At 69.5% G+C, this 57671-nt stretch carries 50 protein-coding genes, 1 tRNA gene and 2 pseudogenes (1 of these 53 running past the window's edge); 31 read left to right on the top strand and 22 right to left on the bottom strand.

Features of this window, described 5'->3' with window-relative positions:
* Together gltB and AB0M47_RS19665 are read left to right on the top strand one after the other, a co-directional pair.
* On the top strand, positions 1–2700 hold the 3' portion of the coding sequence (gene gltB / locus AB0M47_RS19670; protein WP_363415404.1) for a glutamate synthase large subunit. Its footprint begins 1866 nt before the window's first position; 2700 of the gene's 4566 nt are visible here — the last part of the coding sequence; the start codon falls outside the window, past its left edge; the stop codon is at positions 2698–2700.
* The gene (locus AB0M47_RS19665) at positions 2693–4159 is read left to right on the top strand and encodes a glutamate synthase subunit beta (protein WP_363415401.1); all 1467 of its coding nucleotides are present in this window, start codon (positions 2693–2695) and stop codon (positions 4157–4159) included. Before gltB ends, AB0M47_RS19665 begins: the two co-directional genes overlap by 8 nt.
* A gap of 51 nt (positions 4160–4210) precedes the next feature.
* Here AB0M47_RS19665 and AB0M47_RS19660 read toward each other — a convergent pair whose 3' ends face one another.
* Genes AB0M47_RS19660 through AB0M47_RS19650 form a run of 3 tightly spaced genes read right to left on the bottom strand, consistent with a single transcriptional unit; the run spans position 4211 to position 5883 of the window.
* Positions 4211–5008: a WXG100 family type VII secretion target gene (locus tag AB0M47_RS19660; RefSeq protein WP_363415398.1), complete on the bottom strand. Its 798-nt coding sequence runs from the start codon at positions 5006–5008 to the stop codon at positions 4211–4213.
* A 2-nt stretch (positions 5009–5010) separates the two neighbouring features.
* Positions 5011–5316 carry a hypothetical protein gene (locus AB0M47_RS19655; RefSeq protein WP_363415395.1) on the bottom strand — a complete coding sequence of 102 codons (306 nt, stop codon included), beginning with the start codon at positions 5314–5316 and terminating at the stop codon, positions 5011–5013.
* Positions 5317–5355: 39 nt separating this feature from the next.
* Entirely contained in the window at positions 5356–5883 is a 528-nt protein-coding gene (locus tag AB0M47_RS19650) for a hypothetical protein (RefSeq protein WP_253761665.1), read from the bottom strand.
* Positions 5884–5989: 106 nt separating this feature from the next.
* Between AB0M47_RS19650 and AB0M47_RS19645 the strand changes: the two genes are divergently transcribed.
* Positions 5990–6370, top strand: a complete 381-nt coding sequence (locus tag AB0M47_RS19645) for a YbaB/EbfC family nucleoid-associated protein (RefSeq protein WP_363415392.1) — start codon at positions 5990–5992, stop codon at positions 6368–6370.
* 15 nt (positions 6371–6385) lie between these two features.
* Here AB0M47_RS19645 and AB0M47_RS19640 read toward each other — a convergent pair whose 3' ends face one another.
* Positions 6386–7225, bottom strand: coding sequence for a GNAT family N-acetyltransferase (locus tag AB0M47_RS19640; RefSeq protein ID WP_363415389.1), 840 nt, complete (start codon positions 7223–7225; stop codon positions 6386–6388).
* A 162-nt stretch (positions 7226–7387) separates the two neighbouring features.
* On the opposite strand from AB0M47_RS19640, the gene pyk reads away from it, so the two are divergent.
* Positions 7388–8824, top strand: coding sequence for a pyruvate kinase (gene pyk, locus AB0M47_RS19635; RefSeq protein WP_363415386.1), 1437 nt, complete (start codon positions 7388–7390; stop codon positions 8822–8824).
* A 26-nt stretch (positions 8825–8850) separates the two neighbouring features.
* A complete protein-coding gene (locus tag AB0M47_RS19630; protein ID WP_363415429.1) occupies positions 8851–9708 on the top strand; it encodes an acyl-CoA thioesterase II in 858 nt (285 codons plus the stop codon).
* Between the two features lie 13 nt (positions 9709–9721).
* Here the strand turns inward: AB0M47_RS19630 and AB0M47_RS19625 are convergent, their stop codons facing one another.
* Entirely contained in the window at positions 9722–10294 is a 573-nt protein-coding gene (locus tag AB0M47_RS19625; protein WP_363415383.1) for a hypothetical protein, read from the bottom strand.
* Positions 10295–10415: 121 nt separating this feature from the next.
* Entirely contained in the window at positions 10416–11324 is a 909-nt protein-coding gene (locus tag AB0M47_RS19620; protein WP_363415380.1) for a sulfite exporter TauE/SafE family protein, read from the bottom strand.
* Between the two features lie 123 nt (positions 11325–11447).
* Here AB0M47_RS19620 and AB0M47_RS19615 point away from each other — a divergent pair, with 123 nt between their 5' ends.
* From AB0M47_RS19615 to AB0M47_RS19590, 6 genes are all read left to right on the top strand, one after another.
* Positions 11448–11885 carry an Rrf2 family transcriptional regulator gene (locus tag AB0M47_RS19615; protein ID WP_363415377.1) on the top strand — a complete coding sequence of 146 codons (438 nt, stop codon included), beginning with the start codon at positions 11448–11450 and terminating at the stop codon, positions 11883–11885.
* Between the two features lie 144 nt (positions 11886–12029).
* Positions 12030–13082: a sulfate ABC transporter substrate-binding protein gene (locus AB0M47_RS19610; RefSeq protein WP_363415374.1), complete on the top strand. Its 1053-nt coding sequence runs from the start codon at positions 12030–12032 to the stop codon at positions 13080–13082.
* On the top strand, positions 13082–13933 hold the full coding sequence (cysT, locus tag AB0M47_RS19605) for a sulfate ABC transporter permease subunit CysT (protein WP_363415372.1): 852 nt from the start codon (positions 13082–13084) through the stop codon (positions 13931–13933). Before AB0M47_RS19610 ends, cysT begins: the two co-directional genes overlap by 1 nt.
* Positions 13926–14714 carry a sulfate ABC transporter permease subunit gene (locus AB0M47_RS19600; protein WP_253761673.1) on the top strand — a complete coding sequence of 263 codons (789 nt, stop codon included), beginning with the start codon at positions 13926–13928 and terminating at the stop codon, positions 14712–14714. Before cysT ends, AB0M47_RS19600 begins: the two co-directional genes overlap by 8 nt.
* On the top strand, positions 14714–15679 hold the full coding sequence (locus AB0M47_RS19595) for a sulfate ABC transporter ATP-binding protein (RefSeq protein WP_363415370.1): 966 nt from the start codon (positions 14714–14716) through the stop codon (positions 15677–15679). Before AB0M47_RS19600 ends, AB0M47_RS19595 begins: the two co-directional genes overlap by 1 nt.
* 41 nt (positions 15680–15720) lie before the next feature.
* Complete coding sequence (locus AB0M47_RS19590) at positions 15721–16941, top strand: APC family permease (RefSeq protein WP_363415368.1); 1221 nt, start codon at positions 15721–15723, stop codon at positions 16939–16941.
* Positions 16942–17165: 224 nt separating this feature from the next.
* On the opposite strand, the gene AB0M47_RS19585 is transcribed toward AB0M47_RS19590, so the two are convergent.
* From AB0M47_RS19585 to AB0M47_RS19575, 3 genes are all read right to left on the bottom strand, one after another.
* Positions 17166–18866: a proline--tRNA ligase gene (locus AB0M47_RS19585; RefSeq protein WP_363415366.1), complete on the bottom strand. Its 1701-nt coding sequence runs from the start codon at positions 18864–18866 to the stop codon at positions 17166–17168.
* A 42-nt stretch (positions 18867–18908) separates the two neighbouring features.
* Entirely contained in the window at positions 18909–19697 is a 789-nt protein-coding gene (locus AB0M47_RS19580; protein ID WP_363415364.1) for an LAGLIDADG family homing endonuclease, read from the bottom strand.
* Between the two features lie 32 nt (positions 19698–19729).
* Positions 19730–19813, bottom strand: a tRNA-Leu gene (locus AB0M47_RS19575).
* Between the two features lie 69 nt (positions 19814–19882).
* Between AB0M47_RS19575 and AB0M47_RS19570 the strand changes: the two genes are divergently transcribed.
* The 9 genes from AB0M47_RS19570 (at position 19883) to AB0M47_RS19530 (ending at position 28810) form a co-directional block, all read left to right on the top strand.
* Positions 19883–20485 (top strand): response regulator, encoded by a 603-nt coding sequence (locus AB0M47_RS19570; protein WP_363415362.1) that lies wholly within the window; start codon positions 19883–19885, stop codon positions 20483–20485.
* Between the two features lie 301 nt (positions 20486–20786).
* Positions 20787–22046: a branched-chain amino acid ABC transporter substrate-binding protein gene (locus tag AB0M47_RS19565; protein ID WP_363415359.1), complete on the top strand. Its 1260-nt coding sequence runs from the start codon at positions 20787–20789 to the stop codon at positions 22044–22046.
* 130 nt (positions 22047–22176) lie between these two features.
* Positions 22177–23241, top strand: a complete 1065-nt coding sequence (locus AB0M47_RS19560) for a branched-chain amino acid ABC transporter permease (protein ID WP_363415356.1) — start codon at positions 22177–22179, stop codon at positions 23239–23241.
* 2 nt (positions 23242–23243) lie between these two features.
* A complete protein-coding gene (locus AB0M47_RS19555) occupies positions 23244–24512 on the top strand; it encodes a branched-chain amino acid ABC transporter permease (protein ID WP_363415353.1) in 1269 nt (422 codons plus the stop codon).
* On the top strand, positions 24509–25348 hold the full coding sequence (locus tag AB0M47_RS19550; RefSeq protein ID WP_363415350.1) for an ABC transporter ATP-binding protein: 840 nt from the start codon (positions 24509–24511) through the stop codon (positions 25346–25348). Before AB0M47_RS19555 ends, AB0M47_RS19550 begins: the two co-directional genes overlap by 4 nt.
* A 2-nt stretch (positions 25349–25350) precedes the next feature.
* Entirely contained in the window at positions 25351–26055 is a 705-nt protein-coding gene (locus AB0M47_RS19545) for an ABC transporter ATP-binding protein (RefSeq protein WP_363415427.1), read from the top strand.
* Positions 26056–26167: 112 nt separating this feature from the next.
* The gene (locus AB0M47_RS19540) at positions 26168–27058 is read left to right on the top strand and encodes an ABC transporter substrate-binding protein (RefSeq protein ID WP_363415347.1); all 891 of its coding nucleotides are present in this window, start codon (positions 26168–26170) and stop codon (positions 27056–27058) included.
* A gap of 34 nt (positions 27059–27092) precedes the next feature.
* A complete protein-coding gene (locus AB0M47_RS19535; RefSeq protein ID WP_363415344.1) occupies positions 27093–28028 on the top strand; it encodes an amino acid ABC transporter permease in 936 nt (311 codons plus the stop codon).
* A gap of 29 nt (positions 28029–28057) precedes the next feature.
* Positions 28058–28810: an amino acid ABC transporter ATP-binding protein gene (locus AB0M47_RS19530; protein WP_363415425.1), complete on the top strand. Its 753-nt coding sequence runs from the start codon at positions 28058–28060 to the stop codon at positions 28808–28810.
* On the opposite strand, the gene AB0M47_RS19525 is transcribed toward AB0M47_RS19530, so the two are convergent.
* The gene (locus tag AB0M47_RS19525) at positions 28807–29568 is read right to left on the bottom strand and encodes a hypothetical protein (protein WP_363415341.1); all 762 of its coding nucleotides are present in this window, start codon (positions 29566–29568) and stop codon (positions 28807–28809) included. The genes AB0M47_RS19530 and AB0M47_RS19525 overlap by 4 nt on opposite strands.
* Positions 29569–29622: 54 nt before the next feature.
* On the opposite strand from AB0M47_RS19525, the gene polA reads away from it, so the two are divergent.
* The gene (polA, locus tag AB0M47_RS19520) at positions 29623–32310 is read left to right on the top strand and encodes a DNA polymerase I (RefSeq protein WP_363415338.1); all 2688 of its coding nucleotides are present in this window, start codon (positions 29623–29625) and stop codon (positions 32308–32310) included.
* 131 nt (positions 32311–32441) lie between these two features.
* Here polA and AB0M47_RS19515 read toward each other — a convergent pair whose 3' ends face one another.
* Positions 32442–33197, bottom strand: coding sequence for a class I SAM-dependent methyltransferase (locus AB0M47_RS19515; protein ID WP_363415422.1), 756 nt, complete (start codon positions 33195–33197; stop codon positions 32442–32444).
* Positions 33198–33267: 70 nt separating this feature from the next.
* On the bottom strand, positions 33268–34230 hold the full coding sequence (locus AB0M47_RS19510) for an endo alpha-1,4 polygalactosaminidase (protein WP_363415335.1): 963 nt from the start codon (positions 34228–34230) through the stop codon (positions 33268–33270).
* A gap of 283 nt (positions 34231–34513) precedes the next feature.
* On the opposite strand from AB0M47_RS19510, the gene rpsA reads away from it, so the two are divergent.
* A complete protein-coding gene (gene rpsA, locus AB0M47_RS19505) occupies positions 34514–35986 on the top strand; it encodes a 30S ribosomal protein S1 (protein WP_253761686.1) in 1473 nt (490 codons plus the stop codon).
* Positions 35987–36177: 191 nt separating this feature from the next.
* Here the strand turns inward: rpsA and AB0M47_RS19500 are convergent, their stop codons facing one another.
* Complete coding sequence (locus AB0M47_RS19500) at positions 36178–36378, bottom strand: hypothetical protein (protein WP_363415332.1); 201 nt, start codon at positions 36376–36378, stop codon at positions 36178–36180.
* A gap of 66 nt (positions 36379–36444) precedes the next feature.
* Here AB0M47_RS19500 and coaE point away from each other — a divergent pair.
* A pseudogene (gene coaE, locus AB0M47_RS19495) lies at positions 36445–37005 on the top strand (dephospho-CoA kinase); the annotation flags it as partial.
* Positions 37006–37057: 52 nt separating this feature from the next.
* Here the strand turns inward: coaE and AB0M47_RS19490 are convergent.
* Positions 37058–38749 (bottom strand): hypothetical protein, encoded by a 1692-nt coding sequence (locus AB0M47_RS19490; protein WP_363415329.1) that lies wholly within the window; start codon positions 38747–38749, stop codon positions 37058–37060.
* A gap of 707 nt (positions 38750–39456) precedes the next feature.
* On the opposite strand from AB0M47_RS19490, the gene uvrB reads away from it, so the two are divergent.
* Both uvrB and AB0M47_RS19480 read left to right on the top strand, forming a co-directional pair.
* Positions 39457–41595, top strand: a complete 2139-nt coding sequence (gene uvrB, locus AB0M47_RS19485; RefSeq protein ID WP_363415326.1) for an excinuclease ABC subunit UvrB — start codon at positions 39457–39459, stop codon at positions 41593–41595.
* A gap of 46 nt (positions 41596–41641) precedes the next feature.
* Positions 41642–42283: an alpha/beta hydrolase gene (locus AB0M47_RS19480; protein ID WP_363415323.1), complete on the top strand. Its 642-nt coding sequence runs from the start codon at positions 41642–41644 to the stop codon at positions 42281–42283.
* Here the strand turns inward: AB0M47_RS19480 and AB0M47_RS19475 are convergent.
* Positions 42270–42989 carry an alpha/beta fold hydrolase gene (locus AB0M47_RS19475; RefSeq protein ID WP_363415320.1) on the bottom strand — a complete coding sequence of 240 codons (720 nt, stop codon included), beginning with the start codon at positions 42987–42989 and terminating at the stop codon, positions 42270–42272. The genes AB0M47_RS19480 and AB0M47_RS19475 overlap by 14 nt on opposite strands.
* A complete protein-coding gene (locus tag AB0M47_RS19470) occupies positions 42986–43276 on the bottom strand; it encodes an antibiotic biosynthesis monooxygenase (RefSeq protein WP_253761692.1) in 291 nt (96 codons plus the stop codon). The genes AB0M47_RS19475 and AB0M47_RS19470 overlap by 4 nt, the downstream gene beginning before the upstream one ends.
* Before the next feature lie 211 nt (positions 43277–43487).
* Between AB0M47_RS19470 and AB0M47_RS19465 the strand changes: the two are divergent.
* A pseudogene (locus AB0M47_RS19465) lies at positions 43488–44462 on the top strand (TerC family protein); the annotation flags it as partial.
* A gap of 302 nt (positions 44463–44764) precedes the next feature.
* Here AB0M47_RS19465 and AB0M47_RS19460 read toward each other — a convergent pair.
* Genes AB0M47_RS19460 through AB0M47_RS19450 form a run of 3 tightly spaced genes read right to left on the bottom strand, consistent with a single transcriptional unit; the run spans position 44765 to position 47643 of the window.
* Entirely contained in the window at positions 44765–45730 is a 966-nt protein-coding gene (locus tag AB0M47_RS19460; RefSeq protein ID WP_363415317.1) for a C40 family peptidase, read from the bottom strand.
* On the bottom strand, positions 45727–46794 hold the full coding sequence (locus AB0M47_RS19455; RefSeq protein WP_363415314.1) for a dipeptide epimerase: 1068 nt from the start codon (positions 46792–46794) through the stop codon (positions 45727–45729). The genes AB0M47_RS19460 and AB0M47_RS19455 overlap by 4 nt, the downstream gene beginning before the upstream one ends.
* 9 nt (positions 46795–46803) lie before the next feature.
* Positions 46804–47643 carry a serine hydrolase gene (locus AB0M47_RS19450; RefSeq protein ID WP_363415311.1) on the bottom strand — a complete coding sequence of 280 codons (840 nt, stop codon included), beginning with the start codon at positions 47641–47643 and terminating at the stop codon, positions 46804–46806.
* 111 nt (positions 47644–47754) lie between these two features.
* On the opposite strand from AB0M47_RS19450, the gene AB0M47_RS19445 reads away from it, so the two are divergent.
* Both AB0M47_RS19445 and AB0M47_RS19440 read left to right on the top strand, forming a co-directional pair.
* Complete coding sequence (locus AB0M47_RS19445) at positions 47755–48645, top strand: lytic transglycosylase domain-containing protein (protein WP_363415308.1); 891 nt, start codon at positions 47755–47757, stop codon at positions 48643–48645.
* A gap of 67 nt (positions 48646–48712) precedes the next feature.
* The gene (locus tag AB0M47_RS19440) at positions 48713–49378 is read left to right on the top strand and encodes a hypothetical protein (protein WP_363415305.1); all 666 of its coding nucleotides are present in this window, start codon (positions 48713–48715) and stop codon (positions 49376–49378) included.
* Between the two features lie 60 nt (positions 49379–49438).
* Here AB0M47_RS19440 and typA read toward each other — a convergent pair whose 3' ends face one another.
* On the bottom strand, positions 49439–51304 hold the full coding sequence (gene typA, locus AB0M47_RS19435) for a translational GTPase TypA (RefSeq protein ID WP_363415302.1): 1866 nt from the start codon (positions 51302–51304) through the stop codon (positions 49439–49441).
* 216 nt (positions 51305–51520) lie between these two features.
* Between typA and gsmA (AB0M47_RS19430) the strand changes: the two genes are divergently transcribed.
* Positions 51521–52498, top strand: a complete 978-nt coding sequence (gene gsmA, locus AB0M47_RS19430; RefSeq protein WP_363415299.1) for a sporangiospore maturation cell wall hydrolase GsmA — start codon at positions 51521–51523, stop codon at positions 52496–52498.
* Positions 52499–52892: 394 nt separating this feature from the next.
* Here the strand turns inward: gsmA (AB0M47_RS19430) and AB0M47_RS19425 are convergent, their stop codons facing one another.
* Positions 52893–53927: an LCP family protein gene (locus AB0M47_RS19425; protein WP_363415297.1), complete on the bottom strand. Its 1035-nt coding sequence runs from the start codon at positions 53925–53927 to the stop codon at positions 52893–52895.
* A 115-nt stretch (positions 53928–54042) separates the two neighbouring features.
* Here AB0M47_RS19425 and gsmA (AB0M47_RS19420) point away from each other — a divergent pair, with 115 nt between their 5' ends.
* Entirely contained in the window at positions 54043–55200 is a 1158-nt protein-coding gene (gene gsmA, locus AB0M47_RS19420) for a sporangiospore maturation cell wall hydrolase GsmA (RefSeq protein WP_363415294.1), read from the top strand.
* Here gsmA (AB0M47_RS19420) and AB0M47_RS19415 read toward each other — a convergent pair.
* On the bottom strand, positions 55197–56348 hold the full coding sequence (locus AB0M47_RS19415; protein WP_363415291.1) for a citrate synthase/methylcitrate synthase: 1152 nt from the start codon (positions 56346–56348) through the stop codon (positions 55197–55199). The two genes, gsmA (AB0M47_RS19420) and AB0M47_RS19415, sit on opposite strands and share 4 nt — an antisense overlap.
* Before the next feature lie 68 nt (positions 56349–56416).
* Between AB0M47_RS19415 and AB0M47_RS19410 the strand changes: the two genes are divergently transcribed.
* Positions 56417–57583 (top strand): citrate synthase, encoded by a 1167-nt coding sequence (locus tag AB0M47_RS19410; RefSeq protein WP_363415288.1) that lies wholly within the window; start codon positions 56417–56419, stop codon positions 57581–57583.
* The last annotated feature ends 88 nt before the right edge of the window (positions 57584–57671 follow it).

The raw sequence follows: 57671 nt of genomic DNA, 5'->3' as shown, positions 1-57671 counted from the left end.
CGCCACGTCTCGGAGGCGATCGAGGACGGCGTACGCATCCTCGTGCTGTCCGACCGGGACTCCACCGCCGATCTCGCGCCCATCCCGTCGCTGCTGCTCACGGCGGCCGTGCATCAGCACCTGATCCGGGAGCAGACGCGTACGCAGGTCGCGCTGATCATCGAGTCCGGCGACTGCCGCGAGGTGCACCACGCCGCGGTGCTCATCGGCTACGGCGCGGCGGCGGTCAACCCGTACCTGGCGTTCGAGAGCGCCGAGGACCTGATCCGCGAGGGAGCCCTGCCGGGTGTCACGCCGGAGAAGGCGATCCGCAACTACGTCAAGGCGCTCGGCAAGGGCGTCCAGAAGATCATGTCGAAGATGGGCATCTCGACGGTCTCGTCCTACTGCGGCGCCCAGGTCTTCGAGGCGGTCGGCCTCGACTCCCGGCTGGTCGACCGCTATTTCACCAGCACCTCGTCGAAGATCGGCGGCATCGGGCTCGCCGAGATCCACGCCGAGGTCGCCGCCCGCCACTCGGTCGCGTACCCGTTGAACGTCGCGGAGCAGGCGCACCGCCGACTGGAAGTGGGCGGCGAGTATCAGTGGCGGCGCGAGGGTGAGCTGCATCTGTTCAACCCGGAGACGGTCTTCCTCCTGCAGCACGCCACGCGGTCCAAGCAGGAGGACGTCTTCCGCGAGTACACCGCGAAGGTCGACGGCCTCGCGGCCCAGGCCGGCTCGTTGCGTGGGCTGTTCGCCTTCGCCGAGCGGCAGCCGATCCCGATCGAGGAGGTCGAGCCGGTCGAGGCGATCGTGAAGCGGTTCGCCACCGGCGCGATGAGCTACGGCTCGATCTCGGCCGAGGCGCACGAGACGCTCGCGATCGCGATGAACAACCTCGGCGCGAAGTCCAACACGGGCGAGGGCGGCGAGGACGTCGAGCGGCTCTACGACCCGGCCCGGCGCTCGTCGGTCAAGCAGATCGCCTCCGGCCGGTTCGGCGTGACCACCGAGTACCTGGTCAACGCGGACGACCTGCAGATCAAGATGGCGCAGGGGGCCAAGCCCGGCGAGGGCGGCCAGCTGCCCGGCAACAAGGTCTGGCCGTGGATCGCCAAGACCCGGCACGCCACCGCGGGCGTCGGGCTGATCTCGCCGCCGCCGCACCACGACATCTACTCGATCGAAGACCTCGCGCAGCTCGTCTTCGACCTCAAGAGCGTCAACCCGGCCTCGCGCGTCCACGTCAAGCTGGTCAGCGAGAGCGGCGTCGGCACCGTCGCCGCGGGCGTCGCCAAGCTCAAGGCCGACGTCATCCTCATCTCGGGCCACGACGGCGGCACCGGCGCGTCACCCCTCAACAGCCTCAAACACGCTGGTACGCCGTGGGAGCTGGGCCTCGCGGAGACGCAGCAGACGCTGCTCCTGAACGGGCTGCGCGACCGGGTGACGGTGCAGGTCGACGGCCAGTTGAAGACCGGCCGGGACGTGGTGGTCGCCGCGCTGCTCGGGGCGGAGGAGTTCGGCTTCGCGACCGCGCCGCTGATCGTCGCGGGCTGCGTGATGATGCGCGTCTGCCACCTGGACACCTGCCCGGTCGGCATCGCGACGCAGAACCCGCGGCTGCGGGAGCGGTTCACCGGCAAGCCGGAGTTCGTCGAGAACTTCTTCCTGTTCCTCGCCCAGGAGGTCCGGGAGCACCTGGCCGCGCTGGGCCTGCGCAGCGTCGACGAGGCCGTCGGCCGGGTGGACCTGCTGAACTTCACCCCGGCGGTGGACCACTGGAAGGGGCACGGTCTCGACCTGACCGCCGTCCTGCACCAGCCGTCGCTTCCGGTCGGGGCCGCCCTGCGCAAGACCCGCGACCAGGACCACCAGCTGGAGAAGTCGCTGGACAACGCGTTGCTGGAACTCGCGGCGCCGGCGTTGGAGAGCGGCGCGCCGGTCGAGGCGACCGTCGCCGTCCGCAATGAGCACCGCAGTGTCGGTGCCATGCTGGGCGGCGAGGTGGTCCGGCGGTACCGGGGCAAGGGCCTGCCCGACGGCACCATCGACTTCACGCTGGTCGGCACGGCCGGGCAGTCGTTCGGCGCGTTCGTGCCCCGCGGGGTGACCCTGCGGCTGCTCGGCGACGCCAACGACTACGTCGGCAAGGGCCTGTCCGGCGGTCGCCTGATCGTCCGGCCGCACTCGTCCGCCCCGTTCGCCGCCGAGGCCAACGTCATCGCGGGCAACACCGTGCTCTACGGCGCGACCGCGGGTGAGGTGTTCCTGCGCGGGCAGGCCGGCCAGCGGTTCGCCGTACGCAACTCCGGCGCGACCGCCGTGGTCGAGGGCGTCGGCGACCACGGCTGCGAGTACATGACCGGCGGCACGGTCGTCGTGCTCGGCCCGACCGGGCGCAACTTCGCCGCCGGCATGAGTGGCGGGCAGGCGTACCTGCTCGACCTGGACACCGACCTGGTCAACCGGGATCTGGTCGACCTCGACCCGGTGACCGGGACGGCGGCCGCCGCGCTGCGGGACGTCGTCGCGAAGCACTACGCGGAGACCGGGTCGACGGTGGCCGAGAAGCTGCTGGGCGACTGGGACACCGCGATCACCCGGTTCACCGCGGTGATCCCCCGGGACTACAAGAAGGTACTGGAAATCATGCGGGCCGCCGAGGCTGCCGGTCGCGACGTGGATGCGGCTGTCATGGAGGTCTCCCGTGCCTGATCCCAACGGCTTCCTGCGCTACGGCCGGCGGCTGCCGGCCCGCCGCCCCGTCCCGGTCCGGATCATGGACTGGCGGGAGGTCTACCCGCCGGCCGGCGAGGACCTGGTCCGCGAGCAGGCCACCCGATGCATGGACTGCGGCATCCCGTTCTGCCACGACGGCTGCCCGCTCGGCAACCGGATCCCCGACTGGAACGACCTGGTCCGGACGGGATCGTGGGCGTCGGCGATCGAGTCCCTGCACGCCACCAACAACTTCCCGGAGTTCACCGGGCGGCTGTGCCCCGCTCCGTGCGAGGCGGCGTGCGTACTCGGGATCGGGGATGCCCCCGTCGCGATCAAGCAGGTCGAGGTGTCCATCATCGACCAGGCGTTCGCCGACGGCACGGTCGTCGCGCAGCCGGCGCCGGTGTCGTCGGGCAAGTCGGTCGCGGTGGTCGGCTCCGGCCCGGCCGGGCTGGCCGCCGCTCAGCAGCTCGCCCGCGCCGGGCACCAGGTGACCGTCTACGAGCGGGACGAGAAGGTCGGCGGCCTGCTGCGGTTCGGCATCCCGGACTTCAAGCTGGAGAAGCACCACATCGACCGCCGGGTCGCGCAGCTGGCCGAGGAAGGCGTCGAGTTCCGTACCGGTGTGAACGTCGGCGTCGACGTCTCGGCCGCCGACCTGCGCGCTCAGCACGACGCGGTCCTGCTGGCGACGGGCGCGCTGGCCGGGCGGGACACCCCGGAGACACCGGGTCGGGCGCTGCGCGGCGTACACCTCGCGATGGATCACCTGGTGCAGAGCAACCGGTTCGTCGAAGGCGGAACCCCGCCGGAGATCACCGCCGAGGGCAGGCACGTGATCATCATCGGCGGCGGCGACACCGGCGCGGACTGCCTCGGCGTCGCGCACCGGCAGAACGCCGCCTCGGTGACGCAGCTCGACCGGTACCCGCTGCCGCCGAACTCCCGCGAGGACGAGCGGGACCCGTGGCCGACCTGGCCCTGGATCCTGCGGAACTACCCGGCCCACGAGGAAGGCGGCGAGCGCGTCTTCTCCGTGGCGGTCCAGCGGTTCGTCGACGACGGCCAGGGCAACGTCCGCGCCATCGTGCTCACCGACGTGACCGTGCAGCGGATCAACGGGCGCGGTGTCGTGACGGTCGTACCGGGCAGCGAACGGGAGATCCCGGCCGACCTGGTGCTGCTTGCGATCGGCTTCGAGGGCACCGACGCGTACGCCGCGTTGGAGCAGCTGGAGCTGCCGGCGCGGGGAACCGTCGCGGTCGACGCCGCCTGGCAGACCAGTACGCCCGGCGTCTTCGCCGCCGGTGACGTACACAAGGGAGCGTCGCTGATCGTGTGGGCCATCGCGGAAGGGCGCTCCGCCGCCGCCGCGATCCACGCCTACCTGGGAGCCGAAGGCGCCCTGCCGGCCCCGGTACGCCCGTCGTCCCGGCCGCTCGCCGCCGCCTGAACAGCAGAAGAGGGGGTCCCGATGCCGGGGCCCCCTCTTCTGCTGTCCTGGTCATAACAGGGCTGGCCAGTCGATCGACGTGTCGCCGGCCCCGACGGCCGGCCGGACGACATGTTTGCCGACGGTCGGCTCGACGATCGTCTTCTTGATCACCCAGTTGGTGGCCACTAGCTGGAAGCCCGCGCTGGTCGCGAACCGGGCCTTCGTCCAGTTGCCCACACCGGTCTTCATGATCTTCGTCAGCTTGTACGCCTTGGCGAAATCGCTCATCTTCTTGAGGAACGCCTCGGCCGTGCGCAGCAGCTTGGCCAGCTTGGCGGCGACGGTGGCGCACCGGCCGGCGGCGACCGCGGACTCGGCCCATCCGGCGGCGGTGCCGGCCGCGACCGACGCGCCGAGGGTGATCCACGAGGAGGCCAGCGCCACGATGATCGTGATGATCAGCCAGGCGATCAACTCCTTGACGATGTCGACCACCAGCTCCTCGGCCTGCTCTGCGCCGATCGCGCACTGCTCGAGCATCTCGGCCGTGCCGTTGAAGTGCTCGACGATCTGGGCGAGGCTGGTCGCCAGCTCGCCGATCTCCCGGTTGAACGCGTTCGCCGCGTCACCCTCCCAGGCGGCGATCAGCCTGGCTCGCGCGTCGGCCTCCTGGGTGATGAGCCCGTCGACCGTGGTCGCGGCCTGCTTCCAGGCCTGGGCCTTGGCCCGCAACCCTTCGGGGTCGCCGGTGACCTGGTCGAGCGGGTGCGACAGGAAGTCGACGATCGGCTTGACGATGTGCAGCGCCGCCCCAGCCGGCGCCAGCCAGCCGTCGATGCGCATCGCACCGGATTCGGAACGCGCCATGATCACTTACCTCCGTATCGCTGGGCGGCGGCCAGGTCGGCCGAGCGGTAGGCGTCGCGAACCGCCTCCATCGCGTCGGCCAGCGCGTCGAAGACGGTCCGGCCGTCGGTGAGCACCTGGAGGCCGTCCTCACAGCGCTCGCTGTACTTCCCGGCGATGCCCTGCGACTCCTGGAGCAGCCCGAAGCTGTCACCGCTCACATCGGCGTCGCTCAGCCCCTGCTTGGCCCGGTCGAAGCCGTCGGCGATCTGCGTCGCCGCCTGCTTGTAGCCGTCCAGAGCCTGTAAGGCGATCTTGGTGGTATCCACTCCTGAGTTCCCTCCCCATGGAACTCCGCCGGCGGCGCGTCACCCTCCCAGCGCGCGCAGCACGACGGACGATTGTTTCTTCAGCAGATTGACGACGCCGGTGGAGCCGTCGGCGTAACGCAGCTCCAGGCGGCCCCGCCGCATCAGGCCCTTCGGCGCCGGTCGGGCGCCCACGACAGCGGTCCGCGGCAGCGACCCGACCAGATCGAACTTGTAGCTGCCGGGGCCGAGCAGCTCACCGCGCGCGATGATCACGCGCTTGTCGGTGAGCACCAGCTTGGCCCAGCTGGCCTCGTGGATCAGGTCGTGCAGCGTGTGCGCCAGCGAGTTGGGCGGCCCCGAGACCGAGCGGCCCCAGAACGCGCGCCGCATCAGCTGGGTGTTCTCGCCGACCAGCCCGAGAGTGAGCAGCCGGATGACGAAGTTGCCCAGCTCCGGGCCGACCCGGACCGGTCCGGTGGCTCCGGGGTCGGAGGACGTGATGATCGCGGCGACCGCCAGCTCCTCGCCCGGCGCGAGGATCGGCGCCACGTCACGGGCCATCGTCGCGGTGATGTCGTCGGGCACAACGGGAATCTTGGCATGGTTCGGCCCGGGTGGCTATGGTGCCTCCGCGCCCTGTGGATAACTCTGGGGCGGGTTTGGACACACCGGGGAGGCGGCCATGGCCGGCATGAACAACTTGGATGGTCTCGCGCACTACGCGCTGGACCAGGTGGACCGGCTGCGCCGGGCCCAGGAGCGGCTCGAGCAGGCCAGCGCCGAGGGCCGGTCGCCCGACGGGCTGGTCGTCGCGCGTACCGGGGCCGGCGGGATGCTGCGCGATCTGCGGATCGACGAGTCGGCCCTGCGCAGCGGCGCGGATCGGCTCTCGCACGCGGTGACGGCGGCGATCACGGCCGCTCAGGCGGCGTACAACGAGCAGGCCGAGGACATCATGGGCGGCGAGATGGGCATGCGGCCCAGCGAGGGCAGCGAGTTCGACCGCGGGATCGCCCGCATCGACGCGCTGACCGAGCAGCTCGAAGACCTGACGCGCCGGATGGATCGGTGACGTCCCCGGCGGAACTCAGGCTGCGGGCGGGTTGAGCGTGTGCTCGTGCGCGACCACTTCGAACCCGGCCGCTCGGTACACGCCGACGGCCGGTTCGTTGTCGGCGGGCGGCAGCACGGCGACGGCACTCGCGCCCAACCGGCGTAGTTCCTCGGCGGTGGCCAGGACGACGGCCCGCCCGTAACCCCGGCGCCGATAGCGGGGATGGGTGCCGACCGGTTCGAGCACGGCGCAACGGCCCGGCCCGGCGAACCAGCCGATGGCGGCGGCCGCGGCCGACCCGCCCGGCGTACGCACCAGGACGTCGACGGCGTACCGGCCGGCGGGCGAGGCATGCAGCTGCCGCCAGCGCGCCACGGTGAAGGTCGACCGCTGGAACGCCGAGCGCTGCACGTCCACCCGGGCCGCCGCGTCGGCCTCGCCGACCAGGGCGTACGGGACGTCGACGGTGATCGGGCCGGACAGCGGCAGCACGAAGTGGGCGGCCGGCGACGGATCCTCCGTCCAGCCCGCCTGGAGCAACGCCGTACGCACCCCGGACTCGGGCGCCACCTCGATCGGGCTGCCGTCGGCCGTGATCGTCTCGACCAGGGCGCTCAGCAGACTCGGATCGGCCTCCACCCGCGGTGCCACGGTGAAGCGGCGTACCGGGGGGTCGAACAGCTCGACCGCCACCGGACCGGTTGCATCCGACCACAGGGACAGCGCGGAGCGGACGGTGTCCTCCTCGAAGCGCAGGAACCAGCCGACGTCGCCGACGTGGAGCGAACTGGACGACCGGCCGGGTTTGGCCCACGCGCGCAGCGCGTCGAGCGCGAGGCCGCAGTCGTCTCGGCCCAGGGGTGTGCGCATCATGCCGCCGACGCTAGAAGGCGTGGGCAACGGACCGCATGCGAATATTCGATCCCTCTGCCCGGTTAGGCGCAGCGGACAACTAAGAATGCCGCAGGTGAACTAGCGTTAAAGGGTGTATCCCGGCTTCGTGCTTCGGGGGGTTGAGGGCTAGGCTCAGTCAACGTGACACGCCGCGCGAAAATCGTCTGCACCCTTGGCCCCGCCACCAGTAGCCCCGAGCGGCTCAAGGGCCTCATCGACGCGGGCATGAACGTCGCCCGCCTCAACTTCAGCCACGGCGACCACGCCGACCACGAGGCCGTCTACGAGCAGGTACGCCGCCAGGCGCGGGCCGCCGGCGCGGCGGTGGCCATCCTCGCCGACCTCCAGGGCCCGAAGATCCGGCTCGGCCGGTTCATCGACGGACCGCACGAGTGGCGTACCGGTGACACGGTCACGATCACCAGCGAGGAGATCGAGGGCACCGCCGACCGGGTCTCGTGCACCTACAAGAAGCTGCCCGAGGAAGTGCGGCCGGGCGACAAGCTGCTCATCGACGACGGCAAGGTGGCCGTCGAGGTGATCGGCGTCGACGGGCCCGACATCAAGTGCCGCGTCGTCGAGGGCGGCATGGTCTCCAACAACAAGGGCGTCTCGCTGCCGAACGTCGCGATCAGCGTCCCGGCGCTGTCCGAGAAGGACATCGAGGACCTGCGGTTCGCGCTGCGGCTCGGCGTCGACTGGGTCGCCCTGTCCTTCGTGCGGTCGCCCGAGGACATCAAGCTCGTCCACCAGATCATGGCGGAGGAGGACATCCACCGCCCGGTCATCGCGAAGGTGGAGAAGCCGGAGGCGGTCGCCAACCTCGAGGCGATCGTGGACGCGTTCGACGGCGTGATGGTGGCGCGCGGCGATCTCGGCGTGGAGATGCCGCTCGACCAGGTCCCGCTGGTGCAGAAGAAGGCCGTCCAGCTGTGCCGGGAGTTCGCCAAGCCGGTCATCGTGGCGACCCAGATGCTCGACTCGATGATCGAGAACTCGCGCCCGACCCGGGCCGAGGCCAGCGACGTCGCCAACGCCGTCCTCGACGGCGCGGACGCGGTGATGCTGTCCGGCGAGACCAGCGTCGGCAAGTACCCGGTGCTCACCGTCAGCACGATGGCGAAGATCATCACGACCACCGAGGCCGGCCAGGTCGGCGTGCCCCGGCTCCAGCACGACCCGCGTACGCGGGGTGGCGCGCTCACCGTGGCCGCCTCCAACATCGCCACCGCCGTCGGCGCCCGGGCCCTGGTCGCGTTCACGCAGACCGGCGACACCGTCCGCCGCCTCGCCCGGCTGCACTGCACGCTGCCGCTGCTGGCGTTCACGCCGGAGGAGCACGTCCGCAACCAGATGGCGCTGTCCTGGGGTGTCGAGACGTTCCTGGTGCCGTTCGTGCACCACACCGACGACATGTTCCGCCAGGTCGACCAGGCGCTGCTGGGCCTCGGCCGGGCCAAGCCGGGCGACATCGTCGTGATCGTGGCGGGCAGCCCGCCCGGCACCCCCGGCTCGACGAACACCCTGCGGGTGCACGAGCTGGGCTCCCTCACGCCCGCGCTGGCCGGTTACCGGTGACCTCGGACGCCGACGGCGGCCCGCTCATGGGGCAGGCCGCCGTCGACGACCTGATTCGGCTACTCGACCTGGAGCAGCTCGACGAGCTGCGGTTTCGCGGGCACAGCACGAGCCACCTGCCGATGCGGGTCTACGGCGGTCAGGTCGCCGCGCAGGCGCTGTCGGCCGCCGGGCGTACCGTCGACCCGGCCCGGCACGTGCACTCGCTGCATGGCTACTTCGTCCGCCCCGGCGATCCGCAGGAGCCGATCGACTACGCCGTCGAGGTCATCCGCGACGGCCGGTCCTTCTCGGTCCGGCGGTCGGTCGCGTTGCAGGGCGGCAAGCCGATCTTCCTGATGTCGGCCTCGTTCCAGATCGAGGAGCAGGGCCTCGACCATCACGCGCCGGGGCCGTCGGACGTGCCCGGCCCGGACGAGCTGCCGACGATGCTCGACCGGCTCGCGAAGTACCCGGAGCGCGTGGCCATCTGGACGCAGATCCCGCGCCCCCTCGACGTCCGCTACGTCGGCGAGCCGGGCTGGGTCCGCCCCGGCGACCGTACGCCCGACCCGCATCAGCGCGTCTGGATGCGCATCGACGGCAAACTGCCGACCGACCCGCTCGTGCACGCCTGCGCGCTGACCTACGCGTCCGACCTGACGTTGCTCGACTCGGTCCTGTCCTACCACGGCGAGGTCTGGGGACCCGGCGGCGTCATCGGGGCGAGCCTCGACCACGCGCTGTGGTTCCACCGGCCGTTCCGCGCCGACGAGTGGTTCCTCTACGACTCCTGGTCCCCGTCGGCCTCGGGCGCGCGCGGTCTCGCCGCGGGCCGGATGCTCGACGCGTCCGGCCGCCACATCGCGACCGCCGTCCAAGAAGGCCTGCTCCGCAAGGTCTGACCGCTCGGGAAGATCATGCCCCGGGCCCGCCGCCTCGGCTCGTGCTCGCCGCACGCTCCGCCCGCCGGGCCTTGATGGCCTGCATGCCTTCCACCCACGCCGGATCGTCCGGGACCTCCTTGCGGGCGGCGAGGAAGGTTTCCGTCTCGTCGGCCAGGATCAGTCGATACATCCGATAGAGCACGACGAACAACAGCACCTGCGGCGTGAAGACGAACCAGTCCAGACCCGGCAGCTTGAGGAGCGGCTCCACCGCCGCCTCCGGCGTCCCTGCCCGGGTTCCGCTGAGGATCAGGCCGCTGCCCGACTCGTACATGATCATCAGCTGCCCGGCGAGCAGGAGCACCCACAGCGACCAGAGCAGGGTCCGGGTCCCTCGCCAACCACGGATCACTATCGCGGCGGTGGGCAGCATCAGCATTCCGATCACGCCGACCCCGGCGAGCTCACGGGCCAGCCGCTCGAGAGCCGCGGCGATTCCGCGCACCGGCACGAAATCGTAGGGAAACCGGTCTATGAGAAGCTGCAAGGCCGCGTCGACATTGGCGGAGGCGTGTGCCGCCTCCAGGACGCCGACGACGATCATCACCGCGCTCAACGCGGCTCCGCAGAGGAGGACGCGGACTAGGCGGCGGACCGAATCCGGAAGATCACGATGCACGATGCGGGATCGTATCCGCTCCGGCGCGTGAACGCGGACCGCCGGCCTAGGAGGCCGCGGGTTCCAGCTCCGGCTCGGCGACCGGCGACGGTTGCTGCGTTGTGCGTACTCGTCGGTGGATGCGGATCGCGATCGTGATCGCACTGACCCACACGAGCCCGAGCAGCGGATAGAGCCATAGGCCCACGGAGCTTTCGAGGTCGGACACGCGCAACAGGGTGCGGGTGTTGGTGAGGATGATGAGCCCGCCGACCGCGGCCCCGATGACCTGGGCCGGGACCGCGCGGACGAGCCAGGCGGCCAGGGGCGCGCCGACGACGCCGCCCGCGAGCAGGGCGATGACGGTGGGCAGGACGAAGCCGGAGGTGCCGAGGCCGATCAGGAAGCCGGCGCTGGCCGCCGCCGCGACCAGGAACTCCGCGGTGTTGACCGAGCCGATCACCTTGCGCGGTTCCATGCGGCCCGAGGCGAGCAGCGTGGGTGTCGCGATCGGACCCCAGCCGCCTCCGCCGGTGGCGTCGACGAAGCCCGCGACCAGCCCGAGCGGGGCCAGGAACCGGGTACGCACCGGCCGTGGCCGAGCCGGGCGCAGCGGGCGGGTGAACCGGGCGACCAGGAAGACGCCCAGCGCGAGCAGTACGCCCGAGGTCCACGGCGCGGCCGTCGACGTCGAGATGGTGCTCAGCACGGTCGCGCCGAGGAAGGAGCCGACGGCGCCCGGAACGGCTATCCGGGTGACGACCCGCCAGTCGACGTTGCCGAAGCGCCAGTGCGCTACGCCGGAGGCGAGGGTCGTGCCGATCTCGGAGAGGTGGACCGACGCGCTGGCGGAGGCCGGCGCGACCCCGGCGAGCAGCAGCAACGTCGTCGACGTGACGCCGTACGCCATGCCGAGCGCGCCGTCGACGAGCTGAGCCGCCAAGCCGACGAGGGCGAGCAGGACGAGCCGGGTCATGGTCACCTCCAATTCCGGTCAAGAAGATTTAACCTATCGGCATAGTAGGATAATGACAATGGCCTGGTCGAGCCCTGCCCCTGGCGTCCCAAGGACCGGACGAGGAGTGTGATAATTACTCGCATGCGCCTCTCCGCCCGCGTCGACTATGCGATCCGCGCCGTCATCGAACTGGCGACGATCGAACCTGTCGTAGCGGGGAAACCTCCAGGCGAGTTCCCGATCACCTCGGAGCGGATCGCGAAGGCGCAGGAGATCCCGCCGAAGTTCCTGGAGAGCATCCTGCTGCAGCTGCGGCGCGGGGGAGTGGTGAACGCCCAGCGTGGCCCCGAAGGCGGCTACTGGCTCGCCCGCCCGGCCGCGCAGATCAGCCTCGCCGAAGTCATCGAGATCATCGACGGCCCGCTGTCCCAAGTGCGCGGCCACATCCCGGCCGACCTCGACTACCAGGGCCCCGCGCGTACGCTGCAGGACGTCTGGGTCGCCGTCGAGGCGCAGGAGCGGCGGATGCTGGAGCAGGTGACGTTCGCCCACCTGGCCAGCGGCCGGCTCCCCTTCTAGCCCGCGTGCCCCACCGCCCGGTGTGACGGGCCGGGCGGGTGACTGGGGTCACCCGAAAGTGCCTCTTCCCATCGTTGGTCGACCATGGCAAACTCAAAACCCATCAAGTCAGTAGGAAAACTATGGATGATGGGATTAGTAGGAATGGTCACCAGAAGGCAGAGCATCCGACTCGCCGCCGGGATCGCGGCGACCGTACTGGCGACGGCTGCGCTCACGGCATGCGGCGACGGCGACTCCGGTAGCGGGGACCAGGCCGAGGTGACGCTCTCGCTGGTGGCGTACTCCACTCCGCAGGCGGCGTATGAGGCGCTGATCAAGGCCTTCCAGAAGACCGACGCCGGCAAGAACGTCAAGTTCAAGACGTCCTTCGGCGCCTCCGGCGATCAGAGCCGGGCCGTGGCGGCCGGTCTCAAGGCCGACATCGCGGCGTTCTCCCTGGAACCCGACCTGACCCGGCTCGTCACCGCCGGCCTGGTCGCCGAGGACTGGAACAGCGGCCCGACCAAGGGCTTCATCACCGACTCGGTCGTCGTCATCGCCACCCGCAAGGGCAACCCGAAGGGCCTGAAGACCTGGGACGACCTGATCAAGCCAGGCGTAGAGGTCATCACCCCGAACCCGTTCACCTCCGGCGGCGCCCGGTGGAACATCCTGGCGGCGTACGGGGCCAAGGCGAACAAGGGCGCGGACAAGGCGACCGGGCTGGCGTACATCGACAGCCTGATCGGCAACGTGCCGGTGCAGGACGCGTCGGCGCGGGCCTCGCTCCAGACCTTCACCGGCGGCAAGGGCGACGCCATCCTCTCCTACGAGAACGAGGCGATCTTCGCCCAGCAGCACAACCAGGAGCTCGACTACACCGTCCCGGACTCGACCATCCTGATCGAGAACCCGATCGCGGTCACCAAGAACTCCGAGCACCCGGCTGAGGCCAAAGCGTTCCTCGACTTCCTCTACTCGGCCGAGGGACAGAAGATCTTCGCGCAGAACGGCTACCGGCCCACGGTGTCCGGAGTGGACACCGGAGTGACCTTCCCGACCCCGTCCGGCCTGTTCACGATCCAGGACCTGGGCGGCTGGCCGGCTGTGACCAAGGAGTTCTTCGACGCCAAGACCGGCTCGATCGCCCTGATCGAGGCCAAGCACGGCGTCGCGACCGTGGCGACCAGCCCCAGCGCGAGCCCGAGCAAGTGATGTCCACCCCCGTGCTCACCGAGGCCGGTGCTCCCGCTCCCGCGGGCGTGCCGGCCTCGGCCGGTCGCAAACCACGCGTCGGCCCCGGCCTCGGGCTGGGCCTCGCCGTGCTCTACCTCAGCCTGATCGTGCTGTTCCCGCTGACCGCCGTCGCGTGGAAGGGCGTCGAGGGCGGCTTCGGCACGTTCTGGTCAGCGGTCACCACCCCGGACTCGTGGGCGGCGCTCAAGCTGACCCTCGGGGCTTCCGCGCTGGTCGCGGTCATCAACGTGCTCATGGGTACGCTCATCGCCTGGGTCCTGGTCCGCGACCGGTTCCCCGGCAAGGCCATCGTCGACACCCTGATCGACCTGCCGTTCGCCCTGCCCACCATCGTCGCCGGCCTCGTCCTCCTCGCCCTGTACGGGGTGAAGAGCCCACTGCACCTGAACCTGGCGTACACCCGGGCCGGGGTGGTCATCGCGCTGCTGTTCGTCACGCTGCCGTTCGTCGTGCGTACGGTGCAGCCCGTCCTCCAGGAACTCGACCGGGACATGGAGCAGGCGGCGTTCTCCCTCGGCGCCGGCCCGTGGCTGACGTTCCGCCGGATCATCCTGCCCAACCTGGTCCCGGCCATGGTCTCCGGCGCGGGGCTGGCCTTCACCCGCGCCATCGCCGAGTTCGGCTCCACCGTCCTGCTGTCTGGCAACCTGCCCTTCAAGACCCAGGTCGCCGCGGTCAACATCTTCGGCCGCATCGAGAGCGACGACACCGCGTCAGCGGCCGCCGTCTCGACGGCCCTGCTCGTCGTGGCCTTCGTCGTCCTCATCGGACTGGATCTCGTCCGGCGTTGGGGGTCCCGCCGTGGCTAAATACCTGCTCCGCGCGATCGCCCTGGTCTATCTGCTGTTCCTGCTGATCCTGCCGGTGGGCCTGATCGTCTGGCAGACCTTCGGCGACGGACTGCAGAACGTGATCGACGCGCTGACCACCGAGGAGGCGATCCACGCCTTCCAGGTGACGCTCCAGGTCGCCGTGTGGGCCGTCGTCCTGAACACCGTCTTCGGCGTCGGCGTCGCCCTGCTGCTCACGCGGACGAACTTCCCCGGCAAACGACTGCTCAACGCGCTCATCGACCTCCCGCTCGCGGTCTCCCCGGTCGTCGTCGGACTCGCGCTGATCCTGGCGTACGGGCGGTACTCGACGGTCGGCGGCTGGCTGGAGAGCGCCGGAATCCACGTCATCTTCTCCCTGCCGGGCATGGTCCTGGCCACCGTCTTCGTCTCCCTGCCGCTGGTCGTCCGGGCGATCGTGCCGGTGCTCGAAGAGATGGGCGACGACCAGGAACAAGCCGCCCGGACCCTCGGCGCGGGCGCGTGGCAGACGTTCCGCCGGATCACCCTGCCCGGCATCCGCAGCGCGCTCGGCTACGGAATCGTGCTGTGCCTGGCCCGCGCGCTCGGCGAGTACGGCGCGGTGGCGGTCGTCTCCGGCAAAGTCGTCGGCGAGACCCAGACCCTGACGCTGTTCGTCGAGGAGCGCTACCTCAACTACGAGGTGCCCGCCGCGTTCGCCGCCGCCACCGTGCTGGCCCTGCTGGCCGTCGGCTCCCTGCTCCTGACCACCCTTTTGCGCCCGAAGGACGGCAACTGATGGCCATCGAAGTACGCGGCGTCTCGAAGTCGTTCGGCCGCACCCCGGTGCTCAAGGACGTCTCGGTCGACATCGCCTCCGGTTCGCTGACCGCCCTGCTCGGTCCCAGCGGCGGCGGCAAGTCGACCCTGCTGCGCGTCATCGCCGGACTGGAGACCCCGGACGCCGGGGCGGTGCTCATCTCCGGCGTGGACGCCACCCGGCTGTCGCCGCAGCGCCGCAACGTCGGGTTCGTGTTCCAGCACTACGCGGCGTTCAAGCACATGAGCGTCCGCCGCAACGTCGCCTTCGGGCTGGAGATCCGCAAGCGGCCGAAGGCCGAGATCCAGTCCCGGGTCGACGAGCTGCTGCAGCTGGTCCACCTCGAACAGTTCGCCGATCGTTACCCGGCGCAGCTGTCCGGCGGCCAGCGGCAGCGCATGGCGCTGGCTCGCGCGCTCGCCGTCGAACCGCAGGTGCTGCTGCTCGACGAGCCGTTCGGCGCGCTCGACGCCCAGGTACGCAAAGAGCTTCGGACCTGGCTGCGCCGGCTGCACGACGAGGTGCACGTGACGACCGTCTTCGTCACCCACGACCAGGAGGAGGCGATGGACGTCGCCGACGAGATCGTGGTGCTCGCCGACGGCGAGGTGAAACAGGCGGGCCGGCCCCAGGACCTCTACGACAACCCGGCCAGCCCGTTCGTCATGAGCTTCCTCGGCCCGGTGACCGAGCTGGACGGCCGCCTGGTCCGGCCGCACGACATCGACATCACCGCCGAGCCCGCCGACGGCTCGACGGCCGCGGTCGTCAACCGGGTGGTGCACCTCGGCTTCGAGGTACGCGTCGAGCTGACCGCCGGCGACCGCGACGTCTGGGCGCAGATCACCCGGGGCTCCGCGAGCCGACTCGGCCTCGCACCCGGCGACACCGTCCACCTCAGAGCCGTTCCGGCGGCGAAGTCCCTGGCGGTCGCCGACGCCTGACCGGGCACCCGGGCCGGGCCGCCGGCTGACACAATCTCGGCGTGGAACTGGCCCGCCGGCTCGGCCCGGCCGACGCCGTCGTCATCGGGCTCGGCTCGATGATCGGAGCCGGCGTCTTCGCGGCGTTCGCCCCCGCCGCACGAGCCGCCGGCAGCCTGCTGCTCGCCGGACTGGCCGTGGCCGCCGTCGTCGCGTACTGCAACGCCACGGCGTCGGCCCAACTCGCCGCGCAGTACCCGACCTCCGGCGGCACCTACGTCTACGGCCGCGAACGGCTGGGGGAGTGGTGGGGCTACGTCGCGGGCTGGGGGTTCGTCGTCGGCAAGACCGCCTCCTGCGCGGCCATGGCCCTGACGTTCGCCGCCTACGCCGTACCCGCGCCCTGGCAGCGCCCGGCCGCCGTCGTCGCGGTCCTCGCCCTGGCCGCGGTCAACTACCGCGGCGTCACGCGTACCGCCCGGCTTGCGATGATCATCGTGGTGGCGGTCCTGGCCGTGCTCGCGGTGGTCGCCACCGCGAGCCTGCTGGGCCCCCCGGGCCCGGAAGCGGCCCGCGGCGCGTCACCCTACGGGGTCCTGCAATCGGCCGGTCTGTTGTTCTTCGCCTTCGCCGGGTACGCGCGGATCGCGACCATGGGAGAAGAGGTACGCGAGCCGCAGCGCACGATTCCGCGAGCCATTCTGACCGCCCTGGCCCTGGCCGTCGGCGTGTACGCCGTCGTCGGCGTAGCGCTCCTGCACATCCTCGGCCCGGAGAAGCTGGCCGCGTCGGTCGCCCCGTTGGCCGACGCCGTGCACGCCGCCGGCTGGAACTGGGCCGCGCCCCTCGTCCGCGTCGGAGCCGCCCTCGCCAGCCTCGGCGCACTGCTGGCCCTCATCGCCGGGATCGGCCGCACCGCACTGGCCATGGCCCGCCACGACGACCTGCCCCGCTGGCTGTCCGCCGTGCACCCCCGGTACGCCGTCCCCCACCGAGCCGAGATCGCCCTCGCCGTCGTGGTCTGCGCCCTCGTGCTCACCGTCGACCTCCGCGGGGCGATCGGCTTCTCGTCCTTCGGCGTCCTGGTGTACTACCTGATCGCCAACCTCGCCGCCTGGACCCAGACCGGCGCCGACCGGCGCTACCCGCGGATCCTCCAGGCACTCGGCGCTCTCGGCTGCGTGGCGCTCGTCGCCACACTGCCCTGGCCGGCGGTGGTCGGCGGGCTCGCCGTCTTCGGCGTCGGACTGCTCTACCGCACCCTCCGCCTCCGCCTCACCTAACCCCCTCCCACCCCCACTCCCTCCCCCACTCCCTCCCCGCGCGCCCCCACTCCCTCCCCGCGCGCCCCCGCCTCTCCCCGCGTGCCCCCGCCTCTCCCCGTTGATCATGGAGTTAACCGTGGTGTCGACGGCGTGGCGAGGGTGCAAACTCCATGATCAACGTGCCGGGGGTGTGGGGCCGGGGGTGTGGGGGAGGGGGTGGGGGCGGGGTAGGAGGGTGGGGGTTAGGCGGGGCGGATTTGGTCGGCGAGGCGTACGGCGGCCTCTTCGACCGGCACCTCGACGGTGTCGCCGGTCGAGCGGCGCGTCACCTCGACGACGCCCCGGGCCAGCCCACGCGCACCGACAGTCACCCGCAACGGGATGCCTACCAACTCGGAGTCGCTGAACTTCACGCCCGGCCGCTCCTCGCGGTCGTCCCAGACGACCTCGATACCGTTGTTGCCCAAACGCTCGTAGAGCTCACGGGCCGCCAGCGCGGTCGCCTCATCGGTACCGAGCTGCACGATGACGACCTGGAACGGCGCCACCGCCATCGGCCACACGATGCCCTTGTCATCGTGGTGCGTCTCGACGATCGCCGCGATGGCCCGCTCCACCCCGATGCCGTACGAACCCATGATCGGCGCGACCCGAGTCCCGTCCGCCATCAGCACGCTGACACCCATCGACTCGCTGTACTTACGGCCCAGCTTGAAGATGTGCCCGACCTCGACGGTCTTCGTCGCCTCCAACGGCGTGCCACAGCGTACGCACGGCTCCCCGGCGACCACCTCACGCAGATCGGCCCAGCGCCCGACCACGATGTCCCGATCGACCTCGACCCCACGCAAGTGCACGTCGTCCACGTTGGCGCCGGTCGCCATCCCACGCCGCCCGCGCAACGCCTCATCCGCCACGATCGGCAACCCGCTGACGCCGACCGCCCCCAGACTGCCGGGCAACGCACCGAGCGCCGCACGGATCTCCTCCGCCTGCGCCGGCCGAATCGTGATCGCCCCGAGCGCGTCCACCAGCTTCTGCTCCACCAGCGCGTGGTCGCCCCGCAACAACACCAGCGTCAACTGATCGTCCACGACATACACCAGCGTCTTGACCTGACGATCCCCGGCGAACCCGTGACCCACCGCGAGATCTTCGATGGTGCGTACGCCCGGAGTGGCGAACCGCTCCGGCGCGTCCAGCAGATCCGCGTCCTCGACAGCCGTCAGCGCCGCCTGCGCAGCCTCCACATTCGCCGCGTACCCGCACCCCGGACAGACGATCGTGATGTCCTCACCGGCACCCGACGGGCACATGAACTCCCGCGAATCACTGCCGCCCATCGTCCCGTTCGACGCCTCGACCGCCACGACCGGAATCCCCAGCCGCTCGAAAATCCGCCGATACGCCTCGTAATGCCGGTCGAACGCAGTATCCAGCCCGGCCTCATCCACATCGAACGTGTACGAGTCCTTCATCGTGAACTCGCGTACGCGCATCAGCCCACTCTTCGGCCGCGGCTCATCCCGGAACTTCGTCTGGAACTGATACCACGCCTGCGGCAACTCCCGATAGGACCGCAACTCCGAAGCGACCGTCGCGAAGATCTCCTCATGCGTCATCCCCAACGCCAGATCAGCGCCCCGCCGATCACGCAGCCGGAACATCTCCTGCCCCATGACATCCCAGCGCCCCGACTTGTGCCAGATCTCGGCCGGATGCATCGCCGGCAACAGGAACTCCTGCGCCCCGATCCGATCCATCTCCTCCCGGATCACCGTCATGATCTTCGCGCGTACGCGGATCGCCAACGGCAGCAGGCTGTAATGCCCGGCCATGAGCTGCCGGATGAACCCGGCGCGGAGCAACAGTCGATGGCTCACGGCGTCGGCGTCCGCCGGATCCTGCCGCAAAGTAGGGACAAACATCTGTGACCAGCGCATAGCCGCCCAGCCTACCGGCCACACCCAGCCCGGTCGCGCGAGTTATCCGTCCTTCGGGCCGACGTCTTGACCGTCCTTCGGGCCGACGTCGCGATCCAACCGCTCCACCGCCGTACGCCGCGCGACGCTGAGCGAATCCGGCCGAGCCATCCGCCACTCCACCCCGAGCCGGTTCAACGCCACCTGGCACATCCGCATGATGTCCGGCGACTTGTTGCTGAAGAAATAGCGTGGGTACTCGTAGTCGCGGCCGCCCTTGTGCACGCGGTTGACCACTCGGCAGCCGTCCGAGTGGAACAGGCCGCGCAGGAAACGGCCTGGATGGGCGGCCACGATCTCCTCCTGCCACGGTTCGAGGACGATCGGGCGGTTGTGCTTCTTGCCGGGACCGGCCTGCGGAAGCAGGCACGGCCAATGCTTCGCGTAGGACTGGATGCCGGTGCACCCCACGGAGCGGACTCGTTGAACCTTGCGAGCGAGCGTGGCCAGCATCGCCGCCTCGGCCTCGGCCATGATGCCGGGGTACTTGTCGTCGCAAGCGATCCGCAGGACGGGCGTCTTGGCGGTGATCGTCAGATGCCCGTCGCCCAGATAGAGGCCCAGTAGATAGGCGTAGGACTCGGGATCGGGCGGCGCCTGCGGCGGGTTCTGACACCGAGGGCAGGGGATCGCCGCGTGCGGTTCGAGGTCGAGGCGTCCGTTGCCTACACACCAGTACCAGACGGTGTGACGAGGAAGGCCCATGATTCGGGCCACGGAGGCGATGCCGAGTCCGGTCGCGTACAGGGCGCGTGCGTGGTGTCGACGCTCAATGGGGTGCCGCGCTGCCATGCGGTGATTGTCGAACGTCAGTACGACAATTGTGCCGGGAACGGGATTCGAACCCGCACGTCCTTTCGGACAATGGATTTTGAGACCATCGCGTCAGCCAATTGCGCCATCCCGGCTCGGCTGGCTCACTGTACCCGACTAGGCTGCAACACTGAAACAAGGATCGCGGTGTGGGGGTTGAGTCGGTGACCGAAGGACAGGCGGCGCGCAAGCGGGTGCTGATCGCGGAGGACGAGGCGCTCATTCGGCTCGACCTCGCCGAGATGCTGGGCGAGGAGGGCTACGAGGTCGTCGGCGAGGCCGGGGACGGTGAGACCGCGGTACGCCTGGCCGAGGAGCTGAAGCCCGATCTGTGCATCTTCGACATCAAGATGCCGATCATGGATGGTTTGGCGGCGGCGGAGAAGGTCGCCGGCGCGCGGCTGGCTCCGGTGATCATTCTGACGGCGTTCAGTCAGCGGGATCTGGTGGAGCGGGCGCGGGCGGCCGGTGCGATGGCGTACTTGGTGAAGCCGTTCCAGAAGTCGGATCTGGTGCCGGCGATCGAGATCGCGTTGTCGCGGCATGCCGAGGTGGCGGCGTTGGAGGCTGAGGTCGCCGGGTTGAGCGACCGGCTGGAGACTCGTAAGGCGGTGGAGCGCGCGAAGGGTGCGCTCATGACGCAGTACGGGATGACGGAGCCGCAGTCGTTCAAGTGGATTCAGCGGACGGCGATGGATCATCGGATGACGATGCGTGAGGTCGCTGAGCGGATCATCGAGGAGGCGGCTGCCGAAGCGGCCGAGTAGCTCCGGAAAGTACCCACCCGCAGGTCTCTGACCTGCGGGTTTTTGCTTTCATCTATTAAGTCGATCATGTTTCGGTCATGTGATCGCATCGCGTTGGCCACCGTTGGGTCACGGCTTGGTCGCCAATGTCGGCGTGTGCGTGTCCCAAGCCTTGACATGGCTCCTCGCGAACACCTACGTTCGCGCCACCGGTGTCACGCATCACAGCCATGAGCACGCAATTGGCTGTTGTGCGTCAGGCAACCGACCGTCTGCGGGTCGCCCGAAGACGGACATGGGTTGAGGAGTCGAGAGGAATAGGATGAACAGGCGCATCAAGGCACTCACCGTGCTTGCCGCCGCAGCCGCCACCGCGGTCGCGGCGACGGCGTGCGACAGCTCCGGCGGTGAAAGCGGCTCGGGCACCACCGAGGTCGTCGTCGGCGTGGACCTTCCCTTCCAGGGTTCGTCGAAGGACGCCTCCGACTCGACCTGGAACGCGATGTCGCTCTACCTCGAGCAGGCCGGCAACAAGGCCGGCAAGTACAAGGTCACGCTCAAGAAGTACGACGACTCGACCGCGGCGGCCGGCAAGTGGGACGCGGCGCAGTGCACCAAGAACGCGAACGACCACGTGGCCAACACGAACGAGGTCGCGGTCATGGGCACGTACAACTCCGGTTGCGCGCAGCTGCAGATCCCGGTGCTGAACCAGGACCCGAGCGGCCCGATGCTGATGGTCTCGCACGCGAACACCAACCCCGGCCTCACCAAGACCTGGGACACCGGTGAGCCCGCCAAGTGGTACCCGACCAACAAGCGCAACTACGCGCGTGTGGTCACCACCGACGACTACCAGGGCAAGGCCGCCGCGCAGATGGCGATCAAGGACCTGGGTGTGAAGAACTGCCTCGTCCTCGATGACACCGAGACCTACGGCAAGGGCGTCGCGAAGCAGTTCGCCGATGAGGCCACCAAGCAGGGCATCAAGGTGAGCACCGCGGCGTGGGACGCCAAGGCGACCAACTACAACGCTCTGTTCAACAAGGCCAAGACCGACGCCGTCGACTGTGTCTTCACCGGTGGCGTGTTCGACAACAACGGCGGCCAGCTGGTCAAGGACAAGGTCCGCATCCTGGGCGACAACAAGACGGTGAAGCTGATCGGCCCGGACGGCATGGTCGGCTACCCGGAGTTCGACAAGATGCCCGAGGCTGAGGGCGCGTACCAGACGTTCCCGGGTCTGGGCCTGTCGGACCTCGCGAAGTCCACGGTCACCGGCAAGTTCCTGACCGACTACAAGGCCAAGTACGGCGCCGACCCGGCCAGCCCCTACGCGCTCTACGGCGTGCAGGCGCTTCAGGTGATCCTGGCCGCGATCGAGAAGTCCGACGGTACGCGTAAGGGCGTCACCGAGCAGGTGCTGAGCGGAACCGGGGTTTCGATCCCGTCCTCGACGGCGATCCTGGGCAAGGACATCAAGATCGACCCGGCCACCGGCGACGTCAACGCGATCGACATGACGATCCAGACGATCACCGGCGGCAAGGAGACCACCGTCAAGGCCTGGCCGGTCGCCTGACCAGGTAGGTGACGGCACCTAACGGATGAGCTGGGGAGGGAGCCGCTGCGGCCCGGCGTCGCACGGCTCCCTCCGCGCATCCAGGGGCACGTCCACGACGGACATACCGATCGCCCTTCCAAGGAGCACCATGGCACAGTCCACGACAGCTGCCGGGACCTTGCCCCGTACGCGGCTGAATCTGTCGGCGTACGGCGAGCGAATCGCCGGCTACACGATCCTCGCCGCCGTAGCGGCCTGGCTCGCGATCAACTTCATCGACAATCCGCAGCAGTTCATGACCGCTTCGGTCATCGGCATCAGCAACGGCGCGTTGTACGCGCTGATCGCGCTGGGCTACTCGCTCGTGTACGGCATCATCGAGCTGATCAACTTCGCGCACGGCGACTTGTTCATGTTGGGCACCTTGTTCAGCGCCATGATCGTCGGAGCGGCGTTCTCGCTGTTCAACGAGCAGGTCGCGATGGGGCCGCTCGGCTGGGCGATCTTCGCGGCGACGTTGCTGCTGGCGGCGGCCTTCTGCGCCTCGATCAATGTGACCATCGAGTTCCTCGCGTACCGGCGGCTCCGGCACGCTCCGAAGCTCGCGCCGCTGATCACGGCGGTCGGCATGAGCTTCATCCTGCAGTTCATCGGTCTGAAGTGGAACGGCTCAGGACAGAAGTCGAAGCCGAGCGTGTTGCCGCAGGGCTACATCGACCTCGGCGGCGTCCGGATCTACACCAGCTTCTTCGTGGTGCTGGCGGTCGTCGTCCCGGTCCTCGTGCTGATGACCTGGATCGTGACCAAGACCCGGGCCGGCAAGGCGATGCGCGCGACCGCGCAGGACCCCGACGCCGCCCGGCTGATGGGCGTCAACGTCAACCGGATCATTTCCTTCACCTTCGCCATGGGCGGCGCACTGGCGGGCGTCGCCGGGCTCATGTACGAGCAGGTGGTCACCACGACCCGGTACGACCTGGGTCTGCAGCTCGGCCTGATCGCGTTCACGGCCGCGGTGCTCGGTGGTATCGGCAGCCTTCCCGGCGCGGTGCTGGGCGGTGTGCTGATCGGCCTGATCCAGGGTCTGAACGAGGGTGTCAAATACGGTGCCGGGCAGCGGTGGACGCAGAGCGTCGTCTTCTCGATCCTCATCCTGATGCTGGTCTTCCGGCCGGCCGGTCTGCTGGGCAAGGCCACAAGGGAGAAGGTGTGACCATGAGCCAGCCGACTATCGCGGTTCCCACACCGAAGCGACCGCAGAGCATCGACCGGACGCGGCTGGGGTGGCCGCTCGGCTTCACCATCGCGGCCGTCGTCGTGGTCGTCTTCTACGGTTTCATCCTGCCCTTCCTGGTGCCCGGCGTACGGGTCTGGGTTCAGGACTGGCTGCCGATCAGTGAGATCAACGTCGCGCTCATCTGGGCGATGAGTGCTCTGGGCCTGAACATCGTGGTCGGTTACGCCGGCCTGCTGGACCTGGGGTATGTGGCGTTCTGGGCGCTGGGCGGCTACACCACCGCGTGGTTGATGTCCGACTTCGGGTTCGGTGGCAAGGTCAACTTCAACATCTTCGGCAACGCCGGACCGTCCAGCACCACGGGCATCCATCTGAACGTCGTGTTGGTGTTCCTCGCTGCGGCGGCGGTCTGCGCCTTGTTCGGCGTGATCATCGGCGCGCCGACGTTGCGGTTGCGCAGCGACTATCTGGCGTTGGTGACGCTCGGTTTCGGTGAGATCATTCCGCAGATCTTCCGTAACGGCGACCCGGACGGTCTCGGGTTCAACCTGAGCAACGCCACGCTCGGCATCGGGCCGATCGACTCGATGACGTTCGTCCGGATCAACAAGGGCGAGGTCGCGGTCGGGCAGATGAACGTGTTCGACCACGTCGGACGGTTCATCCTGTTCGCGTTGCTCACCGCGTTGATCATCTTCGTCTCGCTGCGGCTGCGGCAGGGCCGGCTCGGCCGGGCCTGGCTGGCCATCCGTGAGGACGAGCTGGCGGCGAGCGCGATGGGCGTACCGCTGATGCGGGCCAAGCTGGCGGCGTACGCCGTCGGCGCGATCGCCGGTGGCATCGGCGGTGTGGCGTACGCGTTGCACCTGGGCCGGATGCTGCCCGACCCGTTCACCTTCGCCGTCTCGATCACGCTGCTGGCGATGGTCGTGCTGGGCGGCATGGGCAACGTGTGGGGCGTGCTGCTCGGCGCGCTGGTGATCTCCTGGTTCAACTCGACGGGCCTGCCGCAGATCGGCGACTCGTTCAACTCCACGTTCGGCACGGACGTCGACTTCCCGTCGTTCAACTTCCTGATCTTCGGTGGAGTGCTCGTGCTGATGATGTTGTTCCGCCGCGAGGGCTTCCTGCCCGAGTCGCGTACGCGTCTGGTCCTGCATGAGGGCGAGACGGGCGACACGCAGGCGGAGGAGCCGGAGCAGGAGCTGGTCGACGAGACCACGGTCAAGTCGGGAGACGTGAAGTGAGCGAGAACGCGACTCTGACGTCCGTTCCGGCGCTGCAGGCCGACGACGTCTCGGTGGTCTTCGGCGGTCTGGTGGCCGTCAACAAGGTCAGTTTCACGGTGCCCGATCAGAGCATCGTGAGCCTCATCGGCCCGAACGGCGCCGGCAAGACCACGTTCTTCAACGTGCTCACCGGGTTGTACCCGACCGAGCGCGGCGGGCAGGTGATCCTCGGCGGCCGGGACGTCACCGGCATGGCGCCGCACAAGATCGCGTCGCTCGGCCTGGCCCGGACGTTCCAGAACATCCGGCTGTTCAACCTGATGACGGCGGAGGAGAACGTCAAGGTCGCGATGCACTCGCACCTGAAGTCGGGCGTCTTCGGCACCGTCATCCGGGCGCCGTGGCAGCGCCGGGAGGAGCACGAGGCGCACGAGTTCGCGTTGGATCTGCTCAAGTTCGTGGGCATCGGGAAGTCGGCGTACGAGTACGCCCGCAACCTGTCCTATGGCGACCAGCGGCGGCTGGAGGTGGCTCGGGCGCTCGCGCTCAAGCCGCGGGTGCTGCTGCTCGACGAGCCCACTGCGGGCATGAACCCGCGCGAGTCCGCCGAGTTCGTGGACTTCGTCCACCGCGTACGCGACGAGCGGAAGGTGTCGGTGCTGCTCATCGAGCACGACATGAGCGTCGTCATGCGGGTGTCGGAGCGGATCACCGTGCTCGACCGGGGCGAGAAGATCGCCGAGGGCACCGCCGAGGAGGTCCGCACCAACCCGCGGGTCGTCGAGGCGTACCTGGGCAGCGCGGCGAACGACAACCACGTGACCATCGACGACGGTGAGGAGGCCGGGTCGTGACGATGCTGGACGTGAGCGGCATCTCCGTCTACTACGGCAACATCGCCGCGGTGAAGGACCTGTCGCTCCAAGTGGAGCAGGGTGAGATCGTGACCCTGATCGGCTCCAACGGCGCGGGGAAGTCCACCACGCTGCGGACGATCTCCGGGCTGCTCAAGCCGAAGTCGGGGAACATCGTGTTCGACGGTCGCAAGATCGAGGGCATGCCGGCGCACGACATCGTCCGGCTGGGTCTTGCCCAGTCGCCCGAGGGCCGGCGGATCTTCCCGCGGATGAGCGTCGCGGAGAACCTGGACCTGGGTGCGTACCTCCGCAACGACAAGGAGGGCATCGCCGAGGACCAGGAGCGGATGCTCGAACTGTTCCCGCGGCTGCGGGAGCGGATCGCGCAGAAGGCAGGCACCTTGTCCGGCGGCGAGCAGCAGATGCTGGCCGTCGCGCGGGCGCTGATGGCCCGGCCGAAGCTCCTGCTGCTCGACGAGCCGTCGATGGGTCTGGCGCCGGTGCTGGTGGACGTCATCTTCGCGACCATCAAGCGGATCCGTGAGGCGGGCACGACGGTGCTGGTCGTCGAGCAGAACGCGCGGGCCGCGTTGAGCGTCGCCGACCGGGCGTACGTGCTGGAGTCGGGGGCGATCAAGCTCAGCGGTGAGGCCCGGGCGCTGCGCAACGACCCGGAGATCGCCAAGGCCTACCTGGGCGGTTAGCCGGGCTTGTGGTGACACTCAGATCAGGGATATCCATGGAATCTTGTCCCAAGATCACATGGATATCCCTGATCTGCATCTCTGGGGCGTACGGATGTCGTAACCTACCTTCGTGCGAATTGTCCAGATTGTGACGGCTGCGCTGCTGGTCGCCGCCGGAGCCACCGCCTGCAGCAACGACGACAACGGCGGAGGCGGTGGCGCGGCCACCCCGATGCCGAGCGTGACCGCCGACGCGGCGCTGGCCGCGAAGGTGCCCGCGGCGATCAAGTCCGACGGGAAGATCACCGTCGGCACGGAGGCGACGTACGCCCCGGCGGAGTTCCTCGACACCGACGGCAAGACGGTGATCGGCTTCGACATCGACCTGTTCAAGGCGGTCGCGGCGCGGCTGGGACTGACCGCAGACTTCCAGCAGAGCACCTTCGGCGCCATCATCCCCGGCGTCGGCACGGGCAAGTATGAGGCCGGCGTCTCGGCGTTCACGATCAACAAGGAACGCCTGCAGCAGGCCAACATGACCAGCTACTTCAACGCCGGTACGCAGTGGGCGGTGAAGAAGGGCAACCCGCAGGGCGTCTCCATCGATGAGCCGTGCGGCAAGCGGATCGCCGTGCAGAAGGACACCGTCCAGGTCGACGACATCACGGTCCGGTCGACCGCGTGCACCTCGGCAGGGAAGGCCGCCGTCACCATCAACCCGTACCCGGGGCAGGACGCGGTGGCCAACTCGGTGGCCTCCGGCAAGGACGACGCGATGCTGGCCGACTCGCCGGTCACGGCGTACGCCGTCAAGCAGTCCAACGGAGAGCTGGAGACGCTGGGCGACATCTACGACTCGGCGCCCTACGGATACGTGACCGCCAAGGCGCAGACCGACTTCGCCGAGGCCCTGCGCGGGGCCGTCCAGTCGCTCATCGACGACGGCAGCTACAAGCAGATCCTCCAGGCCTGGGGCGTGGAGAGCGGCGCGATCAAGACCTCCCAGGTCAACCCGGCGTGACCGGGAGACGGTACGGGACGGGGAGACACAAGAGGTGACCCAGCAGCCGGAGCCGCTGACGGCGGTGCCGGTCCGGCATCCGGGCCGGTGGGTGGCGGTCGGCGTGATCGTCGTGCTCGCCGCGATGTTCGCCCACCTGCTCATCACGAACGACTCGTTCCACTGGTCGTTCATGGTCCACAACATGTTCACCCCGGCCGTGCTGCGCGGTCTGCAGGGCACCCTGCTGATGACCGTGCTGGCCATGTTCTTCGGCATCGCGCTGGGCATCCTGGTGGCGATCGCCCGGCTCTCGCCCAACCCGGTGCTGCGCGGCGTGGCCTGGGTCTACACCTGGTTCTTCCGGGCGATACCCCGGCTGGTGCTGCTGGCTCTGCTGGGCAATCTGAACATCCTGTGGCCGCAGATCTCGTTCGGCGTGCCGTTCGACACCTACATCGGGAAGATCTTCGGGATCACCGACCTGCACATGCGGGTGTTCGAGGGACAGACGCGCGACCTGCTGTCGGGGTTCATCGCCGGGCTCATCGGCCTGGCGCTCTCGGAGGCGGCGTACATGGCCGAGATCGTGCGCGCCGGCATGCAGTCGATCGACCCCGGGCAGGAGGAGGCCGCGACCGCGCTCGGCATGCGGCGCTCGCAGACGCTGCGCCGGATCGTGCTGCCGCAGGCGATGCGCGTCATCATCCCGCCCACCGGCAACGAGACCATCGCCATGCTCAAGGACACCTCGCTGCTGATCTACGTGCCGGTCACCGCCGAGCTGTTCTTCCAGCTGTCCGCGATCGGCAGCCGCACCTTCCTGCCGTTCCCGATGTATGTCGCGGCCAGCCTGTGGTACCTGGCCATCGTCAGCGTCCTGCTGATCGGCCAGCACTTCCTGGAGCGCCACTTCGCCCGGGGCCACCGCACGGAACAGGCCCGGATCCGGCTGGCCGGCATCGCCGGGGAGCAGGGCGGCACGCTGTGACCGTCCCGGACGCCCCGCCGCCGGACGTCATGGTCCAGGCCGACCAGGTCCACAAGTACTTCGGCCGGCTGGAAGTGTTGCGGGGCATCGACTTGACCGTCCCCGCCGGGCAGGTGTGCGTCCTGCTGGGACCGTCGGGCTCCGGCAAGTCCACCTTCCTGCGCTGCATCAACCACCTGGAGAAGGTGACCAGCGGCCGGATCTGGGTCGGCGGCGAGCTGATCGGCTACCGCCAGCGCGGCGACAAGCTCTACGAACTGCACGACAAGCAGATCGCCGAACAGCGCCGCGACATCGGCATGGTGTTCCAGCGGTTCAACCTGTTCCCGCACATGACGGCGCTGCAGAACGTGATGGAGGCGCCCCAGCGGGTCAAGGGCGAGTCCAAAGAGGAGGTCCGCGAGCGCGCCAAGGCGCTGATGGACCGCGTCGGCCTGGCCGACAAACAGGACAGCTATCCCGCGCAACTGTCCGGCGGCCAGCAGCAACGCGTGGCCATCGCCCGGGCGCTCGCGATGCGGCCCAAACTCATGCTGTTCGACGAGCCGACCAGTGCGCTGGACCCGGAGCTGGTCGGCGAAGTCCTCGACGTCATGCAGGGCCTGGCCGGCGAGGGGATGACCATGATCGTGGTCACCCACGAGATCGGGTTCGCCCGCGAGGTCGGTGACCAGGTCGTCTTCATGGACGCCGGGGTGGTCGTCGAGTCCGGCCGGCCGCGCGACGTGCTGGAGAACCCCCAGCACGAACGCACCCGCGCCTTCCTCGCCAAAGTCCTCTAACGCGGGGCACCGGGCAACGCTGCCAAGCCCGCGAGAAACTCAAGACGCTCCGCCGGGGTCAAGGCCCGCCACGGGGCTGCGGCTCCGCGGTTCGTCTCGGCTTCGACGGTGATACGCACAGCGGAGTGCCCCGGCAGGGCGACGATGCCGGCGGCGGTCAACCCGGCGGCCTGCCAGGCGGCGGCGTGCGCGTCGGCTCGGTGGTAGCGCAGCGTTCCCAACCTGGTCAACAAGGTCGCACCGGTGTGCGTACCCAGGGAAGGCAACGGGAGCACCGCGGACAAGGCGTGACCGTCGGTCGTGACCGCCCAGGTGGCTGGATCTTGCGCGACGGCGAGCGCGCGGCCGGCGAGGTCGGCGAGGCGCGCGACCGGCTGCCCGGCCCAGAGCGTGTCCGTGACCTTCGCATGCAGCTCAGCGAGCGCGGCGAGGAATTCGCGCCCGCGGTCGGTGGCCCGGAACGTGCCGTCTTCGGCGACGGCGAGCATCCCGCGCTCGGCCTGGCCGGCGACGATCTCGCGGGCCTGCGCGAGGTCGCCGTAGCGGCGGATCGCGGCGAACTGTCCCGGAGTGACCGCTTCGCCCGCGCCCAGCCGAGTACGCAGGTCGATCAGGTAGCCGACGGCGGACACCCCGCCGAACGACTCGCTCAGTTCGCGACCGCCCATCGACCGCGTGGCCAGCATCGTCTCGGCGAAAACCCGGTCGATCGCGGGCGCCGCCAACGCCGCGAATGCCTCAGGTGCGAGTTCGTCCACCGCGCGAGCGTAGCGGTGCGGCGGATTGTCGGACGCCTGCAATAGGCTTCCGGGGTGACTGACGCTCGACTGTTGCTGCTGGACGGACATTCGCTCGCATACCGGGCCTTTTTCGCGCTGCCCGCCGAGAACTTCTCGACCACCACCGGGCAGACGACCAACGCCGTCTACGGCTTCACCTCGATGCTGATCAACGTGATCAAGGACGAGCGGCCGACCCACGTCGCGGTCGCGTTCGACGTCTCCCGGCAGTCGTTCCGCACCGAGCAATACGCGGAGTACAAGGCGGGCCGGTCGGAGACGCCGGAACAATTCAAGGGCCAGGTCAGCCTGGTGCACGAGGTGCTCGACGCGCTCAAGATCAGCCACGTGCAGCTGGAGGGCTACGAGGCCGACGACGTCATCGCGACCATGGCCCGGCAGGGCCGCGAAGCCGGGATGAAGGTGTTCATCTGCACCGGCGACCGCGACGCGTTCCAGCTGATCACCGACGACGTCACCGTGCTCTACCCGCGCAAGGGCGTCTCCGACCTGGCCCGGATGGACCCGGCGGCGGTGCTCGAACGCTACGGCGTCGGCCCCGACCGCTACCGCGACCTGGCCGCGCTGGTCGGCGAGTCCAGCGACAACCTGCCCGGCGTGCCCGGGGTCGGGCCGAAGACCGCCGCCAAGTGGATCGACCTCTACGGCGGCATCGACGGCGTCGTGGAGCACGCCGACCAGATCAAGGGCAAGGCCGGCGACAGCCTGCGCGAGCACCTGGCCGGAGTGATGCGCAACCACCAGCTCAACTACCTGCTCGACGACCTCACGCTGCCGCTCGCGGTGGACCAGACCGGCTGGACCGGCTGGGACCGCGAGGAGGTGCACCGAGTCTTCGACGCGCTGGAGTTCCGGGTCCTGCGCGAGCGGCTCTACCAGTACCTGGAGATCACCGACGAGCCCGAGGCGCAGGCCGGCTTCGACGTCACCGGCGAGGTCATGCGGGCCTCCGGCGCGCTCACCGACTGGCTCATCGCCCAGGCGGGCAAGCCGACCGGCGTCGCGGTCAGCGGCACGTTCGGCCGCGGCACCGGCAACCTGACCGGCATCGCGCTGGCCACCGACGAATCCGCCGCCTGGTTCGACCCGTCGGAGGTCGACCAGGTCGACGACGAGTCGTTCGCCCGCTGGCTCGGCGACCCCGACCAGCCCAAGGTGCTGCACGACGAGAAGCCCGCGCTGCTGGCGTTCGCCGCCCGGGGCTGGGCGCTGGCCGGAGTCACCCGGGACACCGCGCTCGCGGCGTACCTGGTCCGGCCGGACCAGCGCAGCTATGACCTGGCCGACCTGTCGGTCCGCTACCTGCACCGGGAACTGCGGGCCGAGGCGCCCGACGACGGCGGCCAGCTGGCCCTCGACTTCGGCGACAACACCGCGGCCGACAGCGCCGCCGAGGCGTTGATGCTGCGCGCCCGGGCCACCCTCGACCTGGTGGACGCCTTGGGCGACGAACTCGACAACGGCGACCCCGAGGCGCACGGCTCCCGGCTGCTCGCCGAGGTCGAGCTGCCCCTGGTCAAGGTGCTGGCCCGGATGGAGCAGACCGGCATCGCCGCCGACACCGACTACCTCAGCGAGCTGGAGGCGTTCTTCGCCGGCGAGGTCAAGTCGTCCGCTCAGTCGGCGTACGGGGTGATCGGGCGCGAGTTCAACCTCGGCTCGCCCAAGCAGCTGCAGGAGATCCTGTTCACCGAGCTGAACCTGCCGAAGACCAAGAAGATCAAGACCGGCTACACCACCGACGCCGACTCCCTGCAATGGCTGTACGCCGAGACCGGCCACCCGGTGCTGGAGCACCTGCTGCGCCACCGCGACGTCGCCAAGCTGAAGTCGACCGTGGACGGCCTGCTCAAGTCGGTCAGCGAGGACGGCCGCATCCACACGACGTTCTACCAGACCGTCGCGGCCACCGGTCGGCTGTCGAGCACCGACCCCAACCTGCAGAACGTGCCGATCCGCACCGAGGAGGGCCGGCGCATCCGCCGCGCCTTCATCGTCGGCCCGGACTACGAGTCGCTGATGACGGCCGACTACTCGCAGATCGAGATGCGGATCATGGCCGACCTCTCCGGCGACGAGGGCCTCATCCAGGCCTTCACCTCCGGCGAGGACCTGCACACCTGGGTGGCCTCCCAGGTCTTCGAGACCGACCAGATCACCCCCGACCACCGCCGCAAGATCAAGGCGATGTCCTACGGGCTGGCCTACGGACTGTCCGCCTTCGGGCTGGCCCAGCAGCTGGGCATCTCCACCCAAGAGGCCAACGGCTTGATGGAGGACTACTTCGCCCGGTTCGGCGGCGTACGCGACTATCTGCAGCGCGTGGTCAGGCGGGCCGGTGCGGACGGCTACACGGCGACGATCCTCGGCCGTCGCCGCTACCTGCCCGATCTGCGGAGCGACAACCGGCAGCGCCGCGAGATGGCCGAGCGGATGGCGCTCAACGCCCCGATCCAGGGCTCGGCGGCCGACATCATCAAGATCGCCATGCTTCGCGTCGACGCCGCGCTGCGGGACGAGCAGCTCGCCTCGCGCCTGCTGCTCCAGGTGCACGACGAACTCGTCCTCGAGATCGCGCCAGGGGAGCGGGAACAGGTGGAAACGTTGCTGCGCCGCGAAATGGGCGGAGCGCACCAGCTCTCAGTGCCGCTGGAGGTGTCGGTCGGCGTCGGCCGCGACTGGAACGCCGCCGACCACTAACCCCACCCTCACCCGCCGCCGGGCCGCTCGCGCGCCGGGCCGCTCGCGCGGCCGCCCCGCCCACCGATCTCCCCGTTGATCATGGAGTTAACTGTTGTCTCGGCGGTGTGTCGGCACTGGAAAGTCCATGATCAACGGGACGGCAGGGTGGCGGTGAAGATCGCCGTACCGGGGATGATGTCCCCGCGATGCGGACTCCAGCCGCCCCAGACCTGTTCGTTGCCGACCGTCCACTCCGGTTCGACCAGGTCGGTCAGATGGAATCCGGCTCCGGTGATCAGGCGTACCCAGTCGCCGACCGTCCGGTGATGCTCCACGTAGACCGCCGTGCCCTCGGCGTCCTCTTCGACGTACGGGCGGCGGTCGAAGTAGGAGCTGACCGCGTACAGGCCTTCTTCGCCGGGCTCGTCGAGGAAGCACCACCGGATCGGGTGCGAGACGGAGAACACGAAGCGGCCGCCGGGGCGCAGCACCCGGGCCACCTCGGCGAGCACTCCGCCGGCGTCGGCGACGAACGGCATCGCCCCGTACGCCGAACACACGAGGTCGAAGGAGTCAGGGGCGAACGGCAGGTGCACCGCGTCGGCCTGCACCACCGGCAGGCGTACGCCGGACCGCGCGTCCAGTTCCCGCGAGTGAGCCAGCTGGCGGCCGGACAGTTCGAGCCCGATCGCCGTCGCGCCCTGCGTGAGCAGCCAGCGACCGCACTGCCCGGCGCCGCAGCCGATCTCCAGGACGTGTCTGCCCTCGACGTCGCCGAGCAGCCGGGCCCACGCCTCGTCCAGTCCCTCGGGTCCCCAGATGAACCGGGTGTCGCCGAGGAATTCGCCGTGTTCGGCCTGGTACGCGTCGGCGGCGCCGTCCCACCAGTGGCGGCTGGCGCGCATCGTCTCGTCGGCGGCGACGGGCCGCCGGTTCGGCCGGGCCCCTTGATCGGGATAAGTCACCTGATCATTGTCACGGGCACACCGAACGCCATGCGTCCAGGTCCAGGTGCTTGCGCATCGAGGCGAACCGCAGCTTCTTCGTGGCCGGGCAGAACTGGGCGGGGGACAGGTCGTACTCGACGTGGAACACCGGTTTGCCCGCGGTGATGAACACGCTCAGCCGGGCGCATTCGGCGTACTGGGCGCACTCCTCGTTGACGGCGAAGTCGAACGACGGCTGCAACTGCTCGGCCTGGTCGACGTCGTTCTTGAGGCCCACCGCCAGCCCGTGCCGGTGCGCCAGGTCGGCCACCCGGCGGTTGAAGGCGAGCTGATCCGCGGCGGTCAGGGAGAACCCGCTGTCATTCGCGTACGCCTCCAGGTTGTCCGGCTCGACGCCGTCGAAGCCCTTGTCCCGGCACATCTTCATCCGGTCGGTGAGGATGGGGGACAGCAGGTCCCAGCGCCGGACGTCGACCCAGTGCTCGCCGGGCCAGCCGTCCAGCTCCTTGCCGAGCACCGACTTCGGGTACCGGCCGGAGTCGGCGCGGAAGTCCTCCTGCGCGCCCGCGTTCAGGTAGCAGATCACCTTCCGGCCGGCCTTGTGCAGGGCGGCGACCTGGGCGGCCGTCGTCGTGAACAGGTCGACGTCGTATACCTCGGCCGGCACGGTGAGGTCGAGTCTCCCGGAAAGCTGCCATTGCCAGGTCTGCCCGACCCGGGGCTTCCATCGGCCGGTGCTCGCACTCGCCCTCGCAGGGGCCGGGGCCGATGCGGCGGCCAGGGACGGGGACGCCGTCGCGGACGCGGCTTCTGCTGTCGGCGTACCACTGGGGGAAGTTGATGCCGAATCTGCCGCGATCGACGGGCCGGACGCGGACCCGCAGCCGGCGGTCGCGAGCGCGAGGGCTAGCCTGATCGTTATCCACAGAGGACGCACGGCGTCATGATGCCCGACGAGGCATGTCGAGGCGAATAGTGACCTGGGCCACATGATCGACTGTGGCTCGGCCGATCAGTGTGATCAGACACACGTTCGGTCGGGAAGCGTGCCCGACCCGGGACTTGCGAGCGGAAGTCTTCTTCTCAAAGCTGATGGGGTTGCGACGTGTGCTAGTGGGCACGGTAAGCTGTTCAATGCACTTACGCCGCCGCGTGCCTCGGTAGGGAGAAGGTTCGCAGCCGTCGATGCGACCTCGTTGGAGGGAGCGTCCTCGGCGGGCGTCGAGGGGTGCACCTGTCTTACCTGACACCATCCGACCGGAGCAACAGTCCACATGACGAGCAGCATCGAGGCCACCTCGAGCGTCACCAGGGTCACTCACGACGATCTGGGTTCTGAGGAAGCATTCCTCGCCGCGATCGACGAGACCATCAAGTACTTCAACGACGGCGACATTGTCGAAGGCACCGTCGTCAAGGTCGATCGGGACGAGGTCCTGCTCGACATCGGCTACAAGACCGAGGGCGTCATCCCCTCGCGCGAGTTGTCGATCAAGCACGACGTGGACCCCTCCGAGGTCGTCTCCGTTGGTGACCACATCGAGGCCCTTGTTCTCCAGAAGGAGGACAAGGAGGGTCGCCTGATCCTCTCGAAGAAGCGTGCGCAGTACGAGCGGGCGTGGGGCACCATCGAGAAGATCAAGGACGAGGACGGCGTCGTCCGCGGCTCCGTCATCGAGGTCGTCAAGGGTGGTCTCATCCTGGACATCGGCCTGCGAGGCTTCCTGCCCGCGTCTCTCGTCGAGATGCGCCGGGTGCGCGACCTGCAGCCGTACGTCGGCCGCGAGCTCGAGGCGAAGATCATCGAGCTGGACAAGAACCGCAACAACGTGGTTCTGTCCCGTCGCGCCTACCTCGAGCAGACGCAGTCCGAGGTCCGGACCGAGTTCCTCAACAAGCTCGGCAAGGGTCAGGTCCGCAAGGGTGTCGTGTCCTCGATCGTGAACTTCGGCGCGTTCGTCGACCTCGGTGGGGTCGACGGCCTGGTGCACGTCTCCGAGCTGTCCTGGAAGCACATCGACCACCCGTCCGAGGTTGTCGAGGTCGGCCAGGAGGTCGAGGTCGAGGTTCTCGACGTCGACCTGGACCGCGAGCGGGTCTCGCTGTCGCTCAAGGCGACGCAGGAGGACCCGTGGCGTCAGTTCGCCCGGACCCACGCGATCAACAACATCGTGCCGGGTAAGGTCACCAAGCTGGTTCCGTTCGGCGCGTTCGTCCGCGTCGAGGACGGCATCGAGGGCCTGGTCCACATCTCCGAGCTGGCCGAGCGCCACGTCGAGATCCCGGAGCAGGTCGTCCAGGTCGGCAGCGAGGTCATGGTCAAGGTCATCGACATCGACCTCGAGCGTCGCCGCATCTCGCTGTCCCTGAAGCAGGCCAACGAGGGCTTCGTCGAGGGCGAGGAGCACTTCGACCCGACGCTCTACGGCATGTCGGCGTCCTACGACGCCGAGGGCAACTACATCTACCCCGACGGCTTCGACCCCGACACGGGCGAGTGGCTCGAGGGCTACGACAAGCAGCGCGAGGCGTGGGAGACGCAGTACGCCGAGGCCCGCACGCGCTGGGAGGCCCACACCAAGCAGGTCCAGACCTCGCGGGCGGCGGACGCTGCCGCTGTCAACGAGGCTCCGTCCGGCAACGTCTCGACGTCGACCCCGGCGAAGGCCACCGAGGAGCCCACGGGCACCCTGGCCACCGACGAGGCGCTCGCGGCGCTGAAGGAGAAGCTGGCCGGCGGCAAGTGAGCCGCTAGTTCCACTACAGAAGCCCCGCTCGGCATCGCTGGGCGGGGCTTCTGCCTTTCCGCCTCCGCCATCCGGGCTTTCCGTGCAGATTACGGTTATGCAGGCCTCCGGTGCCCAAGATCGCATGCAGATCCGTGATCTGGTGGGAAAGCCGGCGGCAGTGGAAAGGCCGGGCGCAGTTGCAAAAGGGTTCAGGGGGCGAAGATCGCCGCTATCGCCATCGCGCCCGCCGCCGTGGCGTACCCGCTGATCATGAGCAGGGTGACGCTGAGCGCGACCGTCACGCCGAGCGCACGGGGCGCCGCGATCCGGCCGGTACGGCGGAGATGGCGTGGGGGAGCGGTGCGGACGGTGAGCGGGCGGCGAGTGCCGCTGCGGTGCCGTCCTGTCATGGAACCGGACCTTATGTCGGATAAATGCGGCAGGCCGCACGCCACGCCGCGTCGTACGCTGTCCGCATGCTTTTCGTGGGGCTGACCGGCGGCATCGGGTCGGGTAAGAGTTCGGTCGCGGCGCGGCTGCGGGAGCTGGGCGCGGTCGTGATCGACTCCGACCGGCTCGCCCGCGAGGTCGTCGAACCCGGCACCGACGGGCACGCCGAGGTCGTGGCGCGATTCGGGACCGGGGTGCTGGCGGCGGACGGATCGATCGACCGCGCGGCCCTGGCGGCCAAGATCTTCGGCGACGCCGACGCGCGCAAGGCGCTCGAAGGCGTCATCCATCCGCGGGTGCGGGCGCGGACCGCCGAGCTCGCGATGGCGGCCCCGTCGGACGCGGTCGTGGTCAACGACGTCCCGCTGCTCGTCGAGGCTGGTTTGGCTGGGACGTACCAGATGGTCGTGGTGGTGCTGGCGAGCGAGGAGATCCGCGTCGCGCGGCTCGTCGCCACGCGTGGCATGACCGAGGCGGAGGCGCACTCGCGGATCGCCGCCCAGGCCACCGACGAGCAGCGCAAGGCCGTGGCCGATGTGCTGATCATCAACGAAGGCACGCTCGAGGACCTGCGCGCGCAGGTGGATCAGGCGTGGCCTGCGCTCGCCGACCGCGCCCGGCAGGACGGGTGAGGGCGCTTCAGACGCGTGCGGGCAGGGTGGGCAGGGGTTTGCTGAAGTCGATGTCGAGCTGGGCGAACCCCAACGGCGTCCGGATCTCCAGCCGCCGGACGACGCCGGTCGGGTCGACCCAGTAGCGCATCAGCGCCGCCCCCGGCGGGCTCCCCGCGTCCGCCGCCGTGTGGATCTCGAACACCGCGACCGGCCGGCCGTTCAGCTCGTCCAGGCGTAGCCGGTAGGCGCTCTTGGCCAGGGCCTTCGGGTCGTCGCGCCCCGCCAGGCCCACCGACAAGGCCTCGTGCAGCAACACGTCCAGCTCGGTCGCGGGCACCCGCACGCCCAGGTCGTTCCAGGACCGCCGCTCCCACTTGCCACGCGGCGCGGGAAGCGGCGGCTGCTTGTCGGTGCTCGCTCTCATCGCCACAGTGGTACGCCCAGCGTGCACGAGCACGTTCCGCGCGTCGTCATCCAGATCATGTGCCAGGGCGTACGCGACTCCGCCCCGCCAGTCGAGCCAGCCGTCGACGAAGATCATCCGGGCCGGCGGGAGGGGCAGATTCACGGTGAACTGCCCGCCCCGGGCCGCTCGGGTGCGCGTACGCATGACGGACAGCGCCTTCGCCTCGGCCGCCGTGACCTTGCGGGGATTGACGACGCCGCCACCGAACGCCGCGACCGCGGTCAGCTCCGGCCGACGCGTCCGGTCGAAGTCCACGCGCGCCCGGATGCCGTCCGACAGCAACGCCTCCATTCGGCGTACGCGGGCGGTTCCGTCCACCCAGTAGCCCACCGGACCGCCGTGCGCCAGCAGGGAACGCGGATCCGGTGACGGGCTCGCGCTCGGTGTCTTCGCCGATTGCGTCGTCGTCGGCGGAGCCTTTGCGGCTGGCGTCGTTGCGGTCGGAGTCTTTGCGGTTGGCGTCGTTGCGGTTGGCGTCTTTGCGGTCGGAGTCGGCGGCTTGACTCCGGCGGGGTTCAGGCCGGGTTTTCTCGTCGCGGTGGCAGTGGCACTGCTGCTCGTGCCGGGGCGGGCGCTCGTACTCGGGCTGGGTGTTGACACGATCTTCTGCGTCGGGATGACGGCCGGGCCGAGCAGCACCTCGACCGGTGTGCCGTCGACGGTGTCGCTGCGAAGCCATTGCGTCTGCAGGTCGCGCAGGAGATCCGGGTTGTCGGCTTTAGCGGAGCCCAACTGAAGCAACACCGCGATCAGCCCGTCCAGCGGATCCGGCTTCTCCGGCACCGGCAGACCCAGCGGGCGTACGCGCCAGCTCCCGGTCGGCGGCTCGGTCGGCGGCTCCGCAGTGGCCGACGGCCTGTCCTCGGCCCGAATCGCGATGATGCCGGGCATCGCCTGGATCAGCAGGCCCGGCATGCCCTTCCGCTCCGCCGTACGCACATACAGCAGCGACCGTCGCCAGTCGATCCACCCCGCGAACCGGACGTCCTTCGGCTTGCCGTCGGGATCCTTCCCGGCCACGACACCGGAGATCGTGGCGCGCTGATCCTCATAGTTGTGCAGCCGGACGTCGGCGAGCTTGCCCGCCTCGACCGCGGTCAGCGGCCTGGCCTTCGGGGCGTCCGCGGCCTCGTCCGGGCCGGAACAGGACGTCACGCCCTGGCTGAGCCCGGCAACGGCGCCTACAGCGAGACATCCGGCGAGGAGGACAGTGGCGATCTTGCGGCGGCGATTCGGTCGGGCAGACTCCACGGCATGCTGAACGCGAGAGGGGCGCGCGAGTAACGGCCGTCACCCGCTTTGCACTCCGCGCCCAGCTCACCCGCTCGCGCTCGCCGCGCCGCCGCCGCGCATTGCTGCCGTCGCCGCCCAGCGGCCCGCCCGCCCAATCGTCAGCGGCAGATCACGGATATGCATGCTTAAACCGTCCAAGATCGCATGCATATCCCTGATCCGCCCCTAACGGAGCAGCGCGCGGCGGGGCGAGCGCGCGGCGGGGCGAGCGAGCAGGGCGCGGGAGGGGTGCGCAGGCTGGGGGCGCGGCTGCAACAAGACAAGGGGGAGTGGCGGGAACAGGGAGACGGGTTGCCGCGTTGGCAGCAGGTGAGACGTTGGCAGCAAGTGAGGCTGGGCGCAAAGGAAGCCGCAGGACGTAAGGACGCCCGCGGCGGCCGGTCAGCGCGCTAGGCGCGCGACCGCGGAGGTGCGCTCACCGGGCCCGCGACGCCCTCGCCGTTTGGGACAGCGGTGACGTCGCCGCGGGAGCAGCGACCCAGCGCCGAGGGGATCGGCCGGTGTGGAGGTCCGATCACAGCCCCGGTCGGCCGCCGCGAGCGGCCTACGGCTATTGACGGTACTCGGATGGTTCACGTCACACAATCGCAATATCGACCCGGATCGCCCCTCCGGGCGAGGTCGATCAAGGGGCGTTGTCATACGCAGGCGTTAGGTTGGATGGCATGGGTTTGGAGATTCCCCGCATCGACGGCACGTTCGAGGTCATCAGTGACTACGTCCCCTCGGGCGACCAGCCGACGGCGATCGCCGACCTCGAGCGGCGGGTCCGGGCGGGGGAGAAGCACGTCGTCCTGATGGGTGCTACCGGCACGGGCAAGAGCGCGACGACCGCGTGGCTCGTGGAGAAGCTGCAACGGCCGACGCTGGTGCTGGCCCCCAACAAGACGCTGTGCGCCCAGCTCGCCAAGGAGTTCCGCGAGCTGATGCCCAACAACGCCGTCGAATACTTCGTGAGCTATTACGACTACTACCAGCCTGAGGCATACATCCCGCAGACGGACACCTACATCGAGAAGGACTCCTCGATCAACGAGGAGGTCGAGCGGCTGCGGCACTCGGCGACGATGTCGCTGTTGACCCGGCGGGACGTGGTCGTGGTGGCCACCGTCAGCGCCATCTACGGCCTCGGGACGCCGCAGGAATACCTCGATCGCACGGTGAAGATCGTCAAGGGCGAGGAGCTGGACCGCGACCAGCTGCTGCGCCGGTTGGTCGACATTCAATACGCGCGCAACGACATCGCGTTCAACCGTGGCACTTTCCGCGTACGCGGGGACACGCTGGAGATCATCCCGGCGTATGAGGAGCTGGCGATCCGCATCGAGATGTTCGGTGACGAGGTCGAGCGACTGTCCTATCTGCACCCGTTGACGGGTGACGTGGTCCGCGAGGTCGACCAGCTGCTGGTCTTCCCGGCGACGCACTACACCGCCGGGCCGGAGCGGATGGAGCGCGCGCTGATCGGCATCGAGAAGGAGCTGGAGGAGCGGCTGGCCGAGCTGGAGCGGCAGGGCAAGCTCCTGGAGGCGCAGCGGCTGCGGATGCGGACCAGCTACGACATCGAGATGATGCGCCAGGTCGGGTTCTGCTCGGGCATCGAGAACTACTCGCGGCACATCGACTACCGCGAGGCCGGCAGTCCGCCGCACTGCCTGCTCGACTACTTCCCCGACGACTTCCTCACCGTCATCGACGAGTCGCACGTGACGGTGCCGCAGATCGGCGGGATGTACGAGGGCGACGCCTCCCGTAAGCGCATCCTGGTCGAGCACGGTTTCCGGTTGCCGTCGGCGATGGACAACCGACCGCTGCGGTTCGACGAGTTCCTGGAGCGGGTCGGGCAGCAGGTCTTCCTCTCCGCCACCCCCGGCCCGTGGGAGTTGCGGCAGAGCGGCGGCGAGTTCGTCGAGCAGGTCATCCGCCCGACCGGCCTGGTCGACCCGCAGGTGGTGGTCAAGAAGACCAAGGGCCAGATCGACGATCTGATGCACGAGATCAACCTGCGGACCGCCAAGGACGAGCGCGTACTGGTGACGACGCTGACCAAGAAGATGGCCGAGGACCTCACCGACTATCTGCTGGAGCACGGCATCCGGGTGCGCTACCTGCACTCCGAGGTCGACACGCTGCGCCGGGTCGAGCTGCTCAAGGAGCTGCGCAAGGGCGACTACGACGTCCTCGTCGGCATCAACCTGCTCCGCGAGGGTCTCGACCTCCCCGAGGTCTCGCTGGTCGCGATCCTCGACGCCGACAAGGAGGGCTTCCTGCGCTCCGGCACGTCGCTGATCCAGACCATCGGCCGCGCGGCGCGAAACGTCTCCGGCGAGGTCCACATGTACGCGGACAAGATCACCCCGTCGATGGCGAACGCGATCGAGGAGACCAATCGGCGCCGGGCGAAGCAGGTGGCGTACAACGAGGCGAACGGGGTCGACCCGCAACCGTTGCGGAAGAAGATCCACGACATCCTCGACGACATCTACCGGGAGGCCGAGGAGACCGAGAGCGCCCTGGCCGGGCACGGGGCGGGTGGCGCGGTCATCACCAGTTCGGCGATGGGCAGCGGCCGGGCGCAGAGTCGCGGCAAGACGCCGACGCCGACTGCGTCCAGCCGCAACAAGGGCCGGATCGAGGCGAAGACGCAGGGCATGGCGCGCGAGGAGCTGGCCCGCCTCATCACCGATCTCAACGGGCAGATGCTCGCCGCGGCCGGAGAGTTGCAGTTCGAGCTGGCCGCCCGGATCCGGGACGAGATGCAGGAGCTGAAGAAGGAGTTGCGGACCATGGAGGTCGCGCTCTGAGCTGCGTCTTGTTTGGACACCCCGGCCGGATGGGAATCTGCGCGGGGTGTTCGAGGGATTCCAGCAGCGACGGGTGGACGTCGGCGGCGGCGTGATTCTGCGGGCCTGGACCGGAGGTTCGGGTCCGCCGGTTCTGCTGCTGCCCGGCCGGCCCAACAGCCGTAGTCGGTTCACCATGCCCGGCCGTCCGCGTACGCCGAGACTGCCGCGTACGCCGAAGACGTGGCACGAGGTGGCGCCGATGCTGGCCGTCGGCTTCACCGTCGTTTGCCCGGATCTGTCGCCCTTCGGCGAGCCCGCCCAGCAGGCGGCGGACTGCGTACGCCTGATGGCGCAGCTCGGGCACCGGAACTTCGCCGCCGTCGGCCCGGATCGTGGGGCGTACGTGGCGCAGCGGCTCGCCACGGATCATCCGGAGCTGGTGAGTCACCTCGTGGTGATCGACGCGCTGCCGTTGGAGGCTCCGGCGCGGATCACCTGCCCGACGCTGGTGCTGTGGAGCACCGAGGGCGCCGATCTGGTCGCCCGCTGGCAGGTCTGGGCCGACGCCGTACGCGGGGTCGCCCTGGGCTCGGGTCCGGGGCCGATCGCGGCCGCGCCCGATCAGGTCGCGCAAGTGTTGCGGGACTTCCTCGGCGGCCCGGCCGGCCCGATGCAGCCGGAGACGACAGCGATCAGGAGCGTATGACCCACTGGGCGATGCGTTCCAGCAACTCGGGCGGCGCCGCGTTCTCGGCGTGGCCGAAGCCGTGCTCGATCCAGAGTTCCTTGGGCTCGGCGGCGGCGTCGAAGAGCTGGTGGGCGTGCTCCAACGGGAAGTACGCGTCCTGGTCGCCGTGCACGACGAGCAACGGCGTCGGCGTGATCTTGCCGACGACCTCGAAGGGCGCGGGCGGCACCGGACTCCAGCCTTCGCTGGCGATCCGCGTACGCAGCATGATCCGGCTCACGAGCCGTCCCGTCGGCTTCTCGATCACCCAGTGGACTCGCCGCATCGGCACCGTGCCCCGGTAGTACCACCGCGCCGGCCCGCTGACCGCGGCGACCGCGTCGACGCCACGGATCAGCGCGGCGTGCCGGACCGCGACGGACGCGCCCATGGAGAAGCCGATCGTGGCGATCCTGCCGTAGCCCAACTCGCGTGCCCACGCCACGGCGGCTTCGAGATCGTCGATCTCTCGATCGCCCACCGTCGACCGGCCGCCGGACCGGCCGTGCCCTCGGAAATCGAAGGACACCACACCCCCGTGCCGGGCGAAGACCGCCCCCGCCCGGCGTACCGCCGGCTTATTCCAGGCCCCCGTGAAGCCGTGAGCCAGCACGAAGGCCAGGTCCCGCGGGCCTGGGTCATGATGTGCATCGATTTGTACGCCGTCCGCGGCGACCAGTTTCACGGCAGGTACGCGAAGTGCTCGACCACCGGAGGCTCGGCGAAGTGCGGGCCGATGAGCGCGCGCCAGGCCGGGAAGCGGTCGGAACCGCGGAAGCCGACCTCATGGGCCTCGACGGTGTCCCACTCGACAAGCAGGACGAAACGGGACGGGGACTCGACGCCGCGCGTCATGCGCGCGTCGCGGAAGCCCGGCGTCTGCGCGAGGAGCGCCCGACCCTCGACGTACGCGGCCTCGAACGCCTCCTCCGCACCCGGCGTGATCTCGAATTGTGCGATCTCCAACACCATGACGGCATCCTGCCACGGCGTGCCGCGCACCCCTGTTGGGCCTGGGGGGACTTCGTGAGCAACAATGGAGCCCGACTGGGAGGGGAGTATCCCCCGCGGCGGCTTCGTCAGCACGGTTCGCACATCGGAACCCGGGGCCGCCGGTCACGAGCGTCAGCACGTGGCGGGAGAGACCTCCGGGGCATCACGCTGCCGACCGGAGGACCTCTGCATGAACGTGTCCACGCTGGAATGGACCATCACCCTGGTAGCCCTGGTGGCTCTACTGGTCGTCGATCTCATGATCGTCGGCCGGAGACCCCACGAGCCGTCATTCAAGGAATCGTCGCTGTGGGTCACGTTCTACGTGGGCCTGGCGGTGCTGTTCGGCGTCTGGGTCTACATCTCGCACGGCGCACAGTACGGCGGTGAGTTCTTCGCCGGCTGGCTGACCGAGTACAGCCTCTCCGTCGACAACCTCTTCGTCTTCGTGATCATCATGGCCCGCTTCGCGGTGCCGCGCATCTACCAGCAGAAGGTCTTGCTGGTCGGCATCGTGATAGCGCTCGTCATGCGTGGCGCGTTCATCGCGGCCGGCGCGGCAGTGGTGAGCCGGTTCTCCTGGGTCTTCTACATCTTCGGCGCCTTCTTGATCTACACCGCTTGGGGCCTGGTCAAGCACGGCGAGGACGACGAAGGCGACTACAAGGAGAACATCATGATCCGGACGGCGCGCCGGATCCTGCCGATGAGCCCCCAGCCCGACGGCGCGCGGCTCACCACCCGGCTCAACGGCAAACTCCTGTTCACCCCGATGCTCATCGTGATGATCGCGATCGGCACCACCGACCTGATCTTCGCGCTCGACTCCATCCCGGCGATCTTCGGCCTGACGAAGGAGCCGTACCTGGTCTTCACCGCGAACGTGTTCGCGCTGATGGGTCTGCGCCAGCTGTACTTCCTGCTCGGCGGGCTGCTCGACCGGCTCGTCTACCTGTCGATCGGGCTGTCGGTCGTCCTCGCGTTCATCGGCGTGAAGCTGTTCCTCGAAGCGCTCGCCACGAACAACGTGCCGTTCATCAACGGCGGCGAGCCGGTGAGCTGGGCGCCCCACGTGCCGATCTGGCTCTCGCTCACCGTGATCATCGGTACGCTCGTCATCGCGACGATCGCCAGCCTGATCAAATCCAGCCGAGATGCTCGGAAGGAGGCTGCGCTCGCCGCCGCTGAGCAGTCCTCCGCCGGCTCTTCTTCTGGCTCGGGGGATGCTCAGCCGGATGCCTCTCGCGATCGGCCGACCTCCTCGCGTGACGAGTCGCACCGCGTACGCGGCCAGGGCTGACGCTTTTCTCGCGCATTACCGGCGCGGTTGCCCGACCGAGGCATCGCGCTCGTGATCTCCGGAAGCCCACGTACCTGATCTTGACACGGTAAGGTACGTGGCCTTCCGGAGATCGTTTCGAAGCTCGGGCGAGCGGGGCGAGCGGGACAGCAGAGCGGGCGGGAGCGTCAGAGCGGTACGCGATGAGCAGCGACGAGCGTGTCCGCCCGCTTTCCGCGTACCTCTTCGATCACTACTTCCCGTTGTTCGGAGCACGCGTGCAGCATGATCCGGGTGTCACCGCGTGGTGCCGAGGCGACGAATCCGACGTGGTGCACCCGCTGCCCCGGGCGCGCGAAGAAGTAGAGGTCGCCGGGCCGTTCGGTGCCGAACGGGATGGGCGCGGTGAAGGCCGCCTGGTTGTACGCGTCCCGGGGCAGGGTCACCCCGTGCCGGCGCCAGGAGAGGTGGACGAGGCCGGAGCAGTCGATGCCGAACGGCGACAGCCCGCCCCACACGTACGGCGTCTCGCGCAGCATCGCCGCGGTTTTGAGCACCTCGCGGGGGGTCACGGTGGTGGGCGCGGGAGCCAGGTCGAGGCTGCGCGCCCACAACGGTTCCGGGTGGCCGGGCACGTGGACGGCGCACCAGCCGCTGGCGGAGGCGCTGGCTGCGGAGCGGCCCGGTCCGGTGAGCGGCGCTCGGCGGAGTCGCGTACCGAGGACGACGGCGGGCAGGACGAGGTCGCCGTCGGGCACGTCACGCAGCGTCGTCGCGGTCACGGCGACCACGAGGTCCGCACCAGCCGGGGAGTCCGCCAGGGAGGAAGCCGCGGAGGAGACCGGGGAGGCGGCATCGGACGGAGTGAGCTGGCAGGACGGCAGCCAGCCCGGATAGCCGCGCGGATCGAGGTCGGTCGCGGGCTGCCCGGTGAGCACCACCTTGGACCAGCCGTCGAGAGTGGAGTCGACGATCGCGGGTTCGCCCAGCAGCGCCTGGCTGACCACGGCGGTCCGCAGCCGTTCGGCCGGGTCCAGCGACGCGACCCATTTGCGTACGTCGGTGACCGGGGCGAGGGCGGGGGCGTCCAGCGGCCGGTCGGTCGTCGGCTCGCGGAACAAGGTCGCGGTGGCGACCCCGATCCGGGCGGTCACAGCGAGACGCCCAGTCCTGGCGCGTCCGGCAGGACGACGGCCGAACCCTCGTACCGGATGCCGCCGGTCACGGGGGACGAGGCCAGCCACCACGCGGCGTCGAGGTCGCTGACCGCGGTGGTCGGGTAGGCGGCGACCAGCGAGGCGGCCGCGCCGATGCCGATCGGGCCCTCCATCATCGAGCCCACAACGGTGCCGAGGCCATGCGCGCGGGCCAACTCCAGCAGCGTCCGGGCGTTCGTCAGGCCGCCGCACTTGGCCAACTTGACGTTGACGAGATCGGCCGCGCGCCGCCGGATCACCTCGACGAGGTCCCGCACGCCGAACACCGACTCGTCGGCCATGATCGGGGTGTCGACCCGCTCGCTCACCCAGGCCAGGCCCTCGAGGTCCCAGCGCGGCACCGGCTGCTCCACGAACTCGATGCCCAGCCGGGCGTCCTCCAGACCGTGGATGATCTTCACCGCGTCCCGCGCGGTCCAGCCCTGGTTGGCGTCCAGGCGGATCGTCACGCCCGGCCCGGCGGCTTCGCGTACCGCCTGGATCCGGGCCAGGTCGCCGGCGGCGTCCGTGCCCACCTTCAGCTTCAGGGTGGTGAAACCCTCCTTGACCCGCGCGGTGGCGGCTTCGCGCAGGCCGTCGGCTTCACCGGCCGACAGGGTCACATCAGTTTGTACGCTCAACGCAGCGCCGCCCAGCGTGCGTACGAGGGGAAGTCCGGCGCGGCGCGCGGCCAGGTCGTGCAGCGCGCAGTCGATGGCCGTCTTGGCCGCCTCGTTCCCGACGACCGCCCGTTCGACGGCCCGGCTGAGCCCGACGACCTCGGCTGGATCGGCGCCGGTGACCAGCGGCCCGAGGATCTGCTCGACGCAGGCCTGCGAGCCGTCGATGCTGTCCCCGGTGACCTGCCAGACTTGCGGCGCCTCGCCGAAGCCCGACCGGCCGTCTTCGTCGACGAGCTCGACGATCAGGCTCGCGACGTGCGTCGTCCGCCGCAGCGCGGTGACGAACGGGGTGTGCAGGGGGGCGGTGAGGCGGTGCGTGCGCACTTCGACGATCGGCACCAGGCCACTTTATGTGAAGGCTTTTCGGTCCCGCCAGGCCGCCGTCGCGATCCGGGCCACCAGGGCGGCTCCTTCGGCCTCGCCGAGCAGCGTCGTCGTGCATACCACGAGGGTGAACGGCGGCTCGCCGGCGGGCAGAACGACCCCGGCCCCGTGGCGTACGCCGGTCACCCAGCCGTTCTTCGCGGCGACCGGGGTGCCCGGCGGCAGCCCGGCCGGCAGGTCCTCGCGGTACTCCTGGGCCTGCAGAATGCGCAGCATCGCCGTGCAGCTGTCGGCCGAAGCGGCGGTCCCGTCGGCGATCGCGGAGAACAGGGCGGCCAGGTCGGCCGCGGTGACCAGGTTCGTCACGCCCTCGGCGCGGGCGGCCGCGTCCTCGATGCCCCGGCCGGTGACGGAGTGCCGGGCGCCGACCGACCGCCAGACCTCGGCCACGGGCGCGACGCCCACTCGGGAGATCACCAGGTTGGTGGCCAGGTTGCTCGACCGCACGATCATGCGCTCGGCCAGCCAGCCGAGGGTGGTCCGCTGCCCGAGCCGGTCGGTGACCTCGTCGTCGTTGTCGTCGGTGACGTCGATCGAGAAGTCGCCCGCCCCCGGCCAGACCGACGGGAACTCGTTGCGGATCTCGATCTCGTCGTCGAGGCTCAGCTCGCCCGCCTCGGCCAGGCGGTACAAGGCGACCAGCACCGCGGCCTTCATCGTGCTCGCCGCGTAGTGGGTCGCGTCGGCGTCGCGGGCGTACGCGGGCGGCCCCCCGACGGGCCCGGCCCAGATCGAGATGGTGCCGTTTGCGTCGGCGACCAGCGAATCCAGCTCCGGGGTGAGGGCGTCGAGTTCGGGCGTCATGGTCCAGCACGCTACCCGGTAGGGAATCGATTCCCCGTCCCGAGTGGCCGCCATCGGCCTAGACGGGTACGGTTCCGAGGTTCGTACTGGAGAACGGGGAGGAACACCAGTATGCGTAAATCGTGGTTCGCTGTCCCACTCGCCGTGACCTTGGCGGGCGTCAGCCTGGCCGGACTGGCAGCGTGGGGTTTCGCCGACGTCGCGACGTCGCCGGCCAAGTCGGCCGAGACGACTCCGGCCGCTGCCGACGAGCCGGCCGTCGCTGCGGCGGGCCAGGTGGCAGCCCCCTCGGCCACGGCGTCCTCCGCGGCAGCCGTCGCAGCCGCACCTTCCACGTCGACGTCGACCGGTACGCCGAAGGTCCGGCGATCCAATCCGGGCGTGCCGACGGTCCGCAAAGCCGTCACCGTGACGAACCCGCCGCCCGCCCTGCCCCGGCGTAATTCGCCGCTGGCCAAGAACTGTCCGTTCTACACGGGCAAGGTCGCCCCCAAGGCCGACGTACGCGTGGCGCTGGAAGCGGCGGCGGCGACCCGCTTCTGGACGGTGTCGCAGGTGAGCCTGCCGCCTTCGCTGATCAAGGCGACCGCCTGGCAGGAGAGCGGCTGGCAGTCGACCATCATGGCCTGCGACGGCGGCATGGGCACGATGCAGATCATGCGGGACACGGTCACCTGGATGAACCAGCGTTTCGAGACGAACCTCGACCCGAACACCCTGACCGGCAACACGATGATCGGCTCGGCGTACCTCCAATGGCTGATCAAGTACTTCGCGGACCTGTACTTCGAAAGCGACTACACGATCGACGCCGGCGACTGCGTCAGCACCGATCCGTCGGTGCCGAACTACAAGACGCCGTGCCTGCTCAACGCGGTGATCGCGGCCTACAACTTCGGTTACGGCGCGGTCGACAACGGCACCACCATCGTCATCCCGAACCCGCAGTACGTCAGCAACGTTCGGGCGCTGATGGTCAGCTGCCCCTGCTCGCAGTACTGATCGCCGGCCGAACGGCGGTGAAAACGGGGCGGCGCGACGAGCGCCGCCCCGCTACGCTCCTGCATCCGTGACTGATCTCTTCCCGCCGAACCTGTCGGACCGGCCGGCGGCTCCAGTGCCACACGCTCCGGCGCTGGACATCAGCTGCCGATACTGCGGCAGCCGCCCCGCGGTCGACGTGACCTTCAAGCGCCACACCGGCATGTTCATCATGCGGCAGACCGTGACCTATCCCGGCCCGTTCTGCCGCGACTGCGGTCTGAGCGTCTTCCGGTCGGCCACCGCGCACACCGTGGGCGTCGGCTGGGCCGGCCTGCTGTCGTTGTTCATCTTCCCGTTCGTCGTGCTCGGCAACCTGCTCAGCCGGCGGAAGCTGACCGGCCTGGCCGAGCCGACCCCGCCCGTCGACGCGCCGGTACGCCCGGCGCAGCCAGGCAAGCCGGTGCTCCTGCGGCCGCTGGCGTACGTGCTGCTGGTGCCGATCCTCATTCTCGGGCTGGGGGCCTGGGCCGCCGCCAAGGACACCGCGGAGAACCAGGTCGGCCGGTGCGTCATCGTGCTCACCGACACCGACGTGGACATCGTCGACTGCACGCAACGGCATGACGGGGTGATCGTCTCGGTGGTCGACCGGGACGCGTCCTGCCCGGCGTCGGCGATCGGCGAGATCGAGCGCATGTCCGGCGATCTCAACCGGGACGGCGGCAAGAAGCTCTGCGTCGGCGAGGGCTGATCCCATTCGGGAAACACGAACGGGGCGGTCCGAATCGGACCGCCCCGTTGTGCGTATCACTTAGTTCTGGTGCTTGCGCCGCGCGGTCTCGCGCGCCCGCTGGGTCTGGTCGAGCGTGACCTTGCGGATGCGCACGGCGGCCGGAGTGACCTCTACGCACTCGTCCTCGCGGCAGAACTCGAGCGCCTGCTCGAGCGACAGCTTGCGCGGCGGGATGAGCTTCTCGGTCTCGTCCGCCGTGGAGGAGCGCATGTTGGTGAGCTTCTTCTCCTTGGTGATGTTGACGTCCATGTCGTCGGAGCGCGAGTTCTCGCCGACGATCATGCCTTCGTAGACCTCGGTGCCGGGCTCCACGAACAGGGTGCCGCGCTCCTGGAGGTTGGTCATCGCGAAGGCGGTCACCGGGCCGGACCGGTCGGCGACCAGCGACCCGTTGTTGCGGGTACGCAGCTCGCCGAACCACGGCTCGTACTTCTCGAAGACGTGGTGCAGGATGCCGGTGCCCCGGGTGTCGGTGAGGAACTCGGTGCGGAAGCCGATCAGGCCGCGCGCCGGGACCAGCCACTCCATCCGGATCCAGCCGGTGCCGTGGTTGACCATCTGCTCCATGCGGCCCTTGCGGGTGGCCAGCAGCTGGGTGATCGCGCCGAGGTGCTCCTCGGGGGCGTCGATGGTCAGTCGCTCGACGGGCTCGCAGACCTTGCCGTCGATCTCCCGGGTGACGACCTGCGGCTTGCCGACGGTCAGCTCGTAGGACTCGCGCCGCATCTGCTCGACGAGGATGGCCAGCGCCAGCTCACCACGGCCCTGCACCTCCCAGGAGTCCGGGCGGTCCGTCGGCAGGACGCGCAGCGACACGTTGCCGACCAGTTCCTTGTCCAGCCGGTCCTTGACCATGCGGGCGGTGACCTTCGCGCCCTTGACCCGGCCGACCAGCGGCGAGTTGTTGGTGCCGATGGTCATCGAGATGGCCGGCTCGTCCACCGTGATCAGCGGCAGCGGAATCGGGTTCTCCGCGTCGGCCAGCGTCTCACCGATCATGATCTCCGGAATGCCGGCGACGGCGATGATGTCGCCCGGCCCGGCCTGCTCGGCCGGCTTGCGCTCCAGCCCCTCCGTCATGAGCAGCTCGGAGATGCGTACGCGCTCGGTCGAACCGTCGGTCTTGCACCACGCGACGGACTGACCCTTGCGGATGACGCCCTCCCGTACGCGGCACAGCGCGAGCCGGCCCAGGAACGGCGAGGCGTCGAGGTTCGTCACGTGCGCCTGGAGCGGCGCGTCCTCGGTGTACGTCGGCGCCGGGATGGTGTCGAGCAGCGTCTGGAACAGCGGCTGCAACGTCTCGGAGTCGGTCGGGATCTTGCCGTCCTCGGGCTGGCTCAGGGACGCGATGCCGTCCCGGGCGCAGGCGTAGACGATCGGGAAGTCGATCTGGGACTCGTCCGCGTCCAGGTCGAGGAACAGCTCGTAGGTGTCGTCCACGACCTCCTTGATCCGGGCGTCGGGACGGTCCACCTTGTTGATCACGAGGATGATCGGCAGCTTGGCCTTGAGCGCCTTGCGCAGCACGAAGCGGGTCTGCGGCAGCGGTCCCTCGGACGCGTCCACGAGCAGCACCACGCCGTCGACCATGGTCAGACCGCGCTCGACCTCGCCGCCGAAGTCGGCGTGGCCGGGCGTGTCGATGATGTTGATCGTGACGGAGTCGCCGTCCGCGCCCTGGTAGTGGACCGCGGTGTTCTTCGCGAGAATGGTGATGCCCTTCTCGCGTTCGAGATCCATCGAGTCCATCACCCGGTCGGCCATCTCGCCGCGGGTGTGGATCGCTCCGCCCTGCTTGAGCATGGCGTCGACGAGCGTGGTCTTGCCGTGGTCGACGTGCGCGACGATCGCGACGTTACGGAGATCCGGGCGGGTCAGCATACCGACCATTGTTCCGGGTGGACCACCATGATCCGGCATCGGGGGCGGGGTTAGCGGCGAAGATCACGCCGTTCTCGCACTTTATGGGTATTAACGGGTTATCGTCGATTTATGGCAAGTCTGCGAAGGTTTGCCGCGATTGCGCTCGGTGTCGGGCTTTCGCTGCCGCTCGCTCCGCCGGTTTTCGCGGCCTTTTCTCCTGGTGCTGGGCGCGCGGTGGTCCAGTCCAAGGTCGGGCTCAACGTCCGCTCCGGCCCGCGTCTCGCCGACCGCGTCCAGTCGCGCCTCGCGCATCGCCAGGCCGTCTCGATCACCTGCCGGGTACGCGGACAGCAGATCGTCGGCTCGATCCGCACGACGACGACCTGGGTACGCCTGACGAGCGGCGGATACGCCTCCGACGCGTTCCTGTCGTGGACCACTCGGCGCGCGGCGACGCCGTCGTGCTCCGCGCTCGCCGTGCCAGCCGGCACGGCCGTGGTGAACCTGCCGTTCCCGTTGAACGTGCGATCCGGCCCGGCCACCTCGCACGCCATCGTGTCCACAGTGACCGGATCAGTCCGGCCGCTGTGCCAGGCCTGGTCGCAGTCGGTCAACGGCAATCCCGTCTGGTACCAGCTGGGCGTACGCCGCTTCGTGACCGCGGCCTTCGTGCGCTGGCCCAACGGCCAACCGCGGCTGCGCTGGTGCGGCGCGGCGGCCCCGTCGACCCCGGCGTCGAACCAGGCCTTCCTCGCGTCGGTGATCGGACCGGCCCAGGCGAGCGCCCGTCGGTGGAAGGTGCCCGCCTCGGTCACCATCGCCCAGGCCATCCTCGAATCCGGCTGGGGCCGCAGCCCGCTCGCCGTCACCGAGCACAACCTCTTCGGCATGAAATGCTTCGGCGACCCCGGCGCGGTCGCGCTCGGCTGCACGACGTACGCCACCCGCGAATGCGCCGGCTCCCGGTGCTACGCCACTCGGGACTCGTTCCGGGCGTACCGGCGGGTGGGGGACTCCTTCGAAGACCACGGGCGGGCGCTGGCCCGGCTGCCGTACTACAAGACGGCGATGAAGTACGCGGCCACCCCGAACCGGTTCGCCCTGGAACTACAACGCGCCGGGTACGCGACCTCTCCGGCGTACGCCGCGCACCTCGTCGGTCTGATGAAGGACCTCAACCTCTACCGCTACGACCCACCCTCCCTCACCTGACCCGTCGCCCCCTCCCGCGCCGCCCTCCCGCGTCGGCCCCCTCCGGCGTCGGCCCCCTCCGGCGTCGCCCCCCCGCGTCGCCCCCTTCCGCCCCCTCCCGCGTCGCCCTCCCGCGTCGCCCCCTGCGCGTCGCCCCTTCCGCGTTGATCATGGAGTTAACCGTGGTCTCGACGGCGTGTCGTAACCGGAAACCCCATGATCAACGGTGGCGGCGGCTGCGTCGGGCGTCCACGGTTGCGATCTTGAATGGATCCCGTCGCTATGGCGACGTTTTCCGTTCAAGATCAACGTGCGGCGAGTTGATCTAGGCGGGAGATGGTGGGCAGGGCGACCATTTGCCGCCTAGATCAACTCGCCGCCGGGCGCCGCGGGGGAGGGACGGGGGTGGTGCGGGTCAGCGGACGTAGGAGGGGTTGGCCAAGGCCCAGGTCGGCACGGTGTCGTTGCCCACCGACTCCCACAGCTCGGTCGCCTTCGCGGTGTCGGACTTGACCACGCTCTGCCCGTCGATGGTCGGCGTACTGCCGGTGGGGTTGGTCAGGAAGGTGACGTCCGAGCTGCCGATCGCCCGCAGCGCCCAGGCCAGGTTGAGCGGCGACAGGGTGTCGTCGACGGTGATCGCGCTCGCGGTGGCGTTGAGGAACGAGGTCAGCTTGGTCAGGTCGGTGACCGTCCCGGTGCTGGTGGCCTTGTCCATGACCGCCTTGATGATCTGGTGCTGGTGGGCGATCCGGGCGAAGTCGCCGTCCGGGAACTGCTTGCGCTGGCGGGCATAGTCGAGCGCGGTCGCGCCGTCCATGTGGGTGGTGGTGCCCGCCTTGTTCTTCGTGAACTTTCGGTACGGCGAGTGGATCGAGGTGAACGTCTTGTCCACCTTGATGTCGATGCCCCCGACGGCGTCGATGATCTCCTTGAAGCCCGCGAAGTCGATCATCATCACGTGGTCGAGCTGGAGACCGGTGAACTTCTCGACGGTCTGCACCATCAAGTCGGCGCCGCCCCAGGCGTACGCGCTGTTGATCTTGGCGTATTCGCCGCCCTCGCCGTCGCTGGACTGGGGGACGTAGACCCAGGTGTCGCGGGGGATCGAGACGAGCTGGACGTCTTTGTGGTCCGCGCTGATGTGGGCCACCATGATCGTGTCGGTACGCGAGCCGCTGGTCTTGTCGGGGTCCCGGGAGTCGCTGCCGAGCAGCAGGATGTTCATCGCGCCGGCGGCGATGCCTTCGGGGGTGCTGGACTTCTTGCTGTCGCTCAACGCGGCGACCGAGATGCGGTCCACCTTCTTGTCGACGCCGCGCAGGTAGAGCCAGCCGCCGACGCCGGCCGCCCCGAGCAGCACCACGACGGCGAGCCCGCCGGCGATGACGTACCGCCGTACCCGTCGCCGGGTCCGTGATCTGGACGTATAGACCGATCCATCTGCCATGGGGCGTAACGCTAGCCGGGTTGCCTCGGGGCGACCATGAATGTTTGCTGAGACCAATGCCACTGTCCGGACTTGTCGTGCAGTGACGGTAACTTCGGAATTGCGTTGATTGGGTATGAAGTTCTTCGGCATCGTCGGGCTCGGCCTGCTCCTCGGAACGTTTGCCCTGGCCAGCCCCACGAGCGCCGCCCCGCCCCGCGATCAGACGATGCCGCTCGATCAGACGATGCCGGTGGGCCAGACGATGCCGCTCGACCGGGCGATCGCCAAGGCCGGCGCGGAAGCGATCGTGCGCGCCCCCGGTGGCCTCAACGTCCGATCCGGCGCGGCGACCGATCGGTCGATCTTGGGCACCGTCGACGACGGCTCCCGGGTCCGGGTCGTCTGCCAGGTCTGGGGCCAGCAGGTGAAGGGGACGCAGCGTACGGCCGCGCTGTGGGATCGGCTGGACTGGGGCCACGGCCACGTCGCCGACGGTTTCCTCCAGTGGCCGTCCGGCCGCCCGGCCCTGCCGTGGTGCGGCGACCCGCCCGTGGACGCGACGTCGTCGGCGGTCGACGTCACGTCCGGAAGCCTCAACGTCCGCTCCGGGCCGAGCACCAAACACTCCACCGTCGGCTCGCTCGGCGACGCGGCCGGGCTGCGCGTCGAATGCCGCAGCTGGGGCAGCACCGTCGACGGCAACGCCGTCTGGGATCGCATCGGCCCCGGCCGCTACGTCGCCGACAAGTACGTCCACTGGGCCCCGACGACGCCGCGATATCCCTGGTGCGGGCAGGCGCCGGCGACCGTACCGGCGGCGACCAAGGACGGCTTCTTCGCCCGGGTGGCCGGGGCGGCCCAGGCGAGCGCCCGTACCTGGAAGGTGCCCGCCTCGGTCACCATCGCCCAGGCCATCCTCGAATCCGGTTGGGGTCGTAGCACGCTTACCCGGGTCGACCACAGCTACTTCGGCATGAAGTGCTTCGGCGGGCCCGGTCCGATCGCGGTCGGCTGCTCGACCTACGTCACGCAGGAGTGCTCCAACGGCAAGTGCCGCACCACCCGGGCGTCCTTCCGGGCGTACCGAGCGATGGGGGAGTCGTTCGACGACCACGGGCGGCAGCTCGCGACGCTGTCCCGCTACCAGACCGCGATGAAGTACGCCGACGACCCCGAGCGGTTCGCGCGCGAGATCCACAAGGCCGGGTACGCCACCTCGCCGACGTACGCGAACAACCTCATCGACCTGATGCGCCGCTTCGACCTGACCAAGTACGACCGGAGGTCCTAAGCGGGATCGGGGACGGGCTGGGGCGGCGGCGGTCCGACGTACCGCGAGTCCGGCCGGATGATCTTCGAGTCCTCGGCCTGCTCCAGCACGTTGGCGCACCATCCGATGACCCGGCTGGTGGCGAAGGTCGGGGTGAACATCTCGCGCGGAAGACCGCACAGTTCCATGACGACCCCGGCGTAGTACTCCACGTTGGTGTGCAGCTCCCGGCCCGGCTTCAGCTCGGCGAGCAACGCCAGCACTCGTGCTTCGACGGCGACCGCGAAGTCCACCAGGTCCCCGCCGAGCGACTGGGCGACGCCCTTCAGCATGCGTGAACGGGGGTCTTCGGTGCGATAGATCGGGTGGCCGAAGCCCATGATCCGGTCGCCGTTGAGGATGCGTTCGCGCAGCCAGGCGTCCGCCTGGTCGACTGTGCCGATTGCGTCCAATGTGTCCAATGCTCGGCTCGGGGCGCCGCCGTGCAGGGGGCCCGACAGGGCGCCGAGCGCGCCGCCGATGCAGGCGTACAGGTCGGCGCCGGTGGAGGCGATGACGCGGGCGGTGAAGGTGGACGCGTTGAAGCCGTGGTCGACGGTCGCGATCAGGTACTTCTGGATCGCGCTGACCTGTTCCGTCGAGGGAACCGAACCGGTGATCATGTAGAGGTAGTTGGCCGTGTGCGACAGGTCGTCCCGGGGCGCGATCGGGTCGAGGCCGGACGACAGGCGGTACAGCGCCGCCAGCAGGGATGGGGTCAGCGCACAGAGGCGCATCGCCTGCGCGCGCCGTTCATCGGGAGACGTGTCGTACAGCGGGCGAGCCCCGGCGGCCAGGCCGGCGACGGCGAGCGCCGCGCGCAATCCGCCCATCGGGTCGGCCGAGGTGGAGACGGCCGCGATCGAGGGGAGGGCTGCGGCGACCGCCGGTGGGATGTGGCGCAGCGGCGCGATCTCGGCCGGGAGCGAGCCGGCCGACGCGGTGGAAACGGGCAGCGCGCCGTCGATCAACAGCGCCCAGACGTCCTCGAGCGTACGGCGCTCGGCGAGGTCGATCGCCGAGTACTGCCGGTAGTGGTAGAAGCCTTCGCGGCCGCGTACGTGGCCGATCGTGGTGTCGGTGACCACGACTCCGGCGAGTCCGCGCGGGACGGTGACGAGTTCAGGCATGCCGCGAGCGTCGCTCCGGCGAACCTCTTCAGTCAACGTTGATTCAGTCAATGTGAGACCATGGCCACATGGCCGATGATCAGCTGTTGACCACCGCCGAAGTCGCCCAGCGGCTGCGGATCAAGCCGGAGACGATTTATGCGTACGTGAGCCGGGGGCTGTTGACTCGCGTCAAGGTGCCGGGCGAGCGGATCAGCCGGTTCCGGCTCTCGGACGTGGAACGGCTGGCCTCGCGTACGCAGGGAACACGGCCGGAGCGGGATGCCGCACCGGCTATGCGGACGGCGATCACGCTCATCGCGTACAACCGGCTCTTTTATCGAGGCCGGGATGCCGCGAGTCTGGTGGACACCCCGTTCGAGCAAGTGGCCGCGTGGCTGTGGGGTGGTGGCGCGACCGAGTTCGCGGCGCCAGGCGAGGCGCTGGAGCGGGCGCGGAGCGCGAGTGCCCACCTGCCGCCGCACGCGCGGCTGGCCGATCGGCTGCCGGTGATCGTCGCGGTGGCGGCGGCGACGGACCCACTGAGGTTCGATCTTTCTCCGTCCACTGTGGTTGTCCGTGCGCCGGAGCTGGTCGCGACCATGGTCGACGCGCTGCCCGCGCGAGGCGAGCCGGCCGATCGCGCCGTCGCGGCCCGCCTGTGGTCGCGACTGACCGAACGCGCACCCTCCGCGCGGGACCTTCGGGCCATCAACGCGGCACTCGTCCTGCTCGCGGACCATGACCTGGCCGCTTCGACCATCGCGGTACGCGTCGCCGCATCGACCCGAGCCCACCCGTACGCCGTGGTGTCGGCCGGCTTGGGCGCGCTGGACGGGCCGATGCACGGCGCGGTCGGAGCCGGCGTCTACCGGCTGATCGAGACCGCCGCCCGGGACGGAGCGGCGTCCGCGATCGCCGAGCACCTGCGGAGTGGTGGACTGCCGGGGTTCGGGCACTCGCTGTATCCAGACGGCGATCCCCGAGCGCGGGCGCTGCTCGACCTCGTGCCGATCCCCGACGACCTCCAGGCGACGCTCGACGATCTCGTCCGGACGGCGAACGCGAAGCCGAACATCGACTTCGCGGTGGCGGCCCTCGCACACTCGGCCGGAATGGGCGCCGGGGCGGCCGAGGTGATCTTCGCCGTCGCCCGGACGGTCGGCTGGATCGCGCACGCCATCGAGGAGTACGCCCAGCCGCCCCACCGGTTCCGCTGGAGCAGCGGCTACACCGGCCCGACCCCGGAGGCGTGACCGCCTTCTTCCCGCTGCGCGCGCGCCCTCCGCGCGCCGCGCCCCGCGCCCCGCGCGCACCCCGCACGCGCCCCGCGCATCCCGCGCG

The organism is Hamadaea sp. NPDC051192 (assembly GCF_040682475.1).
Classification (GTDB): domain Bacteria; phylum Actinomycetota; class Actinomycetes; order Mycobacteriales; family Micromonosporaceae; genus Hamadaea; species Hamadaea flava.
Note: the sequence above shows the minus strand (reverse complement) of the source record. Positions and strands in the feature narration are given on the sequence as shown.

Bases quoted from the DNA above. Each gene is read 5' to 3' on its own strand.
- AB0M47_RS19585 (WP_363415366.1), bottom strand. From the start codon at position 18,866: ATGCGCTGGTCACAGATGTTTGTCCCTACTTTGCGGCAGGATCCGGCG.
- AB0M47_RS19450 (WP_363415311.1), bottom strand. From the start codon at position 47,643: ATGACGCCCGAACTCGACGCCCTCACCCCGGAGCTGGATTCGCTGGTC.
- uvrB (WP_363415326.1), top strand. From the start codon at position 39,457: ATGGGTTTGGAGATTCCCCGCATCGACGGCACGTTCGAGGTCATCAGT.
- AB0M47_RS19510 (WP_363415335.1), bottom strand. From the start codon at position 34,230: ATGTGGCCCAGGTCACTATTCGCCTCGACATGCCTCGTCGGGCATCAT.
- AB0M47_RS19595 (WP_363415370.1), top strand. From the start codon at position 14,714: ATGGCCATCGAAGTACGCGGCGTCTCGAAGTCGTTCGGCCGCACCCCG.
- AB0M47_RS19660 (WP_363415398.1), bottom strand. From the start codon at position 5,008: ATGGCGCGTTCCGAATCCGGTGCGATGCGCATCGACGGCTGGCTGGCG.
- AB0M47_RS19640 (WP_363415389.1), bottom strand. From the start codon at position 7,225: ATGATGCGCACACCCCTGGGCCGAGACGACTGCGGCCTCGCGCTCGAC.
- AB0M47_RS19620 (WP_363415380.1), bottom strand. From the start codon at position 11,324: ATGACCCGGCTCGTCCTGCTCGCCCTCGTCGGCTTGGCGGCTCAGCTC.
- AB0M47_RS19560 (WP_363415356.1), top strand. From the start codon at position 22,177: ATGGCACAGTCCACGACAGCTGCCGGGACCTTGCCCCGTACGCGGCTG.
- typA (WP_363415302.1), bottom strand. From the start codon at position 51,304: ATGCTGACCCGCCCGGATCTCCGTAACGTCGCGATCGTCGCGCACGTC.
- rpsA (WP_253761686.1), top strand. From the start codon at position 34,514: ATGACGAGCAGCATCGAGGCCACCTCGAGCGTCACCAGGGTCACTCAC.
- AB0M47_RS19425 (WP_363415297.1), bottom strand. From the start codon at position 53,927: ATGGCAGATGGATCGGTCTATACGTCCAGATCACGGACCCGGCGACGG.
- AB0M47_RS19645 (WP_363415392.1), top strand. From the start codon at position 5,990: ATGAACAACTTGGATGGTCTCGCGCACTACGCGCTGGACCAGGTGGAC.
- AB0M47_RS19530 (WP_363415425.1), top strand. From the start codon at position 28,058: ATGGTCCAGGCCGACCAGGTCCACAAGTACTTCGGCCGGCTGGAAGTG.
- AB0M47_RS19565 (WP_363415359.1), top strand. From the start codon at position 20,787: ATGAACAGGCGCATCAAGGCACTCACCGTGCTTGCCGCCGCAGCCGCC.
- cysT (WP_363415372.1), top strand. From the start codon at position 13,082: ATGTCCACCCCCGTGCTCACCGAGGCCGGTGCTCCCGCTCCCGCGGGC.
- AB0M47_RS19580 (WP_363415364.1), bottom strand. From the start codon at position 19,697: ATGGCAGCGCGGCACCCCATTGAGCGTCGACACCACGCACGCGCCCTG.
- gsmA (WP_363415294.1), top strand. From the start codon at position 54,043: ATGAAGTTCTTCGGCATCGTCGGGCTCGGCCTGCTCCTCGGAACGTTT.
- AB0M47_RS19615 (WP_363415377.1), top strand. From the start codon at position 11,448: ATGCGCCTCTCCGCCCGCGTCGACTATGCGATCCGCGCCGTCATCGAA.
- AB0M47_RS19500 (WP_363415332.1), bottom strand. From the start codon at position 36,378: ATGACAGGACGGCACCGCAGCGGCACTCGCCGCCCGCTCACCGTCCGC.
- AB0M47_RS19470 (WP_253761692.1), bottom strand. From the start codon at position 43,276: ATGGTGTTGGAGATCGCACAATTCGAGATCACGCCGGGTGCGGAGGAG.
- AB0M47_RS19415 (WP_363415291.1), bottom strand. From the start codon at position 56,348: ATGCCTGAACTCGTCACCGTCCCGCGCGGACTCGCCGGAGTCGTGGTC.
- AB0M47_RS19545 (WP_363415427.1), top strand. From the start codon at position 25,351: ATGCTGGACGTGAGCGGCATCTCCGTCTACTACGGCAACATCGCCGCG.
- AB0M47_RS19410 (WP_363415288.1), top strand. From the start codon at position 56,417: ATGGCCGATGATCAGCTGTTGACCACCGCCGAAGTCGCCCAGCGGCTG.
- AB0M47_RS19515 (WP_363415422.1), bottom strand. From the start codon at position 33,197: ATGCGCGCCAGCCGCCACTGGTGGGACGGCGCCGCCGACGCGTACCAG.
- AB0M47_RS19630 (WP_363415429.1), top strand. From the start codon at position 8,851: ATGGGGCAGGCCGCCGTCGACGACCTGATTCGGCTACTCGACCTGGAG.
- AB0M47_RS19555 (WP_363415353.1), top strand. From the start codon at position 23,244: ATGAGCCAGCCGACTATCGCGGTTCCCACACCGAAGCGACCGCAGAGC.
- AB0M47_RS19625 (WP_363415383.1), bottom strand. From the start codon at position 10,294: ATGATCGTCGTCGGCGTCCTGGAGGCGGCACACGCCTCCGCCAATGTC.
- AB0M47_RS19610 (WP_363415374.1), top strand. From the start codon at position 12,030: ATGGTCACCAGAAGGCAGAGCATCCGACTCGCCGCCGGGATCGCGGCG.
- AB0M47_RS19445 (WP_363415308.1), top strand. From the start codon at position 47,755: ATGCGTAAATCGTGGTTCGCTGTCCCACTCGCCGTGACCTTGGCGGGC.